Origin of the sequence: Kitasatospora sp. NPDC001547 (genome assembly GCF_042894165.1) — a bacterium.
GTDB lineage: Bacteria > Actinomycetota > Actinomycetes > Streptomycetales > Streptomycetaceae > Kitasatospora.
In genome coordinates, this window is sequence record NZ_JBIAVL010000012.1 from 112,036 (window position 1) to 165,870 (window position 53,835).

The window sequence follows — 53,835 nt, forward strand, 5'->3', positions numbered from 1 at the left end:
CCGCAGGTAGCAGTCCTGGTGGCCGTTGGCGCGCACCAGCTCCACCGTCGCCCTGGTCAGGTCGGCGACGCCGTACGGGAGGTCCATCCGGATCATCCGGGCGCTGCGGTGCAGCCGGCGCAGGTGCTCGGGCAGCCGGAACACCGCCGGGCCGTCCGCCGTGGCGAACACCCGGGTGCCCTCCAGCACCCCCGTGCCGTAGTGCAGGCCGTGGGCGAGGACGTGCACCCGGGCCTCCTGCCAGGGCACCAGGGCGCCGTTCCACCAGATCGTCGAAGCTTCGGGGATAGCCATGCCGGACATCCTGCGCGCAGCCGGCCCGCGGGTCAGCCCGTCGGAGCCGACCGGAACCGGTCATGACCGGGAGCGGAAACGCCGTACCGAGACACGGACTTCACCCCCCCCGCCAGGGCCCGGCCCGCCGCCGTCTCGCGGAGCGGAAACCCCCGACCGCCCCCGCCCCGTCCTCACTAGGCTGCGCCGATGGAGAGCCCCACCGGCACCGACGCCACCCAGCTCTACGCCCGGCTGCTCGCCGAACCCGGCCGGGCGCCCGAGTCCCTCCGCCCCGACTGGGCCGCCCCCCGGCTGGCCGCCGCCACCGCCGAACTGCGCGCGCTCGGCCTGCTCCAGCCGGCCGCCGGCCCCGGGGGCGCGGACGACGCCCCGGCGGACACGGCGGTCTCCGTGGACACCGCCGTACGCCAGCTCCTGCTCGACGCCGACGCCCGGGTCACCGACCTGGTCGGCGCACTGCGCCGGGCCCGCGACTCCGTCGACCGGCTGCACACCGGCTACCTGCCCCTCCAGCAGCGCCACCGCGCCGACACCGGCCTCGAACTCGTCCGCGGCGCCGACCGGATCGCCGCCCTGCTGGAGGACGCCGCCCGCGGCGCCCGCACCGAAGCCCTCTCGCTGCGCCCCGGCCAGGACCTCTCCGGCCCAGCCCTGGCCGGCAAACTCGCCCGCGAACGCCTCGCCCTCGCCCACGGCGCCTCCCTGCGCACCATCTACCCGGCCGCCGCGCTGCGCCGCCCCGCCGTGCTGGCGCACGTCCGGGAGCTGACCGGGGCCGGTGCCCGGATCAGGGCGGCGCACTCGCTGCCGCTCTGGCTGATCGTGGTGGACGCCCGGCTGGCGATCCTGCCCGCGCCCGGCGCCGGGCCGGACGGCTGCCCCCAGGGTGCCGGGGCGGCGGTGGTGGTCCGCGAACCGGCCCTGGTGGCGCTGGTCGCGGAGCTGTTCGAGTACTTCTGGTCCGCCGCCTGGACGCCGCCCGAACTGGGGCCGAACGAAACGGAGATGACGGATCGTCAACTCGCCGTGCTGCGCCTGCTGGCGGCCGGTCTGACGGACGCGGCGATCGCCCGCAAGCTGGAGGTGTCGGAGCGTACGGTGCGCCGGCTGGTCGCCGAACTGACCGCCGGCCTGGGCGCGGAGAGCCGCTTCCAGGCCGGCGTGCAGGCCGCTCGGCGCGGCTGGATCTGAGGCCCGCCCGCTCAGCGCCGCCCGGGGACGGGCAGCCCGAGGTGGTCCCGCAGGGTGGGGCCGGTGTAGTCGGTGCGGAACACCCCGCGCTCCTGGAGCAGCGGCACCACCCGGTCGACGAACTCGTCCAAGCCGCCCGGGGTGAGGTGCGGGACGAGGATGAAGCCGTCGGCCGCGTCGTTCTGCACGAAGTGGTCGATCCGCGCGGCGACGGTGGCGGGCGAGCCGATGAAGGACTGCCGCCCGGTCACCTCGATCACCAGTTCGCGGCTGGTCAGCTTCTTCTCCGCGGCCACCGCCCGCCACCGTTCGGCGACGGCGACCGGGTCGGCGTGCCGCACCCGGCCCTGGACCAGGGCGCTGTCCGGGTCGGGGTCGACGGCCGGCAGCGGTCCGTCCGGGTCGTGGTCGGAGAGGTCGACGCCCCAGACCTGCTCCAGGAAGGCGATCGCGGTCTGCGGGCTCACCTGGGCCCGGCGGACCTCCCGAGCCCGCTCGGCCGCCTCGGCGTCGGTGTCGCCGAGGACGAAGGTGGCCCCGGGCATGATCTTCAGCTCGTCCGGCTTGCGCCCGTACGCGGCGAGCCGGCGCTTGACGTCGGCGTGGAAGGCCTGGCCGTCGGCGAGGGTGGAGTGCCGGGAGAAGACCACGTCGGCGGTGGCGGCGGCGAACTCGCGCCCCTCGTCGGAGTCCCCGGCCTGGATCACCACCGGGTGGCCCTGCGGCGGCCGGGGCAGCGAGAGCCGGCCCTCGACCTCGAACTGCGGCCCCGAGTGCCGGACGGGCTCCTCCCCGGCGTCCCAGAACTCCCGTGCCAGCTGGACGAATTCGGCGGCCCGGGTGTAGCGGTCGGCGCGGTCCAGGTAGCCGCCGCGGCGGAAGTTCTCCCCGGTGAAGGCGTCCGAGGAGGTGACCACGTTCCAGGCCGCGCGGCCGCCGGAGAGGTGGTCCAGCGAGGCGAAGCGGCGGGCCAGTTCGTACGGCTCGTTGAAGGTCGCGTTGACGGTGGCGGCCAGGCCGAGCCGCTCGGTGACGGCGGCCAGCGCGTTCAGCACGGTGATCGACTCGGGGCGGCCGACCACGTCGAGGTCGTGGATGAGGCCCTTGGTCTCGCGCAGCCGCAGGCCCTCGGCGAGGAAGAGGAAGTCGAACCTGCCGCGCTCGGCGGTCTGCGCGAGGTGGCGGAAGGAGGAGAACTCGATGTGGCTGCCGGCCGCCGGGTCGCTCCACACCGTGGTGTTGTTGACGCCGGGGAAGTGCGCGGCGAGGTGGATCCGCTTGAGCGGTCGGTCCGTCATCGGGTCACCTCGGCGAGGGCGGGGGACGCGGTGGAGGCGTCGGCGGGACGGGCGGCGTAGCGGCTGGCCGGGCGGGCCAGGCCGAGGTGGTCGCGCAGGGTGCGGCCGGTGTACCCGGCGCGCAGCAGTCCGGCGGAGCGCAGGGCGGGCGCGATCCGGTCGGCCAGCGCGGCCAGGTCGCGCGGCGGGTCGGCGGGGGAGAGGTGGAATCCGTCGACGCCGGTGCCGGTCGCGGTGAGTTCGGCGAGCAGCCGTTCGTCGGCGGCCCGGTCGGGCAGGGCGGACACGGCGGTGCCGAGCCGGGCGAGGATGCGCAGGCCCTCGCCGGCCCGCAGCCGCAGTTCGGTGGCGGCGCCCAACCGGGTGGCGCGGTCGGGGGCGTCGAGCAGCACCACGTCGGCGTGCCGGATCGCGGCGGCGACCCGGGCGCGGCCGCCCGGGGAGGCGTCCGGCGCGAGGTCGGCGGCGTCGACCGGCACCGCGACCACCGGGCGGCCCTGCGGCGGGCGCGGGGTGATGGACGGGCCGCGGACCGAGAACCGCGGGCCCGCGAAGTCGATGTGGTGCAGCTTGCCGCGGTCGACGAACCGGCCGGTGGCGGTGTCGCGGATCTCCGCGTCGTCCTCCCAGCTGTCCCAGAGCCGGGCGGCCACCTCGACGGCGTCGGCGGCCTCGGCCCACAGCTCGTCCCCGGTGGCGACCGGCCGGCGGCCGAAGGCCCGCGCCTCGGCCTCGGTCGTGGAGACGCCGACCAGCCAGCCGGCCCGGCCCTCGCTCGCCCAGTCCAGGGTGTTGACCGAGATCGAGGTGTGGAAGGGCTCGGTGTGGGTGGTGGTGACGGTCGGCACCAGCCCCACCCGGTCGGTCAGCGGGGCGATCCGGGCGAGGGCGGCGAGCGCGTCGGGACGGCTCGGCGCGGCGGCGAAGGAGTCGTCGAGGGTGACGAAGTCCAGGGTGGCCCGCTCGGCGAGGCGGGCGAGGTAGGCGTAGTGCCCGGCGTCGAAGCGGCCGGGGCTGTCGAGGGCGGCGGACAGGTGCAACTGGCGGGGCATGGTGAGCCTGACTTCCTCGTGCGGACGCGTGCGGGCACCGGCGCGGCCGTGCGGGGACACGGGGGCGCGGGTGCGCGCGGGACGCGCCGGAGCGCGGTGGCGGCCCGCGGGCGGAGCCCGTACGGGCGGGGAGGGGAAGGACCGGCGCCGGGCGGGACGTCAGCCGGGCGGCGGTGGGGGAACGGTCAGCTCAGCCGCGACATGCCGCGGACCACACGCGACCGAAGTCGATGTGGCTGCGGGTGACCAGCGGGCACGAGGCGTTCACCGCTTCAGTTGACCAGGGCGTCCGTCGGTTCGTCAACCGCCGTTCCCACGCGTGGCACGGGCCCGGGGTACGCCGAAGGCCCCGCGCCGCCGCTGGGGGAGCGGCGGGGCGGGGCCTTCGGAGCGAGGTCTTCGAGGCGGGCGGTGACGCGGGCGTCAGGCCTTGGTGACGTCCTCGATCTCGTCGTCGTCCTCGCGACCGGGGGTCTTGAGGTTGAACTTGGTGATCGCGAAGCGGAACAGGAAGTAGTAGACCGCGGCGAAGACCAGGCCGAGCGGGATGATCATCCACGGGTCGGTGGCCTTGTTCCAGGCCAGCGCGTAGTCGATCAGGCCGCCGGAGAAGGTGAAGCCGTCGTGCACGCCGAGCGCCCAGGTGACGGTCATCGAGACGGCGGTGAGCAGCGCGTGGATGACGTACAGGACCGGGGCGATGAAGACGAAGGCGAACTCGATCGGCTCGGTGACACCGGTGACGAAGGAGGTCAGGGCCAGCGACACCATCATGCCGGTGACGGCCTTGCGGCGGTGCGGCTTGGCGGCGTGGGCGATGGCCAGCGCGGCGGCGGGCAGCGCGAACATCATGATCGGGTAGAAGCCCGACATGAACTGCCCGGCGGTCGGGTCGCCCGCGAAGAAGCGGGTCAGGTCGCCGTGCACGACGGTGCCGTCGGGCTTGGTGAAGTCGCCGGTCTGGAACCAGGCGAAGGAGTTCACGAACTGGTGCATGCCGACCGGCAGCAGACCGCGGTTGACCAGGCCGAACGCACCCGCGCCGAACGCGCCGGCGCCGATCAGGGAGTCGTTCAGGCTCTTGACGGCGTCACCGATCGGGCCCCAGGCCAGACCGAAGAAGACGCCGACGCCGGTGCCGACGAAGGCCATCATGATCGGGACCAGGCGGCGGCCGTTGAAGAAGCCGAGCCAGTCGACCAGCTTGGTGCGGTGGTACTTCTGCCACAGCACCGCGGCCAGCAGGCCGATCACGATGCCGCCGAGCACGCCCGGGTCCTGGTAGACGGGCTTGACCCACTTGGTGCCGTCGACGTGGCCCTCGGAGACCGGGAACGCGGTGAGGACGTTCTTGTAGACCAGGAAGCCGACCAGCGCGGCCAGGGCGGTGGAGCCGTCCGCCTTCTTGGCGAAGCCGATCGCGATGCCCACCGCGAAGAGCAGCGGCAGGTTGGCGAAGACGCCGTCACCGGCGGTGGCGAAGACCGAGGCGACCTTGTTCCAGCCGAGGCCGTCCTTGCCGAACACGTCGTCCTGGCCGAGACGCATCAGCAGACCGGCGGCGGGGAGCACCGCGATGGGCAGCTGGAGGCTGCGGCCGATCTTCTGCAGACCCTGGAGGAGGTTCTGGCCGAACTTCTTGGCGGGGCTTGGCGAAGCCGGAGCCGTGGCGGGCGCCGGTGCCTGCGCAGACTGACTCATGGGGGTGGGTTCCTAACGGCATGGCGGTCGGTCGGGGGGAGGCACAGGGGGCCAACCGCGAACTGGTCTACACCACACGTGGTGTAGACCAGTTTTGTAGCACGGGTGGAGAAGTCGAGGAACCCCGGAAAGCGCTGTCACCGGGAAGCGCTATGAAATCGAAACCTACTTACCGAATGGCGATCATGGTAGTCGGCCGCGATTGGGACTTTGGCCGATTGCGCAACAAAATCGATTTTGGCTAATCGCGCAACAAAAGCACACGGTGCCCTGCCAGCGGCGTTGGGCGCGTCGGACCGGGGCGGCCGGGCTTTCCGAAATGCCGAAGGCCCCCGGACCGGGGCGGGTCCGGGGGCCAATGCGGGGATAACGCCGGGGCGGCCCGGTTTCAGGCCTTGGTGACGTCCTCGACCTCGGCCTCGTCCTCCCGGCCGGGTGTTTTCAGGTTGAATTTGACGATGATGAACCGGAAGAGCGCGTAGTACACGGCGGCGAAGCCGAGGCCGATCGGGATGATCAGCCACGGCTTGGTGGCGAGCCCCCAGTTGATGACGTAGTCGATCAGGCCGGCCGAGAAGCTGAACCCGTCGTGCACCCCGAGCCCCCAGGTCACCGCCATCGAGGCGCCGGTCAGCAGCGCGTGCACGGCGTACAGGGCCGGGGCGATGTAGGCGAAGGAGTACTCGATCGGCTCGGTGACGCCCGTGACGAAGGAGGTCAGGCCGACCGAGAGCATCAGGCCGTAGATCTCCTTGCGGCGGTGCGGCTTCGCCGAGTGCGCGATCGCCAGCGCGGCGGCCGGCAGCGCGAACATCATGATCGGGAAGAAACCGGACTGGAACTGGCCGGCCGTCGGGTCGCCGGCCAGGAAGCGCGGGATGTCGCCGTGCACGATCGTGCCGTCCGGCTTGACGAACTCACCGAACTGGAACCAGACGAAGGTGTTCAGCAGCTGGTGCATGCCGATCAGCAGCAGCGCGCGGTTGAAGACGCCGAAGATGCCGGCGCCGCCCGCGCCGAGGTCGGAGAGGTTCTGCGAGAAGTCGTTCAGCCCGCGCCCGATCGGCGGCCAGACCCAGAGCGCCAGCACGGCGACGACCAGGCCCACCAGGGCGGTGATCATCGGCACCAGGCGGCGGCCGTTGAAGAAGCCGAGCCAGTCCACCAGCCGGGTGCGGTGGAACCGGACCCACAGCCAGGCCGACAGCAGGCCGATCAGGATGCCGCCCAGCACGCCCGGGTTCTGGTACGTCGCGGCCGCCGCCTTCGCCGACGAGTAGCTCACGCACTGGCCGGTCCAGGCGTCCGGCACCAGGGCCGTCCCCGCCGGGCAGCTCTCCGGGAAGGCGTGCAGGACCTTGTAGTAGACCAGGAAGCCGACCACGGCGGCCAGCGCCGTCGAGCCGTCGGCCTTCTTGGCCATGCCGATCGCGACGCCGATGCAGAACAGCAGCGGCAGGCCGAAGGAGGAGTCGAGCAGCGCCCCGCCCGCGGAGGCGAAGACCTTGGCGACGTCGTTCCAGCCGAGGCCGTCCTTGCCGAACACGTCCGGCTGGCCGAGGCGGTTGAGGATGCCTGCGGCGGGGAGCACCGCGACCGGCAGCTGCAGGGAACGGCCCATCTTCTGGAGGCCGCCGTAGAAGGTGTGCCACCTCGTGGTCCGCGGGGCCGCGGCGCCTGCCGAACTCATCCTTCGCCCTCCGAGAGCAGTTGCCGGCCGGAGGCCCCTGCGGGACCCTCGGGCAGGGCTCGGGAACACCCGGGGCCGTTCCTGCGTTCCTCGGAGTACACATATATTGGTGTAGACCACTTGGACGCAGGCCCCACTCCGGAGGCGCGAGCCCCGCTGATCGTCATCCTCGGACGACGATCGGGAGCCTGCCCGCCGGAATGGGCCGAAAGTGGACTAACGTGGCGGACCGGACCGGCGCGGGTGATGCTGGTCGCGCTGTTCGCCGGCCCGACCGCAGCCGAACCCGCGTCAGCCACCGGCACGGACCTCACCGCCAGACGGTCGAGGGACACCCCAGCACCAGCGCAGGACGGCACCCGGCAGAGCCGCCGAAGGGCCGAGACAGAGGGAGAAACCAGATGGCCAGCAAGGCTGAGAAGATCGTCGCCGGTCTGGGCGGCATCGAGAACATCGAAGAGGTCGAGGGCTGCATCACCCGCCTGCGCACCGAGGTCAAGGACGCCAGCCTGGTCGACGAGGCCGCCCTCAAGGCCGCCGGCGCCCACGGCGTCGTGAAGATGGGCACCGCGATCCAGGTCGTCATCGGCACCGACGCCGACCCGATCGCCGCCGACATCGAGGACATGATGTGAGCTGAGCCACCAGGGCTCAGGCCACCCGGCCCGCCGACCCGCTCAGGGGGACGGCGGGCCGCGGCGCATCCGGAGCCGGGCGCTGTGACATCGGGAGCAGGGAGCAGGGAGCGGGGAACCGGCGGCCGGGAGCGGGCCCGCGGCGCGGCACCGACGCTTCGGGAAGCGGACCCCGGACCGACTACGCTCAGTGCCTATGTCACGCATCGACGGCCGCACCCCCGAACAGCTCCGCCCGATCACCATCGAACGGGGCTGGAGCAAGCACGCCGAAGGCTCCGTCCTCATCTCCTACGGCGACACCAAGGTGCTGTGCACCGCCAGCGTCACCGAGGGCGTGCCCCGCTGGCGCAAGGGCAGCGGCGAGGGCTGGGTCACCGCCGAGTACTCCATGCTCCCGCGCGCCACCAACACCCGCGGCGACCGCGAAGCCGTCAAGGGCCGCATCGGCGGCCGCACCCACGAGATCAGCCGGCTCATCGGCCGCTCGCTGCGCGCCGTGGTCGACCACCGCGCGCTCGCCGAGAACACCATCGTCCTCGACTGCGACGTCCTCCAGGCCGACGGCGGCACCCGCACCGCCGCCATCACCGGCGCCTACGTCGCCCTGGTCGACGCCGTCGCCTGGGCCCGCGACAAGAAGCTGCTGCGCGCCAAGGGCCAGCCGATCACCGGCGGCGTCAGCGCCGTCAGCGTCGGCATCATCGACGGCGTCCCGATGCTCGACCTCCAGTACGAGGAGGACGTGCGCGCCGAGACCGACATGAACATCGTCTGCACCTCCGACGGCCGCTTCGTCGAGGTCCAGGGCACCGCCGAGGGCGCCCCGTTCGACCGCGACCTGCTCGACCGGCTGCTCGACCTCGGCAGCCTCGGCTGCGCGGAGCTGGACGAGATCCAGCGCAAGGCCCTGCAGGGCTGAACCGGGGACGGGCTGTACCGGCGCGGGTTGAACCCGCGCGGGCCCCGCAGCCGTGGACCGGAGCAGACGCACGGTCAGCCCACCCGCGCGGACGGCCGTTCGGCCGCGGCACGGACACCCGTGCCGGCCACGGACGAACGGCCCGCCGAACGGTCGGCCTGCTGTACAGGCCGGGCCCGGAGACCGTACGGTTCCCGCAGCACTCCCGCTGCGGGAACCGCGCACCCCCCGGCGCGCGTCCCACCCCACGGAACCCGCGCCCCCCAGGAGGATCGGATGCCGTCGAGCATCGCCCGCCCCGCCGCCCTCGCCGTGGCCGGACTCATCGCGATCCTTCCGCTCAGCATGGTGAGCTGCTCCGCCGCCCAGAAGGCGCTCGACTGCGGCAACACCGCGGTGAAGATCACCGGCGACCTCGCCGACGTCACCAAGGCCTACGACAACGCGAGCAACGACTCGGCCGCCGCCGGCCGGGCCCTGCAGAAGCTCAAGAACGACCTCGACCAGGTCGGGAAGAACTCCAAGAACACCGACGTCGCCAAGGCCGTGACCGACCTGCAGAAGCAGGTCGAGAACGTGCAGCGGGCCGCGGACCGGAACGAGGTCCCGGACCTCAAGCCGCTCGGCGACGCGGCCGGCAACCTCACCTCGGTCTGCACCGGCTGACCGTTCCCGGACTCTCGGTAGGGTGGGCGATATGTCCACCCGCCTGATCCTCGCCACCCGCAACCAGCACAAGGTCACCGAGCTCCGCGCCATCCTGGCGGACGCCGGCCTGGACGTCGAACTCGTCGGCGCCGACGCCTACCCGGAGATCCCGGACGTCCCCGAGACCGGTGTCACCTTCGCCGAGAACGCCCTGCTCAAGGCGCACGCCCTGGCCCGCGCCACCGGCCTGCCCGCCGTCGCCGACGACTCCGGCCTCTGCGTGGACGTGCTGAACGGCGCGCCCGGCATCTTCTCCGCTCGCTGGTCCGGCAGGCACGGCGACGACCGCGCCAACCTCGACCTGCTGCTCGCCCAGCTCTCCGACATCGCCGAACCGCACCGCGGCGCCCACTTCTTCTGCGCCGCCGCCCTCGCCCTCCCCGACGGCACCGAGCGCGTCGTCGAGGGCCGCCTCCTCGGCACGCTGCGCACCGCCCCGGCCGGCGACGGCGGCTTCGGCTACGACCCGATCCTCCAGCCCCTCGGCGAGACCCGCACCTGCGCCGAGCTCACCGCCGACGAGAAGAACGCCATCAGCCACCGCGGCCAGGCGTTCAGGGCCCTCGCCCCGGTGGTCAAGGCCCTCCTGAGCTGACGCCCCGCCGGAACGCCGAAGGCCCGCCCCGGGATCACTCGGGGCGGGCCTTCGATTCTTAGGCTAGTGCGGCCTGAGGGACTCGAACCCTCACGGGATTTCTCCCACGGGCACCTAAAACCCGCGCGGCTGCCTGTTACGCCAAGGCCGCATGGGCTTCAGTCTAGGGCTTTGGCCGAGGCGGGGACAGCGCGATTCAACGCGGCGGCACGGACGCCTTCTTCCTCCTGCAGGAGGTCGGAGTGACGGAGTGGCAGTCGGGCAGAGCCGCCCGAAAGTGTCCGGACGATTGTCCGACCGGTCGCCGTTGATGTGGTCGACTTCCAAGGTCATCGGCTGTCCGCGCCCACTGGGGGTCGGTGCCGCAGTCCTCGCGCTGCTCGGGTCGGCCGAGCTCTGCCGGCGCGCTGCGGATTCGCGAGCCAGAAAGGTCTGTTGGCAGTCCGAGGCGCGCCGTGGGGGCCGGTGAGATCCCCTTCCCTCGGAAGGCCAACGAAGGGCGTTTCGATCGGTTGCGGCTGGTGGGATGTTTGGCTGTTGATTACCAATTGGTACAGACCTATTGACCTATGTGGTTCAGACCACATAGCTTCTGCGCCAATCGCAATCCCCCACGTGCGTGCTCCCCCACAGGCACGTGCCGACACTCTCTCCTGGAGGACCGAGTGTTGATCCGAAACACGGCGGAGCGGCGTCCCACCGCCGCGCACCGCCGGAAGAGCCCGGCGGCGCGGGCCGGTGTGGCCTCGCTGGCCGCGGCCTCGTTGGCCGGGCTGCTGATGGCGACGCTGGGCGCGGCGCCCTCGCAGGCGTCGGCGGCGGTCGACAACGCGGCCTGCCGGCCGGACGGGCTGTACCAGACGGCCGGGGTGGACGTCCCGTACTGCTCCGTCTACGACACCGGCGGGCGCGAGAAGATGGGCGCGGACCACCAGCGCCGCATCATCGGCTACTTCACCGGCTGGCGCACCGGCAAGAACGGCGACGCGCCGTACCTGGTGAGCGACGTCCCCTGGGACAAGGTCACCCACCTCAACTACGCCTTCGGCCACGTCGGCGGCGACAACAAGCTCTCGGTCGGCACCGACGGTCCGACCAACGAGGCCACCGGGATCTCCTTCCCCGGCGTCCCCGGTGCCGAGTTGGACCCGAGCCTGCCGTACAAGGGCCACTTCAACCTGCTGACGAAGTACAAGAAGCAGTACCCGAACGTCAAGACCCTGATCTCGGTGGGCGGTTGGACCGAGACCGGCGGCTACTTCGGGGACGACGGCAAGCGCGTCAACTCCGGCGGCTTCTACTCGATGACCGTCAACGCGGACGGCAGCGTCAACCAGGCCGGCATCGACACCTTCGCCGCCTCCTCGGTCGACTTCATCCGCAAGTACGGCTTCAACGGCGTCGACATCGACTACGAGTACCCGACCTCGATGAAGGACGCCGGCAACCCGCTGGACTGGCAGCTCGCCAACGGCAAGCGCGGTTCGCTGGCCAAGGGCTACGCGGCGCTGATGAAGACCCTGCGCGAGAGCCTGGACAAGGCCGGCGCCGCCGACGGCAAGCACTACCTGCTGTCGGTCGCGGCCCCGTCCTCCGGCTACCTGCTGCGCGGCATGGAGACCTTCCAGGTGGCCAAGTACCTGGACTACGTCAACATCATGTCGTACGACCTGCACGGCGCCTGGAACAAGTACGTCGGCCCGAACGCCTCGCTGTTCGACGACGGAAAGGACGGCGAGCTGGCCGCCGCCAACGTCTACGGCACCGCGCAGTACGGCGGCATCGGCTACCTGAACGCCGACTGGTCGTACCACTACTTCCGCGGCTCGATGCCCGGCGGCCGGATCAACGTCGGCCTGCCGTACTACACCCGGGGCTTCAAGAACGTCCAGGGCGGCACCAACGGCCTCTGGGGCACCGCCCCGGCGACCACCTGTCCGGTGGGCTCCGGCCTGACGGCCTGCGGTGACGGCGCGGTCGGCATCGACAACATCTGGAACGACAAGGACGACGCGGGCAAGGAGTCCCCGGCCGGGTCGAACCCGATGTGGCACGCCAAGAACCTGGAGAAGGGCATCCTGCCCGACTACCTGGCCAAGTACGGCGTCTCCGACACCGCGCTGCAGGGCACCTACACCCGCAACTACAGCTCCGCCCTGGTGGCGCCGTGGCTGTGGAACGACACCAAGAAGGTGTTCCTCTCCACCGAGGACGAGCAGTCGGTGGGCGCCAAGGCGGACTACATCGTCAACCAGGGCGCCGGCGGCGCGATGATCTGGGAGCTCGCGGGCGACTACCGGTGGGACGCGACCGCCAACGGCGGCAAGGGCCAGTACGTGCCCGGCAACACGCTGACCACGCTGATGTACGACAAGTTCAAGTCGGCGAGCCCGTACGGCGCGATCCGCTCGACGACCACGCTGCCGCAGCAGACCCTGCCGGTCGACGTGTCGTTCACCAACTTCGCGCTGGGCGACTCGAACTACCCGATCAACCCGAAGCTGCACATCGTCAACAACTCGACGCTGACCCTGCCGGGCGGCACCGAGTTCCAGTTCGACTACGGCAACTCGGCCCCGGGCAACGCCAAGGACCAGTCCGGCTTCGGCCTCCAGGTCATCAAGCAGGACAACCCGGGCCCGGGCAACGTGGGCGGTCTGAAGGGCAACTACAACCGGGTGTCGGTGAAGCTGCCGGGCTGGCAGTCGCTGGCGCCGGGGGCCTCGATCGACATGGACTTCGTCTACTACCTGCCGGTGTCCACGCCGTCGAACTGGACGGTCAACGTGGGCGGCACGCTGTACGGGGTCAAGGGCGACCTGACCCGCGGTGCGGTGGACGGCGGCACGCCGACTCCGACCCCGACCCCGTCGCAGACGGCCACCCCGACGCCGACCCCCACGGGCACGGCCACGCCGACCTCGACCACGACGCCGACCGCGACCCCGACCTCGGGCGCCTGCACGGCGGCCCCGAGCTGGGACGCGGGCACCACCTACGCGACCCCCACCAAGGTCTCGTGGAAGGGCCACTACTACCAGAACAAGTGGTGGACCAAGGGCGACGACCCCGCGACCAGCGGTGCGTGGGGCGTCTGGAGCGACCTCGGGGCCTGCTGATCAGCTGATCGGCCCGGCCCGTCGAGGTGACGGACGGCGGTGGCGGTGCACCCGGTCGGGGGGTGTGCCGCCACCGCTTCTTCGCCTTCCCGGCACGCGGGCCCCGGCGGGCTCAGGGCGCCGAAGGGCTCAGGCCCCGACCTTGAGGTCGCGCAGCAGCTTGGCGACGTGGCCGGTGGCCCGCACGTTGTAGAAGGCGTGCTCGACCTTGCCCTGCTCGTCCACGACGATCGTGGAGCGGATCACGCCGAGGTAGGTGCGGCCGTAGTTCTGCTTCTCGCCGAAGGCGCCGTACGCCTCCAGCGCGGTCTTGTCCGGGTCGGACAGCAGGGTGACCTTGAGGTTCTCGGCCTCGCGGAACTTGCCGAGCTTCTCCGGCTTGTCCGGGGAGATGCCGATGACGTCGTAGCCGGCGTCCGCGAGGACCTCCAGGTTGTCGGTGAAGTCGCAGGCCTGCTTGGTGCAGCCGGGGGTCAGCGCGGCGGGGTAGAAGTAGACGATGACCTTGCGGCCGGCGTGGTCGGCGAGGGAGACCTGGTTGCCGTCGGCGTCGGACAGGCTGAAGGCGGGCGCGGTGTCGCCGGGCTGGAGGCGCTCAGTCACGGTCGTACTCTCCTGGAGGCTGGGACGGACGGTCGTACCACGGCAAACTTACCTCCGATGGTGGGTGGGGCCGCGCGACCGTGTGCGGCAGCTGACACACTGGGTCAGTCACACCGATCGCACGGATCGGCGGAACGACATCGGCGAGTGAATGGGGTGGCCCGAGTGGGCGAGGCGAGGACGCAGGACAAGTCGGCGCGGACGACCGCCCAGATCGAGGCGGACATCGAGCGGACGCGTGACCGGCTGGCGGGGACCCTCGACGAGCTGGCCGTCCGTGTCCACCCGAGCACCGTCTCCGCCCAGGTGAAGGCGAAGGCGGTGGCCGCGGTCGAGGAGAAGACCGCCCGGGCGTACGTGGCCGCCAGCGGCATGGTGGAGAAGGTCAAGGCGCAGTTCGTGGACGAGCAGGGGCAGCCGCGCCGCGAGCGGGTCGTGCCGGCCGCGCTGGTCGGCGTGGGCCTGGTGCTGCTGATCGCCTCGGCCCGCAAGCGCCGCAAGGGCTGAGCGCGACGGGACGGCGGGGCCGGGCGGCATCGGGCGCCCGGCCTTCCGCATGCCGGGGCAGCGTCACGCGCCGCGCCCGGGGGAGGTACCTTCGGGACCGTGAGTACCAACGACGAACCGATCCGTTCCGACGACGCGCAGGAGCCCGCCCGCCACGACCGGCTCGGCGAGAAGCTGCCGATCCGGATGCTGCACGACCGCGTGCTGGTGCGCACCGAGGGCAGTGAGGGCGAGCGCCGCTCGACCGGCGGCATCCTGATCCCGGCCACGGCGGAGCTGTCCAAGCGCTGCACCTGGGCGGAGGCCGTCGCGGTGGGCCAGAGCGTGCGCTCGGTGGAGCCCGGCGACCGGGTGCTGTACGACCCGGAGGACAAGCTGGAGGTCGAGGTCCGCGGCGCCACCTACGTGCTGCTGCGCGAGCGCGACCTGCACGCCGTCGCGGCGACCCGCTTCGGCGACACGGAGGGCTCGACCGGGCTCTACCTGTGACGGCCTGACACCTGCCCCCCACGGTGCCCCCGACCCGCGTCGGGGGCACCGTGCTTCCGCCGTGCGTTCCCGTCGGCCTTCCGCGGGCCTTCCGCCGCGCGTCCGCCGGCTTTCCGCCGGGGTGCCCGTCGTGGGCCGGAGGGGTTGTCGGTGGTGCGCGCTAGGGTCCCGGCATGAGTGTGCCGGTGATCGTTGATGCGGAGCGTCGGGCCCGGTTGGGGCGGCGGCAGTTGCTGGCGCCGTCGGTGCGGGCGGCGCGGGTGGAGGACGTGGCCGACGCGGTGGTCGGGCTGCACGCGACGGACGCGGCGACGGTGTACCTGTCGGCCTGTGCGCGGCTGGCGGAGCCCTCGGCCGCGGAGGTGGACCGGGCGCTGTACGAGGACGTCTCGCTGGTGAAGCTGCTGTCGATGCGGCGGACGATCTTCGCGGTGACGGAGGACTTCGCCCCGTACGTGAGCTCGGCGGCGGCGCGGGCGATCGCGGCGAAGGAGCGGGCGACGCTGCTGAAGCACCTGCGGGACCACGCCGAGGGCTGGGACGAGGCCCGGTTGGCGGAGACGGAGCGCGAGGTGCTGGCCGCGCTGGCCGGGCGCGGCCAGGCGACGACCGGGGAACTGGCCGAGGACGTGCCGCAGTTGCGCGAGACGATGCTGATGTCGGCGGGCAAGGCGTACGAGGCGCGGCAGAGCGTGGGCAGTCGGCTGTTGCGGCTGCTGGCCTCGGACGGGCACGTGCGCCGGTGCCGTCCGCGCGGTTCGTGGCTGAGCAGCAGCTACCCGTGGGCGCCGGTGCCGCAGTGGCCGGAGGTGCCGGTGCGGGAGGCGAAGGCCGAGGTGGTGCGGCGCTGGCTGGCGGCGTACGGGCCGGCGACGGTCGAGGACGTGAAGTGGTGGACGGGCTGGACGCTGGGGGACGTCCGCAGGGCGCTGGCGGACCTCGGGGTGCTGGACGTGGCGCTGGCCGGCGGGGTGCCCGCGGTGGTGCTGCCGGGGGACGAGGGGCCGGCGGCGGAGCCGGAGCCGTGGGCGGCGCTGCTGCCCGCGCTGGACCCGGCGGTGATGGGCTGGCGCGGGCGGGACTGGTACCTGCGGCCGGAGGACGTGCCGGCGCTGTTCGACCGGGCGGGCAACGCCGGGCCGACGGTGTGGTGGTGCGGCGAGGTGGTGGGCGGCTGGGCGCAGCGTGCCGACGGCGAGGTGGTGTGGCGGTTGTTCCGTGACGTCGGCGCGGAGGCGGAGCGGGCCGTGGCGGCGGAGGCGGAGCGGTTGGCGGGCTGGCTGGGGGACGTGCGGGTGACGCCGCGGTTCCGTACCTCGTTGGAGAAGGAGCTGAGGGGCTAGGAAGCAGCGGGTTCTAGGGCGCCGCGCCGGGCGGTGTCGCCAGGTTGGTGGCGGGGCCGCCGGTGGCGCTGGGCAGGGCGGTGGGCCCGGTGGGCTGCGACTGGGTGGGTCTGGGGGCCGGGGTGGGCTGTTCCGGGTCCGCCGTGGGCCTGGGGGCCTGCGGGCTGGGGGTGGTGCCGGTGGTGGCGGTGGGCCGGGGGGTGGTGGCGGGGGTGCCGGGGGCGTGGCCGGGGGGTGTGCCGGGGGCCGGGTCGGCGCTGGTGGGTCCGCCGCCGGTCGGGGTGGTGGTGGCGCTGGGGGTGGTCCCGGCGGTGGCGGTGGCCGTGGGCCAGGGGGTGGCGTCGGGGGTGCCGCGTCCGGTCCGGAGGTCGAAGTCCTGGGTGGGGGTGCCGTCGAGGGCGGCGGCCGTGTAGGCGGTCCAGATCCGGGTGGGGAAGGCGCCGCCGTTGATCCGGGTGAGCCCGGCGGTGCCGGCCAGCGGTTCCTTGGCGTGGGTCTTCGGGTTCTCGCGGAACAGGCCGACGGTGGTGGCGAGTTCGGGGGTGTAGCCGGCGAACCAGGCGGAGAGGTTGGAGTCGGTGGTGCCGGTCTTGCCGGCGGCCGGGCGGCCGAGGTCGAGGGCGGCGGCGCCGGTGCCGCGCGGGCTGATGACATCGCGCAGCACGTCGGTGACGGAGTCGGCGATCTCCCGGTCGAGTGCCTCGGTGGGGTTGTGTTCGGGCATCTTGGGGACGTCGACGGAGCCGCCGGGGTTGACGCGTTCGAGTTCGAGGACGGACCAGGGGGTGTGTGCCCGGCCGTGGTCGGCGAGGGCGGCGTAGGCGCCGGCCAGGTCGAGGGCGCTGGGGGTGGCGGTGCCGAGGGTCATCGAGGTGTTGGCCGGGTCCATGCCGCGGACGTCGTCGGGGATGCCCAGTCTGACGGCGGTCTCGCGGACGCGGGCGAGTCCGGCGTCCACGCCCTCCTGGGCGTAGACGGAGTTGACGGATTTCACCATGGCGTAGCGCAGGGTGATGTCGCCGTAGTCGATGTCGTCCTCGTTGGGCGGGGCGTACGGGGTGGGGCCGCCGGTGACGGGGCGTTCGCTGGTGCCGTCGTAGCGGGATTCGGTGGTGATCGGGCGGCCGTCGGGGGCGTGTTGGGCGACGAGGCCGGCGGCGAGGTCGATCGGTTTGAAGGTGGAGCCGATCTGGTTGTCCTGGCGCAGGGCGTCGTTGTAGGGCTGTTTGGCGTAGTCGGGGCCGCCGTAGACGGCGACGACCCGGCCGGTGGCGGGTTCGACGGAGGCGCCGGCGACCCGGACGTCGGTGTCGGTGTCGGGGCGGGCCCTGGGGTCGAGTTCGCCGGTGAGCTGTTCCTGGACGGCCTTGACGAAGGCGTCCTGCCGGGGTTTGTCGAAGGTGGTGGTGATGCGCCAGCCGCCGGCCTTGAGGGTGGCGGCGTCGAGGGTGCCGGAGGAGACGAGGTAGTCGTCGGCGACGCCGACCAGGTAGCCGGCCTGGCCGGCGAGGCCGGTGGCGGGCTGGGGGTCGACGGGTTCGGGGAAGGCGGTGGCGGCGCGGTCGGCGGGGGTGACGAAGCCGAGTTGGACCATGCCGTCGAGGGCGTAGTTCCAGCGGGCGACGGCCTTCTCACGGTTGGCGGGGGTGGCGGTCCTGACGTCGTAGCGGCTGGGGGCCTGGAGCAGGGAGGCGAGGTAGGCGCCCTGGCCGAGGGTGAGCCGGGAGACGTCGACGCCGTAGTAGGCGTGGGCGGCGCTCTGGATGCCGTAGGCGCCGCGGCCGAAGTAGCTGCTGTTGAGGTAGCCGGCGAGGATCTCGCGCTTGTCGCGCTGCTGGTCGACCTTGAGGGCGATGAGCAGTTCGCGGCCCTTGCGCTCGATGGTGCGGTCCTGGGTGAGGTAGTAGTTCTTGACGTACTGCTGGGTGATGGTGGAGCCGCCCTGCATGCCCTTGCCGGTCAGGGTGTTCCAGCCGGCCCGGAGCATGCCCTTCAGGTCGATGCCGCGGTTCTGGTAGAAGGTGCGGTCCTCGGCGGAGACGACGGCCTGCTGGGTCTGGAGCGGGATCTGGTCGATGGTGACGTCGGTGCGGTTGACGGCGCCGGTGCGGGCGATCTCGGTGGTGCCGTCGGCGTAGAGGTAGATGTTGTTCTGGGCGACGGCGTGGGCGTTGGGGTCGGGCACCGGGACGATGACGTAGAGCACGGCGAAGCCGCCGACGGCGAGCAGGAGCAGTGCGGTGAGGGTGCCGAGGGTGACCCGCCAGGTGGGCAGGAGCCGGCGCCAGAGCGGGAGGGCGCGACGGGCCTCGCGGCGGGCGGCCCGTTTGGCCTGGCGGCGGGTGCTCAAGGTCATGCCGGGATTATCTGCTATTTGACGCCGGATCAGGCTGGAAAAACCGGGTGCGAGTGGTGTGGGCCGGAGGTACGGTGAAAGGTGAAAACCGCATAGCGCACCCACTTCAGCAGCTCCGCCCGCCAGGCCCGGCACCCCCCGGGTACGGCCGGTCGGGGCCGCTGGGGCGTGCGCGCCGGGTGCCCGCGGGCATCCGTCTGCCCGCATTTGTCGACAAGGAGACAATATGCTGAACACCGTCCCCGCCGGAGCGCGTCCCCCTGAACCCCCGGCGGCCCAGGCCGCCTCCCCCGGGCGCCACGCCCTCCTCCGGTTCCACGCCTCCCTCGGGCTCTACGCCGCCGTCGCCCGCGGCGCCTTCCGCCGCCACTCGACCTACCGGGCCGCCACCCTCGCCGGTGTCTTCACCAACACCGTCTTCGGCTGCATCCTCGCCTACACCTTCGTCGCGCTCTGGCAGGCCCGCCCCGGCCTCGGCGGCTACGACGTGAGCCAGGCCGTCACCTTCATCTGGGTCTGCCAGGGCCTGATGCCCACCACCGCGATCTTCGGCGGCGGATTCGAGGACGACCTCCAGACGCGGTTCCGCAACGGGGACATCGCCGTCGACCTGTACCGGCCGGTGGACTTCCTGGGCTGGTGGCTGGCGAGCGACCTCGGCCGAGCCGGCTACCACCTGCTGGTCCGCGGCGGTGCGCCGCTGCTGATCGGCTCGCTGCTCTTCCACTTCAGGCTGCCCGAGCGGCCGCTGACCTGGCTGGTCTTCCTGCTCTCCGCGCTGCTCGCCGAGCTGGTCAGCTTCGGGCTGCGGTTCCTGGTCGCGCTCACCGGCTTCTGGCTGCACGACTCCGAGGGGGTGCGCTCGGTGACGCTGGTGGTGACGATGTTCCTCTCCGGCATGCTGCTGCCGCTCACGCTCTTCCCCGGCGGGCTCGCCGACCTCGCCCGGGTGCTCCCGTGGGCGACGCTGGCGCAGGTGCCCGCCGACCTGTTCCTGGAGCACACGACCGGCTCCGCCGTGCTCGGGCCGCTCGGCCTCCAACTCGGCTGGGCCGCCGTGCTGCTGGCCGCCGGGCGCGGCGTGCAGGCGCTCGCGACCCGCAAGGTGGTGGTCCAGGGTGGCTGAGACCGGCTCCGACGCCCCTGCCGCGGGCTTCGACGCCGGCTTCGACCTCCCGGCCGACCGGCTCCTCGCCCGTACCCGCTGGGCCGTGCGCTCCTGGTGGCTGTGCGCCGCCATGTGGACCCGCTCGATCATGTCCTACCGGGCCTCGTTCGCGATGATGCTCACCGCCAACGCGGTGATCACCTTCCTCGACTTCGCCGTGATCATCCTGATGTTCCGGCACACCGCCACGCTCGGTGGCTGGACCCTGCCCGAACTCGGCTTCCTCTACGGCACCTCCGGCTTCGCGCTCGGCATGGCCAACCTGCTGGTCGGCAGCAGCGACGCGCTCGGCGAGCGGATCCGGACCGGCACCCTGGACGTGATGCTGATCCGGCCCGCGCCGGCCCTCGCCCAGGTCTGCGCCGAGCGCTTCTCGCTGCGCCGGATCGGCCGTCCGGTCCAGTCGGGGGCGGTGCTGGCCTGGTCGCTCGCCGTCCTGGACGTGGCCTGGACCTGGGACCGGGTGCTGCTGGTGGCCGTCCTGCTGCTCAGCGGCACGACCATCTTCTGCGCGGTCTGGATCGGCTTCGCCTGCCTGCAGTTCTGGTGGGGCGAGGCCGAGGAGCTCCAGAACTCCTTCACCTACGGCGGCGGCGTCATGCTGCAGTACCCGCCGACCGTCTTCGCCAAGGAACTGGTCGCCGGGGTGGTCTTCGGCGTCCCGCTGGCCTTCGTCAACTGGCTGCCCGCCCTGTACGTCCTCGGCCGGCCCGACCCGCTCGGCCTGCCCACCGCCTTCCAGTTCGCCTCCCCGGCCGTCGCCGCGCTCTGCGTCCTCGCCGCCGGGCTCGCCTGGCGGGCCGGGCTGCGCGCCTACCGCGGCACCGGCAGCTGAACCCCACCCCTGAAGGAGCGTCCATGGCACTGATCGAACTCCACGACGTCCGCCGCAGTTTCACCGTACGGACCCGCACCGGCCGGTTCGGCCGGACCAGGCGCGAGGTCCGGGCGGTGGACGGGCTCGACTTCACCGTCGAGGCCGGCGAGTGCGTCGGCTACATCGGGCCCAACGGGGCCGGCAAGTCCACCACCGTCAAGATGCTCACCGGCATCCTGGTCCCCAGCTCCGGGCGGCTGCGGGTGGCCGGCGTCGACCCGGCCCGCGAACGCGTCGCGCTGGCCCGCCGGATCGGCGTCGTCTTCGGCCAGCGCACCACCCTCTGGTGGGACCTGCCGCTGCGCGACTCCTTCGAACTCGCCCGCCGGATCTACCGCGTCCCCGACGCCCGGTTCCGCGAGAACCTCGACCGCTGCGTCGAACTGCTCGACCTCGGTGGCCTGCTGGACACCCCGGTGCGCCAGCTCTCGCTCGGCCAGCGGATGCGCGGCGACCTCGCGGCGGCGCTGCTGCACGACCCCCGGGTGCTCTACCTGGACGAGCCGACCATCGGCCTGGACGTGGTCAGCAAGGGCCGGGTGCGCGAGTTCCTGCGCGAGGTCAACCGGGACCGGGGCACCACCGTGCTGCTCACCACCCACGACCTGACCGACATCGAGCAGCTCTGCGGCCGGGTGATGGTGATCGACCACGGCCGGGTGGTGTACGACGGCGGGCTGGAGGGCCTGCACGCCACCGGCCGCAGCGAGCGGACGCTGGTGGTGGACCTCGCACAGGAGCTCGCGCACCCGGTCGAGGTGCCCGGGGCGCGGGTCACCAGGGTCGAGGGGCCGCGCCAGTGGCTGGCCTTCCCGGCCCAGGAGAGCGCCGCGCCGATCGTGGCGGCGGTCGCCGCGCGCTACCCGCTGGTGGACCTGTCGGTGCGCGAGCCGGCCATCGAGGACGTGATCGCCCGGATGTACGCGGAGGCCGCGATCGGCTGACGGGACGGCCGGGGCTCGCCTCCGGACTCCCGGCCACCGCGCGTACGTGCGGTGGCCGGGAGTATGTTCCGTTCCCGTCGCCCGTGCGGATGATCATCGTGACCCCGGACCCCCGGCACGAGTTGACCCGGCAACACTCGCCGATGCCGGAACCGGAGGCCCTCCGTCCGATGGCCGTTCCCGACGTGACCGCGGTGGTCGCGGTCCACGACACCGCGCCGTACCTCACCGCCTGCCTGGACTCACTGGTCGGGCAGTCCCTGGCGCCGGGGCGGCTGGAGGTGGTGGCCGTGGACGACGGCTCCGCGGACGGCGGCGGGGAGCTGCTGGACGGGTACGCCGCCCGCCACCCCGGGCTGTTCACGGTGGTGCGCCGGCCCCGCTCGGGCGGCCCGGCGGGCCCCGCCAACCGCGGCCTGGAGCTGGCCCGCGGCCGCTACGTGCTGTTCCTCGATGCCGACGACCGGCTCGGCGAGGAGGCACTGGAGCGGCTGGTCGCGGCCGCCGACGCCTGGGGCTCGGACGTCGTGGTGCCCAAGCAGGCTGGGGTGGACGGGCGGCCGGTGCCGCCGGGGGCCTTCCACACCGACGCCGCGTCCGTGGGCTTCGCCGACTCCGCGCTGGCCTGGGCGCTGGGCGGCACCAAGCTGTTCCGGCGCGACCTCCTGCGGCACCACGGGCTGCGCCGTGACGAGCGGTTGAAGGCCTTCTCGGAGCAACTGTTCACCCTGGAGGCGTGCCTGCGGGCGGCCCGGGTGTCCGTCCTCGCCTCCTACGACTGCTGCTTCCCGGGGCCGCGCGGGGCCGGGGGCGACGCCACCGGGCGGGCCGGGGTGCTGGACCGGCTGCGCGGGATCGCCGCGCTCCAGCAGGTGGGCGCCGACCTGGCCGGGCCGGGCGCGGAGCTGGACGCCATCCGGGTGCGCGGCTTCGGCCGGGACGTGCCGCGGCTGCTGCAGGACGGCTTCCTGCTGCTGGCCGCGGACGTCCAGGAGCGGGTGTGCGTCGAGGTCACCCGGCTGGTCGAGCGGTTCGGCGCCCGCGAGGTGTACCACCGGCTGCCGGTCGCCGACCGGGTGCGGCTCGAACTCGCCTGCACCGTACGGCCCCAGGCGCTGCGCAGCCAGATCCGCTTCGAGGCGGCGCACGGCGATCCGCCGGTGGTGGCGGACGGGCGGCGGCGGTACGCGGGCTACCCGGCGTTCCGGGACGACCGGCTCTGCCTGCCGGACGAGCTGTTTCTGCTGCGGGAGGAAGCGGTCGAGGGGCCGGCCGAGAAGTCGGTCAACGGGTCGGTCAACGGGTCGGCCGAGGAGTGGGTCGGGGCGGCGGTCGGGGAGGACGCCCCGCCGCTCGACCTCGCGCGCCGGCTGTGGCGCGGGCTCGTCCCGGCGCAGGTGCGGCGCGGGCTGCGGCGCCACCCGGCGTGGCGCCGGCCGGCCGACTCGGTGAACGGAGGACGGGGATGAGCCAGGACGTCTGCGTGGTCGGGCTGGGCCGGCTGGGCCTGCCGCTGGCGGTGCAGTTCGCGCTGAAGGGCCACCGGGTGACCGGCGCGGACATCGCGCCCGGCGTGGTGGACGGCGTCAACCGGGGCGTGCCGCCGTTCCCCCGGGAGGCGGGCCTGGACCAGGCGCTCAAGCGGGTCGTCGCCGAGGGCCGGCTGCGGGCCACCACCGACACCACGGCCGCGGCGGCCGGGGCCGAGGTCGTGGTGCTGGTCGTCCCGCTGGTCACCGCCGCCGACGGCACCCCGGACTTCGCCCCGCTCGACGCGGCCACCGACGCCGTCGCGGCCGGGCTGCGCCGGGGCGCCCTGGTCAGCTACGAGACCACCCTGCCCGTCGGCACCACCCGGGAGCGCTGGGCGCCCCGGCTGGCGGCCGGGTCGGGGCTCGCGGCCGGGACGGACTTCGCGCTGGTGTTCAGCCCGGAACGGGTCCGCATCGGACGGGTCCTCGCCGACCTGCGGCGCTACCCCAAGCTGGTCGGCGGCCTGGACGCGTCCTCCACCCGGCGCGGCGGCGAGTTCTACCGGGCGGTGCTGGACTTCGACCCGCGCCCGGACCTGCCCCGGCCCAACGGCGTCTGGGAGCTGGCCTCGGTGGAGGCGGCCGAGTTCAGCAAGCTCGCGGAGACCACGTACCGGGACGTCAACATCGCGCTGGCCAACCAGTTCGCCCGGTACGCGGACGAGGTCGGGGTGGACTTCGCGGAGGTCGTCGACGCCTGCAACTCCCAGCCGTACAGCCACCTGCACCGGCCGGGCATCGCGGTCGGCGGGCGCTGCATCCCGGTCTACCCGCGGCTGTACCTGTGGAACGACCCGGGCGCGACGGTGGTCCGGGCGGCGCGCGAGGCCAACCTGGCGGTGCCGGAGTACGCGGTGGGCATGCTCGCGGGGGCGGTGCCGGGCGGGATCGCCGGGCAGGGCGTGCTGGTGCTCGGCGCCTCCTACCGGGGCGGGGTCAAGGAGACGGCGTACTCCGGGGTGTTCCCGCTGGTCGAGGCGGTGCGCTCGGCGGGCGCGCGGCCGTACGTCGCCGATCCGCTGTACGAGGCGGAGGAGTTGGCGGCGCTGGGGCTGCCGCCGTACGTCGGGGAGCCGGTGGTGGCGGCGGTGCTGCAGGCGGACCACCCGGAGTACCGGGACCTGACGCCGGTGGACCTGCCGGGGGTGCGGGTGCTGCTGGACGGGCGGCGGTGCACGGACCCGAAGCGCTGGGCGGGCACGGACGTGCGGCGGATGGTGCTGGGCGGGGGGTGAGTCCCCGTCCGGTGCCGGGCCTGAACCCCCGTCGGTCCGGTGCGCGGTGCCTGCCCGGGGCGCGTGATCGCGAGGCGCGCCCCCGTCCGCGCCGGGCACCGGGCAGACTGGCGGGGTGAGTGACGATGCCTTCAGCGGGACCGGCCCCGGAGTCCGGTTCACCGCGGCCGACGAGGAGAAGAGACGCGGCGTCCGCCGGATGAAGACCATCGCGACCGGCCTGCTGGCCTTCGCGACCCTGGTCTTCGCCCTGGCCACCTGGGCAGAGGCGGCCGGCGCCGGACCCTGGGCGGGGTACGTGGCGGCCGCCGCCGAAGCGGGCATGGTCGGCGCGCTGGCCGACTGGTTCGCGGTGACCGCGCTGTTCCGCAGGCCGTTCGGCCTGCCGATCCCGCACACCGCGATCATCCCGACCAAGAAGGACGCCTTCGGCCGTTCGCTCGGCGACTTCGTCGGCGAGAACTTCCTCTCCGGGCACGTGGTGCGCGGCCGCCTGGCGGCGCTCGGCATCGGCCGCCGGCTGGGGGAGTGGCTGGCCGCGCCGGGCAGCGCCGAGCGGGTCACCAAGGAGGCCTCGGCGGCGCTGCGCGGCCTGCTCGCGGTGCTCCGCGACGACGACGTGCGGGCGGTGGTCGCCGAGGCGGTGACCAGGCGGGCCGCCGCCACCTCGGTGGCCGAGCCGATGGGCCGGATGCTCGGCAAGGTGGTCGCCGACGGCGGGCACCACGGAGTGGTGGACCTGGTCGCGGTCCGGGCGCACGGCTGGCTGACCGCCAACCACGAGGAGGTGGTCCAGAAGGTCACCCAGAAGACTCCGGGCTGGACGCCCCGGTTCATCGACCACCAGGTCGGCGAGCGGGTCTACAAGGAGCTGCTGCGCTTCGTCACCGACATCCGGGACGACCCCGACCACCCGGCCCGCGGCGCGGTCGACAAGTTCCTCGCCGACTTCGCGACCGAGCTGCAGACCGACCCGGAGACCATCGCCAGGGTCGAGCGGGCCAAGGGCGAGCTGCTGACCCGCCCCGAGGTGCAGGACCTGATCAACTCCACCTGGGCGGCCGTGCGCACCCTGGTGATGGGCGCCGCCGAGGACGAGGACAGCGAACTGCGCCGGCGCATCCGCGACGGAGTGCGCCGCTTCGGCGAGCGCCTGGCCACCGACCCCAAGCTCCAGGCCAAGGCGGACGGCTGGCTCCAGGACGCCGCCCAGTACCTGGTCGACACCTACCGCACCGAGATCACCTCGCTGATCTCCGAGACGGTGGCGGGCTGGGACGCCGACGACGCCTCCCGCAAGATCGAGGCCAACGTCGGCCGCGACCTCCAGTTCATCCGGATCAACGGCACCGTGGTCGGCGCCCTGGCCGGGCTGCTGATCCACACCGTGGCGGTCGCGCTCGGGGGGTGATCGCCCGGCGGCGGTCGCGATCGGGATGATCACCCGTTGGCGGTTCCGGGCACGGCCTATCCTTGGCGGCACTGTCGTCGGTGCGCGTGACGCGTGACGTCGCGCGTGAAGAAACGTGAAGAAGGAAGAAGGGAACGACCGTGGTCCAGCCGGACGGAAGTCGGATCGGGAACCCCACAGAGCGGAGCATCGAGGCGTTCATCGCCGGGATGCCCAAGGCGGAGCTGCACGTCCACCACGTCGGCTCGGCCTCGCCGCGCGTCGTCGCCGAGCTGGCCGCGCGCCACGCCGGCAACTCCAAGGTGCCGACCGACCCGGCGGCGCTCGCCGAGTACTTCACCTTCACCGACTTCGCGCACTTCGTCGAGGTCTACCTGAGCGTCGTGGACCTGGTCCGGGACGCCGAGGACGTCCGCGCGCTCACCTACGGCGTGGCCGAGGACATGGCCCGGCAGAACATCCGGTACGCCGAGCTGACCATCACCCCGTACTCCTCGGTCCGCCGGGGCATCCCCGAGGTCGCCTTCATGGAGGCGATCGAGGACGCCCGGCTGCGCGCCGAGAAGGAACTCGGCGTGGTGCTGCGCTGGTGCTTCGACATCCCGGGCGAGGCGGGGCTGGAGTCGGCCGAGGTGACCGCCCGGCTGGCCACCGAGCGGGCCCCCGAGGGCCTGGTCAGCTTCGGCCTGGGCGGCCCGGAGATCGGCGTGCCGCGCCCCCAGTTCAAGCCGTACTTCGACCGGGCCCGGGCGGCCGGCCTGCGCAGCGTCCCGCACGCGGGCGAGACCACCGGGCCGGAGACGGTCTGGGACGCGATCCGGGTGCTCGGCGCCGAGCGCATCGGGCACGGCACCCAGGCGGTGAAGGACCCCGCGCTGATCGACCACCTGGGCGAGCACCGGATCCCGCTGGAGGTCTGCCCGACCTCCAACATCGCGACCCGGGCCGTGGAGCGGATCGAGGACCACCCGATCAAGCGGATGGTGGACGCCGGGCTGCTGGTGACGGTCAACAGCGACGACCCGCCGATGTTCGGCACCGACCTCAACACCGAGTACGCGGTGGCGGCGCGGCTGCTGGACCTGGACGAGGCCGGGGTGGCGGGGCTGGCCCGCAACGCCGTCGAGGCCTCCTTCCTGGACCGGGCGGGCAAGACCCGGCTGGCCGGGGAGATCGACGCCTACCTGGCGGGCTGGCTGCAGCCGTAGCCCCCGGCTCCCCGCGTTGCACCACGGTGCACCGCGTTCCCCTGCGTTCCCTCGCGTTTCCCCTGGTGAACCGCCCCGTCGACCCCGGTCGGCGGGGCGGTTCCGTTGTCGGCGCCAGGGCCGTTCGGGTGATGGTGCCAAAGTGGTGCCACTAATGACTCGACATGGCGCCACGGCTGTGCCAAGCTATCGGACATGGACCTCACGCCGTATGTGGAAAACCTCCGGAACGAGCTCGCGGTGGCCGCCGCCACCGGCGGGGACGAAGCCCGCGCGCTGGCCGAGCGGCTGACGCTCCCGCTGGAGTCGGCCGTGCGGCTCACCCTGCTCAACGCGCTCTCGGCCGCCATGGGCGAAGTCACCCGTGACCTCGCCCCCGGCTCGGTGGACGTGCGTCTGCGTGGCCTCGACCCGGAGTTCGTGGTGACGGCGCCGCCCGGGTCGGACGCCTTCCACGGCGATCTGCCGCCGGTGGTGCCGCCGGTGGCACCGGTGGTGCCACCCGTCGTGCCGGTGGCGCCGCCGGTGGTGCCCTCGGGGGCGGCGGAGCCGGACGAGACGGGCACCGCCCGGATCAACCTCCGCCTGCCCGCCCACCTGAAGGCCCGGGCGGAGGAGGCCGCCGCCGAGGCCGGCCTCTCGCTCAACGCCTGGCTGGTCCGGGCCCTGGCCGGCGCGCTGGAAGGCGGCGAGCCGGCCCGCCGTCCGGTGGTCGACCCGCCCGGCCGGGTCGCTCGCAGCGTCGGCGGCCAGGGCTTCACCGGCTGGGTCCACTAGTACCTCCGTAGTACCAGGAACGTCTGCACCACCTTCTGCACCTTCGACGTCACCCCCGCTCCCACCAGCGGGAACACCCACACGAGTCAAGAGGACGGGACAACCATGCCTACGTACGAGATCGACGGTCCGATTTCCGCCATCCTCGAGTTCGACATCGGCTCGGTCTGGATCAAGGCGGGCAAGCGCACCGACGCCGTGGTCGAGGTCCGGCCGGCCAACCCGGCCAAGGAGGCGGACGTCAAGGCCGCCGAGCAGACCCAGGTCGACTTCTCCGGCGGCCGGCTCGGGATCAAGGCCCCCAAGCAGCGCTCCGTGTTCACCAGCAAGAAGGGCGGGATCGAGATCCTGGTCGAGCTGCCGGCCGGCTCCGACGTCCACAGTGAGTCGCCGATGGCCGAGTTCGTCACCGAGGGGCCGCTCGGCGACTGCCGCCTGAAGACCTCGCTCGGCCGGATCCAGGTCGAGAGCGCCGAGAACGCCCGGCTGGACAGCGGCTTCGGGGACGTCCGGCTCGGGGCGACGACCGGGGACGCCGAGGTGTCCGGCGCCGGCCGGATCGAGATCGGCTCCGTCGGGGGCCGGCTGACGGTCAAGAACAGCATCGGCGACACCGAGATCGACGAGGTGCACGGCGAGCTGCACGCCAACGCCTCCAACGGCCGCATCCACATCGGCGTGGCCGAGGGGAACGTGGACGCCAAGTCGGCGCACGGCCACATCCGGGTCGGCCGGGTGGTCCGCGGCCAGGTCACCCTGCAGACCAGCCTGGGGGACGTGGAGGTCGGCATCGCGGAGGGCACCGCGGCCTGGCTGGACGTGCACAGCAAGGTCGGCGGCGTCCGCAACGACCTCGGCCCCACCCAGGGCCCGGGCGACGCGATGGAGACGGTCGAGGTCCGCGGCCGCACCCAGGTCGGCAACGTCGTCGTCCGGAGGGCCTGATGGCGGCCGTCTCGGCAGTCCCGGTGAGGCCGGTGGTCCCGGCCGGCCCGGCGATCTCGGCCGTCGGGCTCACCAAGTCCTACGGGGACAAGGCGGTCCTGAAGGGCGTCGACCTGGAGATCCCGGCGGGCAGCGTGTTCGCGCTGCTCGGGCCCAACGGCGCGGGCAAGACCACCACCGTGGAGATCCTCTCCACCCTGATCCCCGCCGACGGCGGCTCGGCCCGGGTGGCCGGGCACGACGTGGAGCACGGGGCCGACGGGGTGCGCCGGGCGATCGGGGTGACGGGCCAGTTCTCGGCGGTGGACAACCTGCTCACCGCCGAGGAGAACCTCATGCTGATGGCCGACCTCAACCACCTCCGCCGTCGGGAGGGGCGGAGGCGGACGGAGGACCTGCTGCGGCGCTTCGACCTCACCGAGGCCTCCCGCAAACCCGTCGCCACCTTCTCCGGCGGCATGCGGCGCAAGCTCGACCTGGCGATGACCCTGGTCGGGGACCCGAAGGTGATCTTCCTGGACGAGCCGACCACCGGGCTCGACCCGCGCAGCCGGCGCACCATGTGGGAGATCATCCGGGGCCTGGTCGCCGACCACGGGGTGACGATCTTCCTCACCACCCAGTACCTGGACGAGGCCGACCAACTCGCCGACCGGATAGCCGTCCTGGACGGCGGCCGGATCGTCGCCGAGGGCACGGCCGAGGAGCTGAAGCGGCTCGCCCCCGGCGGGCGGATCCGGCTCCAGTTCGCGGACGCCGCCCGACTGACCGCCGCGGCCGCGCTGTTCGAGTACGCCAGGGCCGACGCCGAGGCGCTGCGGCTGGAGATCCCGGGGGACAACTCCGTCCTCACCGTGAAGGCCGTGCTGGACGCGCTCGACAACGCGTCCGTACCGGCCGAGTCGCTGGTCGTGGAGACGGCCGACCTGGACGACGTGTTCCTGCAGCTCACCGGGGAGGGTGTGCGATGAGTACGGCCACGGGGACGGCCGGCTACGTGCTCAGCGACTCGCTGACCATGCTGCGCCGCAACCTCAAGCACGCGCTGCGGTACCCGTCCCTGACCTTCGCGGTCGTGGTGATGCCGGTCATGATGCTGCTGCTCTTCAACTACGCCTACGGCAGCACGCTGGGCGCCGGCATCGGCGGCGGCGACTACATCGACTACGTGACGCCCGGCATCGTGCTGATGGCGGCCACCTCCGGGTCGCTGGTCACCGCGATCGGCATCTGCACCGACATGACCGAGGGCATCGTCAACCGCTTCCGCACGATGGCCATATCGCGGTCCGCCTTCCTGGCGGGGCACGTCGTCGGCAGCGTCATCCAGACCATGATCGGGCTGGTGCTGGTGATCGGCGCGGCCCTGGCGATGGGCTTCCGGCCGAACGCCGGGCCGGTGGAGTGGCTGGCCGCGACGGGCCTGCTGCTCTTCCTCACCGTCGCCCTGACCTGGATATCGGCGGGCATCGGCCTGGTGGCCAAGACGGTCGAGAGCGCCAGCAACATGCCGATGCCGCTGCAGTTCCTGCCCTTCATCGGCAGTGCCATCGTGCCGACCGACTCCATGCCGACGGCACTGCGCTGGTTCGCCGAGTACCAGCCCTTCACGCCCATGATCGAGACCCTGCGCGGGCTGCTGCTCGGCACCGGGGTCGGCACCAGCGGCTGGAGCGCCCTGGCCTGGTGCACCGTGCTGACGCTGATCGGCTTCTTCTGGTCGAGGAGCGTCTTCTACCGGCGGTGACGGGGGTACGGCCGGTAGCCGGAGCGGCCCGGACGACGGAGCGCCCGTCGTCCGGGCCGTCAGGTGTCCCCGTAGTAAAGTCCCGGCAAAGGACGACTCCGGGGGGAGCAAATGACAGGCACGCGCCGCACGCAGGTCGTGTGGTGGCTCAGAGGCGCGGCGCTGGTGGCCTTCCTGGTGTACCTGCCGGGCTACTTCTCCTCCCGTCAGGGCGGGTTGGTCGAGGTCGAGCGCTGGCTGAACCACCCCGTGCTGCTGCTCGGGACGGCGGTCGCGCTGGCCATGGCCTCGGCGGTGGCCCAGTTCGAGTTCCGCACCCGATGGGCGCAGATCGGCTGCGCGGCCGTCCTGTCACCGCTCCTCGTCGTCGGCGCGGCGGTCGGGGCCCTGGCGTACTTCTTCGGGGGCGACGGCCGACTGGTCGACCGCAAGCCCGCCCCGGACCGCTCCGACCACGTGCTGAGCATCACCGACATCGCCTTCTCGATCGACCCGGTCTACCGGGTGGAGCTGGTGTCCGGCACCGGCTGGTCGGCCCGCCACTGGAGCCTCGGCACCTGGGGCGAGGAGGAGGGCTTCCTCCGGGCCGACTGGTCCGGCCCGGGCGAGATCACGGTGACGCTGGAGCACGAGACCAGGGTCTTCACCGTCGCCAAGGGCGGGACGCTGGGCGAGCCTTCGGTGACGCCCAGGCCCCGACGGTCCCTGTAGTAGGGTCCGCGCCGAAGATCGGTCGAGCAACGCCGGGGGGCGGGGATGACAGCGGCACGCCGCAGACGGATCGCATGGGGGCTCAGAGGGGTGGCGGCCGCGGCGCTGCTGGCGTACGCGGCGGGTCGGCACGCGTCCCGGTCGGGCGGGCTGGTGGTGGTCGAGCGCTGGCTGAACCATTCGGTCCTGCTGGTCGGGTCGGCGGTCCTGCTGATCGTGGTCTCGCTGGTCATCGAGTTGGAGTTCCGCACCTGGCTGTCGCAGGTCGGCTGTGCCGTCGGCCTGGTGGCGCTGATCTTCGGCGGGGTGCCGATCGCGTTCCTGGCCATCGTCCTGAGCCGTGACGGCTGGACCGAGCGGACGGCCGCCCCGGGCCACCCTGACCGGGTACTCACCGTCACCGACATCGCGTTCTCGATCGACCCGGTCTACCGGGTGGAGCTGGTGTCCGGCACCGGATGGTCCGCCCGCCACTGGAGCATGGGTATCTGGGACACCGAGCGGACCGACTTCGTCCGCGTCGACTGGTCCGGGCCGGACCGGATCACGATCACCAGGGACGCGAAGGTCACGGTCTTCGACGTCCGCCCGGACGGGAGCCTGAGCGCTCCTCGGGAAGCACCCCGACCCCAAGGCCCGTTCATGCCTCGTTGAGGCTTCGCCGGGGCCGGCCCTCCTCGCGTTGCCGGGGGGAGGGCCCGGCCGCCGGCCCCGGCGGTAAGGCGTCACCAGCGGTCGATGCCCATGGTGGCGGCCGCGCTGTGGACGGCGTTGTAGTGCGGGATCGACATGTCGGACTTCTTCTGGTTGACCGGCAGGTTGCGGTCGGCGGCGCGGAACTCGTCGCGGGCCTCCGCGAGCAGGCTGGTGCCGTGGGAGACCGGGACGTCCTTGGTGCCGTGCGCCGGGTGCGACTTGGCGGCCGTCTTGCTGCCGGCGTTGATCAGGGTGCCGCGCGCCTGGTTGTAGTCGGCGACCTTGATCGTCTTCGGGTTGCGGACTTCCGCCTGGGCCTCGGCCGTCGACGGTGCCTGCTCGGCGGCCACGGCGGCGGGAGCGGCGGTGAGCGCACCCGTCACGAGGACGGTCGCGAGGGCGTTCCGAAGGGTCCTGTGCATGAGGGTGTCCTTCCGATGGGAAGTCGTCGGGGATTCGCCCCCGTCCGTGAGCACCGGAACAGTCGGGATGCGAACGTCTCGGCCCTACCCGGGGCTCCGGTGTCGGAAAACCGGCTTCCGCTCGGGAAGTTCGCCGACGATGAGATCAGGCCTTTTCACGATTTTTCTTCCATAGCACTGATGGAGTGACGAGATGGAGACCGATCAGCCCGGTCCCGGCGACATCGAGCGGTGGTTCGAGGCCGTCGCGGACGGCCGGGCGAGCCGGGACGAGGCCGACCGCTGGGCGGCGCGGTGGTTCCTCGACGACGACCTGCGGTGGGACGAGGTGTCGCTGTGGGCCCTGGATCTGCTGCACGGCATCGATCTGCGGGCCGGCCCCGGCGGCCCGTACCTGCACGACGAGGAGCAGGTGCGGGAGTGGCTCGCCGAGTTGAGGCGCCGTCGCGGCGTCCACGAGTCCGGTGGCGGCCCGACTCGGCTCGGCGGGTGAGGTGCCCGGCGGGGCGAGGGGGCGGCGGGGCGGGGCTGCGCCGTCGGGTGCGGGTCAGGCTTGCTGGTCCAGCGCGGCGAGCAGCCGGCCCGCGCGTCCGTTCGCCACGGCGAAGGCGAGGTGGTCGTGGTAGTCGCGGGTCTCGACGATCAGGCCGTCCCGGACGCGCAGGACCTGGATGTTGGGGGTGCGGAAGGTGCGGCCGGTGGCGGGGTGCAGGGCCTCGTAGTCGAACTCGGCGATCACCACCTCGGGGTCGTCGGTCCCGTGGACGTGAATGTTCTCCGCGCGCAGCCGGATGGCGTCGGCGGCCGCCAGGGCGGCGAAGCGCTGACGGAGTTCGTCCCGGCCCTGGATGCGGCGCGGGGGAGTGGGCGAGAAGACGATCTCCACCACGGCGTCCTCGGCGTAGAGGGCGGGGAGTTCACTCCACCTGCCCGCCGAGATGAGGTCCAACAGCCGCGCGTGAACCTCGCGGGGCGTGGCTGGTGCGGACATGGCTGACCTCCGGGATCTCGCCGCCTACAATCGGATAGGCGACTCCGTTTCCGACGATACGGATACGCCACTCCGTTTGTCCAGGGATGGTGAGGTCCTCATGACGTCCGATCAGACTCCGTCCAGTGGCGACGCGAAGCCCCTGCGCGCCGACGCGAGGCGCAACCGTGCGCGACTGCTGGAGGTCGCCGAGGCGGTCTTCACCGAGCGGGGCACCGGCGCGTCCACGGAGGAGATCGCCCGCGAGGCGAAGGTCGGCATCGCCACCGTGTTCCGGCACTTCCCGACGAAGGAAGCGCTGCTGGAGGCGGTGCTCGTCCGGCGGCTGGAGCGGCTGGGGGAGGAGGGGCGGCGCCTGGCGGAGGAGGCCGGGCCGGGGGATGCCCTCTTCGCCTTCTTCGACCTGGTGCTGGACCAGTCGCCGGCCAAGAACGCCTTCGCCGCGGCCCTCGCGGATGCCGGGGTCGACGTCAGGGCGGCGACGTCGGAGGCCGGTCGCGCCCTGCGCGAGGTGCTCACCGCACTGCTCGACGACGCCCAGCGGGCCGGCGCGGCGCGGCGGGACCTGGAGGTGCCGGAGCTGACGGCGATCCTGGTCGGCACCTGCCGCATGCTGGAGCACCTGGATGGCCACCCGGAGGCCGCCGGACGCGCCCGCGCGGTCGTCCGCGACGGCCTGAAGGCGGGGGCGGGGGCGTGAGTGGAGTGGAAAGTCGGACTCCCCGACTTTCCACTCCCGGTGAGGACGCGCTGGGGGCGGGGAACGCGGAAGGGTCCGGCATCCTGGTGGATGCCGGACCCTTCCGACTGTGGAGCGCCAGGCCCGGGTTGCACGGACTCTTCCTACTGAAAGTAGGACGTGCTCTGGTAGCACCGCTGACGCCTGACGAGGAATCATCTCCCTCGCGACATCAGGAATATTAGCAGCTCAGCGCCGGTGCGACGAATCGGGGCCGTGGAGCGCTCTCGTCATGAAGGTGCTGTTCGGGTCGGGTCGGTAGTCCGCGAAGGGTTCGCAGGGGACGAACCCGAACTTTTCGTACAGCTTCCTGGCCGGCAGGAAGAAGTCGGTCGAGCCGGTCTCCAGGCTCAGCCTGGTGAAGCCCATGCGGGTGGCCTCGGTGATGATGTGCTCCAGCAGCAGGGAGGCGACGCCGCTCCGCTTGCGCAGGGGCGCGGTGCGCATCGACTTGAGTTCGGCGTGGTGGGCGTCCAGGCGCTTGATCGCGCCGCAGCCGACCAGGACGCCGCCGTCCCGCACCGACCAGAACGTGATCCCGGGCCCGCGGAGGGCGTCGAGATCGAGGGCGTGGGTGCTCTCCGGCGGGGAGGTGGCCCGCATCTGCCGGACGTGGTCGGCGAGGAAGTCGGCGATCTCGGGACCGGAGAGGTCGTCCGCCGCGATCTGCATGGTTGCTCCTGTCCCGAGCCGTGAACGCGGAAGGGTCCGGCACCCTGGTGGATGCCGGACCCTTCCGACTGTGGAGCGCCAGGCCCGGGTTGCACGGACTCTTCCTACTGAAAGTAGGACGTGCTCTGGTAGCACCGCTGACGCCTGACGAGGGATCGTCTCCCTCGCGACGTCAGGAATATTAGCAGTTCAGCGCGCGTGCTTCGAATCGCGGCCCGGGGGTCACGAACGCGGAAGGGTCCGGCACCCTGGTGGATGCCGGACCCTTCCGACTGTGGAGCGCCAGGCCCGGGTTGCACGGACTCTTCCTACTGAAAGTAGGACGTGCTCTGGTAGCACCGCTGACGCCTGACGAGAGATCATCTCTCTCGCGACGTCAGGAACAGTAGCAGGTCAGAGCCCGTGTGCCGAATCGGTGGAGTCAGGCGTCGAACTCGCCGGCGCGGATGGCAGAGACGAGGTCGCGCCACTCGCTGACATCAAGTTGGGCGATGGCGTCCGGCCGAAGGCTGCTGCGGACATAGACGGCATCGGGGCCTATGGCAACCTCAGGACAATTGTTGCCATCGCCGCAGGCACGGGGCCTGTGCCAAGCGAGTTCTTCCATAAGGGCCTCACAGGCTATTCATGATGCTGGAGATCGCGTCGCGGGAGGCCGATGGATTGAGCGCACGGTCACGCATCGCCCCGAGGATGCTCCGGTAGTTCTCCGGCTGGTTCATCTCGGTCAGAAACGCTGGCGATCCTACGGAGTCCAGTTGCACCGTATCGAGGCGAGGTACGGGCCCACTCGCGTACAGCACGGCTTGACCCGCTCCCTTGAAACCGCCGGCCTTGAACTCAAGCAGTCGCAAGGTCACGTTGGGAGCCTCGGAGAGTGCAAGCAAGTGCTTCAGCTGTGATCTGGCGACAGCTGTTCCTCCGAACTCCATGCGAAGCGCGGCCTCGTGCACGATCGCTTCGTAGTTGAGGGGGTCACTTCGCGTTAGCAACTCGGCTCGGCGCATCCGGTTCTCGACTCGTGCTTCGATGTTCAGTGGCCGCAGCGGAGGGTAGACCTCGCGAAAGATCGCCCGCGCTGTCTCCTCGGTCTGCATGAGCCCAGGCGTGTGACAGATCTGGTAGGTCACCAGTGCGCTGGCGTAGTGCTCGACCTCGGAAATCTCAAGGATCCCGGCAGGGACCAAGCCTCTGTGCTCCTCCCACCACCCCTTGACGCGGTCGGCGGCCATCGCGGCGACGGCGTCGACGTACTCGGAGTCGGCTTCCTCGTACTCGGCGGCGAGCGCGAGGACCCGCTCGGCGCTGATCGGGTAGGTGCCCTGCTCGATCAGCGTGACCTTGCTGCGGTCCAGCCCAAGGACGGAAGCAGCATCTCCGGCCGTGCGTCCGGCGGCCTCTCGCATCTTCCGCAGCTCGATGCCGACGCGCTTCCGACGGGCGGTTGGGGTAGGTGGCATCTGCCCAGCATCCACCGCGCGTGCGGGATGAGTCCAGCGAGCAGATAGGCACAACTTCCTGAGCACGCTAGCAAATTTGCTATCCGATGCTCTACAGTCTGTGATGCACCGATCACCGAGCGGAGCGTCAGTAACGCTGCTCGGGCACCGAAGAACACCCATGTCCAGTGGGTTCGTTCACGGCGACGCATCCGCCGGTCTCACCCTTCCCCTCCGGGAGACGCTGTGCGTGACCTCAACTCCCCCTCCCTCACCCTCTCCCGCGACGCCCTGCGCGACGGGATGACCAGTGCCGGTTGGCCGCCCTCCCTCATCGCGGACGCCGAACTCGCCATGGTCGAGCTCATCGTCAACGCCTGGCGCCACGGCGAGACGGCCTCGCCCGTCATCCTGATCCACCACCGCGCCAACACCCTGCGCGTCGCGGTCTCCGACCGCAGTCCGCTCCCCCCGGAGGTGGGCCCCCTCGCCCTCCTCTCCGAGACCGGTCGGGGCCTCCAGCTCGTCGCCGGCCTCACCCACCGCTGGGGTGTCGACCCCCAACACCTCGGCAAGACCGTCTGGTTCGAGCTGGACGGTGTCGCGTGAGCGCCCACCACCCCATCCATCCCGCCGACCCGGCCCTGCTCCACCTGACCTCGCGCCAGGTCGCCGAGCTGATCGTCGAACTCCGCACCGGGGGCCGCGAGTTCGGCCTCCTCTGGCCGTCCGCGATCCCCGGTGACATCAACCTCCGGGGTCATCGCCTGGTCGACGTCGGCAACATCCCGGCCAGCACCCTGATCAACCTCCTCGCGCTCATCCGCGAGTTCAGGCGTAGCCGGGACGTGTGCCACTGCCGCTTCGAGGGTCCTTAGGGATGCTCCGCCGCCCGGTCGGGTGGGAGACTCCCTGGGTCACGACGACCCAAGGAGCCCCACGGCATGGCAACCGGTGCCACCGACGAGCCGGAGTCGGCAACGTCCATACCCGGCCGACGAATTCTCGATCTCCTGGACAAGGCCATCGAGCTCCAGACCCCGCTGGTGCGCAAGAACATCGCCCGCGCCCGGCAGCGGAACCCGGAGGCGACCCCGGAGCAGGTGATCCGCAACCTGGAACGCATGTACGTCAGCGCCCTGGCCGGGACGGGTGCCGCGGTCGGCGGAGTCGCCGCCGCTCCCGGTGTCGGCACGGGAGTGGCGCTGGCCCTGTCGGCGGGCGAGTTCCTCTCCTCCTTCGAGCTGAGCGCCCTCTTCGCGCTCTCGGTGGCCGAAGTCCACGGCGTTCCCATCGACGAACTCGAGCGCCGCCGGACGATCGTCATGGGCGTCATGCTCGGCGGGAGCGGCGCCGGCACCATCACGAAGGTCGCCGAGCGTACCGGGCAGCACTGGGGCCGCCAGGTCGTCGCCAAAGTGCCGATGGAGACGCTGCGGCAGATCAACAAGATCCTCGGGAGGCACTTCGTCACGAAGTACGGGACCAAGCAGGGCATCATCGTTCTCGGCCGGGTGGCGCCGTTCGGCATCGGCGCCGTGATCGGCGGCGGCGCCAACGCGGGCCTCGCCGCTCTGACGGTGCGGGCCTGCCGCCGCGCCTTCGGCCCGGCTCCGACCTCGTGGCCGGAGCCGGAGCGCGACGCTCCCTCCACGCCGCCGGAGCGGGCTACCGAGGAGGACGGGAAGTCCGACAGGGAGATCCCGACGCCGTGATGGATCAGCTCCCTGGCTGTCCCGTCCCGGGAGCTTGTGGACTGGCGAGTCAGGTGGCCTGCTGAGCGCCCGACGCGGTCGGGGATCTTGGCGATGACGGTCAGCCATGCCCTCGGCATCCGAGCCCCCCGAGATCCCCGACTTCGTCACCCGCGATCAGCTCTGCGTCTCCTCGCGGCGTCCCAGAGCGGCCGCATCGGGTATGACGAGCAGCTTGCCGGTGGTACGCCGAGCCTCCAGATCACTGTGGGCCTGGGCGGCCTCGGACAATGCGTAGCGGCCCGTCACGGTGACCTCAAGTGCCTTGGAGCGCACCCACTCGAACACATCGGCGGCCCGTCGGAGCAGTTCGGACCGATCGGCGATGTAGTCCCCGAGGCTGGGCCGGATCAGGGTCAGCGAACCGCCGTGGGCGAGCCGAATCGGGTCGAACGGCGGCACGGCACCACTTGCCGCGCCGAAGAGCACGAGATGGCCACGGGTTCGCAGGCTGGCGAGGCTCGCATCGAAGGTGTGCGCGCCGACGCCGTCGAAGACCACCGGCAGTCCCTGGCCGCCGTTGAGCCGCCTCACCTCGGCTGCGAGGTCGTCGACCGCGGACGAGAGGATCACCTCGGCGGCCCCGGCGCGCTTCGCCAGCCCGGCCTTCGCCGCAGTCGACGTCGTGCCGATCACCCTGCCGCCGAGATGGGTGATGAGCTGGGTCAGAAGCAGCCCCATGCCACCGGCAGCCGCATGCACGAGCACCGTGTCGCCTCCCTGGACCGGGTAGGCGTCCTTGACGAGATAGTGCGCGGTCATGCCCTGGAGGAGCACGGCGGCGGCTGTCTCGAAGCCGATGTCGTCGGGCAGCGGCACCAGCCGGGAGGAGTCCACGACGGCCCGCTCGGCATACGTGCCGGGAGTCTCCACCCAACCGACCCGGTCCCCCACTGCGACGTCCGCGACGCCGGGACCGACTTCGACGACCGTGCCGGCGCCCTCGGCGCCCGGGGTGAAGGGCAGCGGGAGGCTGTACCTGCCCTCGCGGTGGTAGACGTCGAGGAAGTTGACCCCGGATGCGGCGACCTCCACGACCGCCTCGCCCGGACCGGGCCGCGGCTGGTCCACCTCGGCCTCCTGCAGCACCTCGGGACCGCCCACTTCGTACACCTGAATCGCTCGCATGACCCCTCCAATAACGGCTCGTGCCCCACCAACCCCGTTGACGGCGATCCGATTCCCGGCAAGGGGCAATACACCCGGGCCGGGGCGGGAGGCGATGATGTGCGCCATCCGTCAGGCAGGCGTGGTCACCGGCGCTGGCGCGGGGCCGGGGGACGCGAGGCCCACTGTGGTCATGCGCCGATGTCGGGTCAGCCCTCGGCCTGCGTGTAGGCGTTGAAGCGCAGGTACAGCCCGATGTGTGCCGGAACACCCGGTGCGATGGTCCGGTAGCTGCACAGCTCCTGCACGCCGGTGTCGCCCTCCGGCAGCCCGGCCGTCAGGCGGCTGAGGACCTCGGCGTGCGGGCGCGGGTCGACTCCCTCGATCCGCATCAGCTCCGCGACGCGCGCGGCGGCCTCGGCGTCGCTGCGGGCGTTGCCGGGCAGCCGCAGGTAGACGTTGGCCTCCTCGGGGCCGACCGCGCCCTCGCGGAACGCCAGGCAGGTCATCGGCTCGTTGTCCACGATCCCGCCGTCGATCCCGCCGTCCCGCCCGTAGATCACGGCCCGTGCGCGGGCCGCCCGCACCGAGTCGTGGCGGTGCGCCAGTGCGGCCACCGTGTCCAACTCGTCCATCGGCATGGGGAGGTGGCGGAAGTAGACCTTCACCCGCGAGGCGCTTCCGCCGTCCAGGTCGAGGGCGAAGAACTCCACCTCGTGCCCCCGCCGGGCGAGTTCGTCGCAGCGCCGTCCCACCGGCTCCCAGGCCGCAGCCAGCCCCAGTCGGTGCATGGCCTCCGCCATCACCTCGTGGGTGCGGTCCAGGCCGTGCGCCTGCGGGTTGAGGTAGACCTTGTAGTGCGGACGCTCGCCGGGCTGCCAGGCCAGGGAGTGCCAGACGGTGGGCCGGTTGCGGTCGGGATCGGGCGTGACGAACAGGTCCTCGACGTCGAGGTACCGCGCGATGCTCGTTCCCGGCCGATCGGCGAGCCGGCGCGTCAACTGCCGCCCGGCTTCCTGGCATCCGAGCGGCGTGCGGTCGGCGCTCAGCGACTCGAACAGGATGCGGACCTCCGGCCGGCCCGCCTTCCAGCTGACGGAGAGCTCGGCGGGGAAGCCGTCGGAGGAGACGAACGAGGGCGGAGTGCACCGCGTACCGATGGGCTGGGCGCCCCACGGGCTGAGCACGTCCCGCAGGTCCCGCAGTACGCGGGCGGTCTCCGGCTCGCCCGTCCCCAGGCCCCGGCAGACGGCTGTCCACTGCTCTTCCAGGAACTGCCCGAAGCTCTTGTCCGGGGCCTGGAAGGGGGCCAGGGCGGCTGGGGCGTAGCGAAGCTGTGGAGCGGTCACCGGCTCGACGAAACAGGCTCGTTCAACTGCGGGGCCACGCCCTGGTTGGGTTCGTTGAGCTGCACCACGTCGCCCTGGTTGGGCTCGTTCAGCTGCGGAGCCACGCCCTGGTTGGGCTCGTTGCGCTGGCCGATGACCGTCTGGTTGGGTTCGTTGAGCTGCACCACGTCGCCCTGGTTGGGCTCGTTCAGCTGCGGGGCCACGCCCTGGTTGGGCTCGTTGCGCTGGCCGATGACCGTCTGGTTCGGCTCGTTGAGCTGGCCGGCGACGGCGGTGGCCGACATGCCGCCGAGCAGGGCGGCACCCGTCACGACTCCAACTGCCAGCGTTGCCAATACCTTGCGCATCGTTGCTCCTCCCCCTGATCGATGATCAGATTGATCATAGCCATAGGCCTGGTTCCAAAGGTATGAATCTTTCGAACGCATCTCTGGTTCAGTCCGCCTCTGCCCACTCGTCGCCGCAGCCCCTGGAGTCGCCATGTCCGCACCGCAGCAGTCCGCCGACCCGTACGCGGCGACCGGCGTCGTCGGCCCGGCCCCGGAGGGGGTGACCCTGCCGCTGCCGCCGGTCTTCGACTCGGTGGAGGAGGAGCGCCAGTACCGCAAGGAGCAACTGGCGGCCGGGTTCCGGCTGTTCGGCCGGTTCGGCTTCTCGGAGGGCGTCGCCGGGCACATCACCGTCCGCGACCCGGAGAACCCGAGCTGGTTCTGGGTGAACCCGTTCGGCATGAGCTTCAACCAGATCAAGGCCTCCGACCTGATCCTGGTCGACCACGAGGGCACTCTGCTGCACGGCAACCGGCCGGTGAACCGGGCCGCGTTCGCGATCCACTCCCAGGTGCACGCCGCCCGCCCGGACGCCGTCGCCGCCGCGCACTCGCACTCCCTCTACGGCAAGGCGTTCTCCAGCCTCGGCATCCCGCTCGACCCGATCACCCAGGACGCCTGCGTCTTCTTCGAGGACCACGGCCTGTACAGCGACTACCGGGGCGTCGTCACCGAGACCGAGGAGGGCAAGCGGGTGGCCGCCGCGCTGGCGAGCCACAAGGCGGTGATCCTGCAGAACCACGGCCTGCTCACGGTCGGGCAGTCGGTGGCCGAGGCGGTCTGGTGGTTCGTCACCATGGAGCGCTCCTGCCAGGCGCAGCTGCTCGCGATGGCGGCCGGCACCCCCAAGCTGATCGACCGCGAGACCGCGCTGATCACCCGCGACCAGATCGGGACCTCGCTGGCCGGCTGGTTCCAGGCCCGGCCGCTGTGGGACCAGATCACCCTCTCCGACCCCGACCTCTTCGACTGACCGGCTTCCCCGGTCCCGTCCTCGCCCTTCCGAGCCCCGCCCCGACCACGCCGCCGTCCTCGCCCAGCCCTGGAGCAGCCCCGTGTCCACCGCCCCCGCCATGCGCAGGCTCCGGATCGCCGTGTTCGGTGCCGGTTCCATCGGCTGCCACCTCGGCGGCATGCTCGCCTCGACCGCCGAGGTCGCCCTGATCGGCCGCCCGGCGGCGATGGCGGCGATCGACGCGGAGGGGCTGACCCTCACCGGCCCGGGGGAGGCCCGACGCGAGGTGCGGGAGCTGACCGTCGCCGCCGACCCCCGGGCCGCGTCCGGCGCCGACTACGTCCTGGTGACGGTGAAGTCCGCCGACACCGCGACCGCCGCCCGGGAGCTGGCCCCGCACCTCGGCCCCGACACGGTGGTGGTGAGCTTCCAGAACGGCCTGCGCAACGCGGACGCGCTCGCGGCCGCGCTGCCGTCCCATCGGGTGCTGGCCGGCATGGTGCCGTACAACGTGGTGCGGACCGGCGCCGCCGCCTTCCACCAGGGCAGTGCCGGGTCGCTGATGCTGGCCGACGAGGACGGGGCGAACGCGCTCGCCGAGGCGGCTCGGGCGAGCGGTCTGCAGCTGGAGCTGCGGGCGGACATGCCGGCCGTCCAGGCGGCGAAGCTGCTGATGAACCTCAACAACGCGGTCAACGCGCTCTCCGGCCTGCCGCTGCGCGACCAGGTCGGGCAGCTGGCGTACCGGCAGTGCGTGGCGCGCTGCCAGCTGGAGGCGCTGGCGGTGTTCCGGGCCGCCGGGGTGGTGCCGGCCCAGCTCGGGCCGGTGCCGCCGGAGGTGATGCCGCAGGTGCTCGAACTGCCGGACGCGCGGTTCCACGAGCTGGCCGGGGCCAGCCTGCAGATCGACGCCACCGCCCGCTCCTCGATGTGGGAGGACTTCCAGCGGGGCCGCCCCACCGAGATCGACTCGCTCCAGGGCGAGATCGTCGCCCTGGCGGAGCGCCATGGCCTCACCGCCCCCGCCAACTCCCGGCTGATCGCCCTCGTCCGCGAGGCCGAGGCCGCCGCCCCGGGCACCGCCCCGCAGTGGTCCGGCCCCGCCCTGCTCGCCGAACTCACCCCGGCCGGCTAGCGCGGCGCCGGCGCGGCGCGCAGGGTGGCCGATCGTGCTCGGCCGGGGGGAGTTCGGCAGAGCCGCGCTCCCACCCGCTGCGAAGGAAGTCGGCCCGGCCGACTTCCTTCGCGCGGATCGGCAGCCGCTTGTCAGGCGGGTGCCGATCCGCGTCGTGCGGGGCGTGCTCGGGCCTGCCCGTACCGGGGACCCCGCCAGGCCGCGACCAGGCCGTTTCCCATCAGGTCACATCAGGTCAGCGGGCGGTAGAACGGCTGGTCCGGGGCGAAGTTGTGGGAGTGCACCGTGACGTCCTCGCCCCTGAGGTACGCCAGCAGCCAGTCGCCGAAGGTCAGTTCGTCGTAGGGGACGTACTCCAGGGTGTCCGTCTCCAGCACGCCCACGCTCCACGGCGCCGACGGTTCGTCCGGCACGCGCAGGAAGACGAACTCCCCGGTGGTGGCGGTGGCGATCGGCAGCAGCTCGCCGGGGCCCGAGCCGGCCGGGGCGGGGAGGAACTCCGCGTCGTCCTCGTCGCTCCAGTGCTCGATCCAGCCCGCGATCTTCTCGCCCAGGTCCCGGACCGGGTGGCCGGGGTGGTCCAGGTACAGCTGCTCGTTGATCTCCACCGGGCCGTAGGCGTCGGTGAACTCCCGGAAGTCGGCGGGCAGGGAGACCCCGAGCTCCCGCTCCAGCCGCGCCCAGGGGGCCGGGTCGGACCAGTGGAAGCCGGGCTCTCCCAGCAGCGCCCTGATCTCGTCGAGTGTCGCCATTCCGCTCTCCCTCTGTGTGGGTCCGAGCGAAGGGTACGGGCCGTCTCCGACATGCCCGGGGCCGGTCGCCCCTCTCAACTCCGGGGCCAGGGGCGGCCGTCGAGGCGTTCGATGCCGGTGTTGAAGCGGCGCAGGTACTCCGCGAAGCCGGCGATGTCCTCGTCCGGCCAGTCGGCCATCACCAGGTTCAACGCCCGGACGTGCGCCTCCCGTTCGCTGTCCAGACGGCGCCGGCCCTCCTCGGTCAGGCGGAACTTGCGGGCGATGCCGCCGTCCGGGTCCGGGATGCGTTCGAGGAGGCCCGCGCTCTTCAGCGCCGCCGTCTGGCGGTTGAGGGTGGAGACGTCCAGGCCGAAGGCGTCGCTGAGCTGGCCGATCGACATGGGCCCCTGGGCCTCGACCCGGCTGAGCAGGATGTAGGCGCCGCGTTCGAGCTGGCTGCCCTCGGGGCGGCGGTCGTCGACCTGGTTGAGGTCGCGGTGCCGGGCGAACACCAGGAATTCGAGGGCGACCTCGTGCGTGGGGCTGGCCATGTCGAAGTCCCTTCATCACCGCGTTGACCTGCGGGTTCTTCGTCGATCACGTCCAGTATGCCAGAGGTGTGCGCAACCCACACGATGTGCATGGCGCACATCATGTGTAGCCTGAACTGCCTGTGCTGTCTGCACATGATGTGCAAAGTGCACACTCCTGCTCCCCCCGACCGCCCGAGGAGGCCCGTCATCAACGGCCCCGCCCCCACCGCCCGCACCGGTCCGATCGTGGCGACGCTCGCCTTCACCGGCACCGTCGCCGCGATCATGCAGACCCTGGTCACCCCACTGATCAGCGAACTCCCGCAACTCCTGCACACCACCGCGTCCAACGCCTCCTGGGTCATCACCGCGACCCTGCTCTCCGCCGCCGTCTTCGTTCCGATCAGCGGCCGCCTCGGCGACCTCCTGGGCAAGCGGACGATGCTCATCGCCTCCTGCGTCCCGCTGTTGCTCGGCTCGGTGCTGTGCGCGGTGGCCGACTCGGTGGTGCCGATGATCGCCGGCCGGGCGCTGCAGGGGATGGGCATGGGCCTGGTGCCGATCGGCATCAGCCTGCTGCGCGACGTGCTGCCGCCCGAGCGGCTCGGCTCGGCGATCGCGCTGGTCAGCGCCTCCATGGGGATCGGCGGCGGCCTCGGCCTGCCGATCGCGGCCGGCGTCGCCGACTACGCCAGCTGGCGGGTGCTGTTCTGGGGTACCGCCGTGCTGGCCGTCGTCATCATCGGCATGCTCTGGAGCGTCGTCCCGGCTCCCGCCGCCACCGGCCACCGCCCCACCGGCGGCCGGTTCGACTTCGTCGGCGCGCTCGGTCTGAGCGTCGGGCTGGTCTGCCTGCTGCTGCCCGTCTCCAAGGGCGGCGACTGGGGCTGGGGCAGCACCCGGACCCTCGGCCTGTTCACCGCCTCCGCCGCGATCCTGATGCTCTGGGCCCGCTGGGAGCTGCGGGTCGGCGACCCGCTGGTGGACCTGCGGGTCACCGCGCGCCCGCGGGTGCTGCTGACCAACGCCGCCTCCGTCCTGGTCGGCTTCGGCATGTACGCCCAGGCGCTGATCGTGCCGCAGCTGCTCCAGCTGCCGGAGGCCACCGGCTACGGGCTGGGGCAGTCCATGCTGGCGATGGGCCTGTGGATGGCGCCCGGCGGGCTGATGATGATGGTGGTGTCCCCGCTGGGCGGCAAGCTGTCGACCGCGCGGGGACCGAAGTTCACCCTGGTCGCCGGGGCGCTGACGATCGCCGTCGGGTACGGGCTGGCGCTGCCGCTGATGGGCTCCACCTGGGGCGTGCTGATCGTGACGATCGTCTGCAACAGCGGTGTGGGCCTGGCCTACGGCGCGATGCCCGCACTGATCATGAGCGCGGTGCCGCTGTCCGCCACGGCCTCGGCGAACAGCTTCAACACCCTGATGCGCTCGCTGGGCACGTCGGTGTCCGCCGCCGTGATGGGTGTGGTGCTGTCGCAGATGACCATCTCCCTGGGCGGGCACGCCCTGCCGTCGGAGGGCGGCTTCCGGGTCGGCCTGGTGATCGGCTGCGTCGTCGCGCTGATCGCGGCCGCCGTCGCCGCCGTCATCCCCGTGCCGCCGGCTCCCCGGCTGCGGGCCGTCCCCGCCCCGGCGGGCGCGGAGGCGGCGGGTGCGGAGGCGGCGGAAACCGGGACGGCGGGCGCGGAGGTGGCGAAGCCCACCACCGGCTGAGTCCTGCCGAGCCCCGCCCCGGGCGTGCGCCGCGCTGCGTGCGCCTGGCGCGCGCCCGGGGTGCCGGCCGGCACTACCGGAACGCCGGCAGGTTGCGCTCGACCCAGGCCCGGAAGGGCGCGGCCGGGCGGTGCAGGACGGCCGCCACGTCGGGGCTGACCGCCTGCTCGGCCGGGAGCGGGGCGCCGAGGACGTCCAGCGTCCCGGGGATCACCTGCTCGGGCATGAACCGCGCCAGGTGCGCGTGGGCCTGCTCGCGGGACAGCTCCACGAAGGCCACCTCCTCGCCCAGGGCCTCGGCGATGACCTCGGCCTGCCGGCGCGGCCCGACCGCCTCGGGCCCGTCAGGTCGTACGTGCGGCCGCTGTGCCCGTCCTCGAGCAGGGCGGCCGCGGCCACCGCCGCGATGTCCGCCGGGTCGACGACGGGCAGCCCCACGCCGGCGAACGGCGCGTAGACCGTCCGCTCCGTGCGGACCGTCCCGGCCCAGGCGAAGGCGTTGGAGGCGAAGGCGCCGGGGCGCAGGACGGTGAACTCCCGTCCGGAGGTGCGGACGGCGGCGTCGAACTCGCGCAGCCGCACGTGCGAGGGCAGGTCCGGCCGGGTGGTGTTGGCCTGCGAGGAGACCAGGACGATCCGGCCCACCCCGGCGTCCGCGACCGCCGAGAGCAGGGCGTCCGGGCCCTCGCCGTGGCTGTTGAGCTCGCCGCCCAGGACGACGAACAGCGCGCGGGCCCCTTCGAGTGCGGGGCGCAGGCTCGCGACGTCGTCGAGCCCGCCCCGGGCCCAGCGGACCCCGGCTGCCGGGTGGGCGGGCTGCGGCTGCCGGGACACGGCCACCACCTGTTCGCCCGCCCCGGCCAGCAGGTCCACCAGCGTGCGCCCGATGTTGCCGGTCGCACCCGTCACTGTGATCATGTTCGCCTCGTTCGTGAGTTAGTTGGCTGACTTAGAAGGACCGTAGTCGTCCGTGCGGGCGGCTGTCTATAGTCAGTCGGGTGGCTGACTCAGTGAACCGGCGCGCGGCGGCGTCGCAGAAGCGCCGGCGGCTCACCGCGGCGGCGGTCCGGGTCCTGTACGTGCAGGGCGTCGAGCGCACCACCCTCGCCGACATCGCGCGCGAGGCGGACGTCCCGGTCGGGAACGTCTACTACTACTTCAAGACCAAGGACGACCTGGTCCGCGCCGCGCTCTCCGAGCACAGCGCGCGCCTGGGCGAACTCACCGACCGACTGGAGCGGTTGCCCGACCCGGTGGACCGGCTCAGGGCGCTGGTCGAGGCCTGGATCGACCTGCGCGACGACGCCGCCCGGTACGGCTGTCCGACCGGCACCCTGGCCGTCGAGCTCGACAAGCGGGCCGACGGGGACCTCGACGTGGAGGTCGGTGTGGTGATGCGGCGGCTGCTCGACTGGGTCGCGGGCCAGTTCCGCGAGCTGGGGCAGCCCGATCCGGACGGAATGGCCCTCACCCTGGTGTCCGGCTACCAGGGCATGTCCCTCCTGGCCAACGCGCTGCGCGACCCGGAGGTCGTGACCCGCGAAGGGGCCCGGCTGCTGCGCTGGCTCGACTCCCTGCGGGCCGCGTAGGCGTCTCGTTCGGGGGCGGCGGCGCGGCGGGCTGACGGGCGAGCCCGGGCCTCAGTCGCCGAGCATCCGGTGGGCGAGCAGGCGCAGCCCCGCCTCGATGCGTTCGGGCGAGACGCCCCGGTCGCGGTGGTGGCGGTACAGCTCCGGGGCGAGCGGTGCCAGCAGCTGGTCGGCGAGCACGTCCGGGTCCTCGGCCCGGGCCGCCGCGGCCAGCATCCGGGCGTGTGCGCGCCAGAAGCCGTAGGCGCCGGTGGCCAGTCGGGCCGGGCCGGTCTCGGCGCCGAGCAGCAGGTGGGAGTGGCGCTCCAGCAGGTGGACCATCGCCGAGTAGAAGGCGCTCAGCCGCTCGGCCGGGGTGGCCGCCGGCTCCGGGCCCAACGGGCCCTCCCCGCGCAGGAGTCGTTCCTGGATCTCGTGCTCGTGGGCGTCCAGCAGGGCACGGGCGATCGAGGCGCGGTCCGGATAGCGGCGGTAGAGCGTGCCGCGGCCGACGCCCGCCGCCCGGGCGATGTCCTCCATGGTCACCGTGGACGGGTCGCGGGTCGTGAACAGCTGCTCGGCCGCCCGGAGCACCTTGAGGCGGTTGCGGGCGGCATCGGCGCGTTCGGTGGGTGGCATGGGCCCATCCTAACAAGTGGACGCTGCGTCCACTTTGCGGCTAGCATCGACACCAGTCAAGTGGACGACGTGTCCGCTTACGGCTTTCCCGGGGGTACCGTCATGCCACAGCTCCTCCACCTCGACGCCAGCGCCCGCCGAGGCTCGTTCTCCCGCCGGATCGGCGCGGCCTTCGCCGAGGCCTGGCGGGCCGAAGCGCCGCAGGGCGGCTACACCTACCGCGACCTCGCGGCCCAGCCGGTGCCGCCGATCGGCGAGGCCTGGACGACGATCTGCGACACCATGCTCCGCGAGGGCATCGTCGAGCCCGACCGCTACCACGAGGCGGTCCGCACCGACGCCGAGCGCGCGGCCTGGGCCGTCCTCGAACCGCTGCTCGCCGAACTGCTCGCCGCCGACGTCGTCCTGATCGGCTCGCCGATGTACAACTTCGGCGTCCCGGCCCAGCTCAAGCTCTGGATCGACCAGGTCACCTTCCCGAAGATGAACCTGCGGCCGCGGCGCTTCGTGGTCGCCTCCGTCCAGGGCGGCTCCTACCGGCCGGGCATGCCGCGCGCGCCCTTCGACCACCAGACGCGCTACCTGGTGGACTTCTTCCAGGGGCACTACGCGGTCGAGGACGCCCTGGTCATCGGCGCCGAACTGGCGAACGCGACGGTGGACCCGGCGCTGGCCGAACGGCTCCCGCTGCACGAGGAGTCGCTGGCCACCGCCCTGGCCGGGGCCGCCGAGGCCGGGCGGCGGCTGGCGCGCGAGGCATCCGGAGCGGGCGAGGTGTCGGGGGCCCGGGAGGCGTCCGGGGCGGGCGGGGTGCGCGCCGGCGGGCGGGGGTGAGGCGGCCGTGTCCTGGCTCGTCCTGCTCGCCGCCGGGCTGGTCGAGGTCGTCTGGTCGCAGAGCATCAAGCCGACCGACGGCTTCACCCGCCCCGGCCCCACCGCACTGTGCGTCCTGCTCGGCGCGCTCTCCGTCTACCTGCTCTCGCGGGCCATGCGCGACCTCCCGGCCGGGCTCGCCTACGCGATGTTCACCGGCATCGGTACGGTCGGGGCGATCACGCTCGGGACCGTGCTGCGGCACGAGTCGCTCGGCGCGGGCCGGGCGGCCGCGCTGGCGCTGATCGTCGCCGGGCTCGTCCTCGCCCGGCTCACCGCCGCGGACTGAGAACCGCGCCGAGCCCCGCCGCTGCCCTGCCGGGCCGCTCACCCCGCCGCCCTGCGGCCGGGCCGGGCTCAACCCCCGCCGCCCTGCCGGGTCGCGCTCAGCCCCGCCGCGGTTCGACCGTCGCCGCGAGCGCGCCCGGCAGTTCGGCGCAGGCCGCCCGGAGCCGCCGTACCAGGTCCGCGCGGGTGTGCCCGGACGGCTGCGCCACCCAGCCGTCCATCGCCTGGTGGAACGCGGCGACCAGCATGTCCACCGCCAGCCGGGTGCGCAGCGCGGCGCCCGATCCGGGGCCGTCGAGGGCGAACCGGCGGTCGACCGCCGACACCGCCTCCCGGGTCGTCCGTTCGCAGAAGGCCAGCCCGTGGGCGTCCATCGAGGGCGTCCGGGCGGCCAGCCGGCGGCTCGCCAGGGCGCGTTCGGCCCAGCCGTCGGCCGGCATCCGGTCGATCGCCTCGGCGAGGGTCCGCTCCAGGACGGTCATCAGCCGGCCGTCGTCCGGCGGGCGGCTCTCCAGCACCTCCAGGAACGCCGTCCACAGGTCCTGGGTGGGCGCCATCGCGACGTCTTCCTTGCTGGTGAACGCGCGGAAGAAGGTCCGCTTGGAGACCTCGACGGCCTCGCAGAGCCGGTCCAGCGTCACCCCGTCGAAGCCGTGCTCGCCGAACAGCTCCAGGGCGGTGTCGATCAGCGCCTGACGGGTGCGCAGCTTCTTGCGCTCGCGCAGCGGGAGCTTGGCGTCCGCGGACTCGGGGGCCTGTTCGGCACCCCGCTGCGGTGCCGTGGCGGTGGCCTTCTCGGGAGTCATCGCGGTCAGTCTAGTGGGGATCGGTATGCCACCTGTAGGCTTATGCCACTCAGTGGCAGAATCTATGGGGAGGTTCCTCCATGCGCGCACTCCTGGTAGACCGCTCGGCCCCCGGCGGCCTGCGCCTCGGCACGGCCCCGGACCCCGAACCGGCGCCCCACCAGGCGTTGGTGCGGGTCACCGCGACCTCGCTCAACTACGGCGAGGTCGCCTTCGGCCTCGACATGGCCCCCGAGGGCACCGTCCTCGGCTGGGACGCCGCCGGAATCGTGGAACGCGCCGCCGCCGACGGCTCGGGCCCCGCCGCGGGGACCCCGGTGGTCACCCTGATGCCCGCCGGTGGCTGGGCCGAACTGCGGGCGGTGGACACCGGGTTGATCGGCGCCGCGCCCGCCGGGGCCGACCTGGCCGCCCTCGCCACCATTCCGGTCGCCGCCGCCAGCGCCCTGCGCGCGCTGCACCGTATCGGCCCGCTGCTCGGCCGCAGCGTCCTGGTCACCGGCGCCACCGGCGGCGTCGGTCGCTACGCCGTCCAGCTCGCCCGGGCGGCGGGCGCCCACGTCGTGGCGTCCACCGGCTCGCCCGACCGGAACGGCGAGCTGCTGCACCGGCTCGGCGCCCACGAGGTGGTCGCCTCGCCGAAGGAGGCCGCCGGGCCGGTCGACGGCGTGGTCGACGTCGTCGGCGGCCCCCAACTGGTCGAGGCCTACCAGGCGTTGGGGCCGGGCGGCACCCTGGTCGCCACCGGTCACAGCTCCGGGCAGGGGGAGGACTTCGCGTTCGGCACCCTCTTCGGCGACGCGGACCGGCACGACCGCTCGGTGGTCTCCTTCTACCTCCTCGGCTGCACCGGCCTCGGCCGCGACCTCGGCTGGCTCGCCCACCGGGTGGCGGCGGGCGAGCTGGACCCGGGCATCACCTGGCGCGGCGACTGGGACGACGCGGCCGAGGCGGTCGACGCCCTGCTCGGACGGCGGCTGCACGGCAAGGCGGTGCTGACCATCGGCGGCTGAGGGCGCCTCGGCCCCCTTCCGGGCGCGGGCCCGCCCACCCGGACGGGTCACGCGCTGTCGCTGCGGAGCGGGATGCCGCCAAGCATGGGGACGTACGGGCCCCTCGGCCCCGACTTCCGACCAGGACAGGGATCCCCGGTGCGTGAACTCCACAGTCTCCCCGGCCGCGGCCGGCCTCGCCTCTCGTTGTCCGGCCGCTCGCCGGGTGGGGACCGGTGCCCGGGCCGGAGGTGGACGCCGCAGCGCACGATCGCGCTGATCGCGGCCGCCTCCGGCGTCGCCGTGCTCGCGGCCTGCGGCAGCGGTTCGTCGGGCACGGCCGCCGGCTCGCCCGCGGCCACCGCGCCCGAGGCGGGCGCCTTCTCCGGCGAGCCGCCCTCCGCGATCGCCTCCGCCGCCGAGTCGCTGCTGGCCTCGGCGTCGGCCGCGATCGCCTCGGCCTCGGAAGCCTCCGCCTCTGCCTCCGCCGCCGAGGCCGCCAGGGCCTCCGCCTTCGAGGCGTCCGTCTCGGCGCAGCAGGCGATGACCAGGGAGAAGGCCGCCTCGGTGCTCGGCGGGGTGACGGACGGCGGCAACGCGCTGGGCGACGTCACCGTCACCGGCGTCGCGCGGCAGAACACCGGCGGCCTGCACGCCGTGGTCGTCACCATCCGGAACCGGGGGACCCTCCCGGCCTCCTACGCCGTCCAGGTCGACTTCACCGACGCCGGCGGCAGGACCGTGGACAGCTCCGTCGTCGGTGCCGGGGACATCCCGCCGAACGGCACGGCCGAGCCGATCGCCTTCAGCCGGCAGCCGGCGGACATGACCCTGCTGCCCGTGGTGGTCAAGGCCGTCCGCTACTGACGACGCCCGCAGCGCCCGGGCGCACCCTCCGCGGCCTACCGTCCACGGCCTGAGGCCCTAGCGGAAGTCCGCCGCGTGATCCCGCACCCAGCTGCGGACGTCGCGCGGCGGACGCCCGAGCACCTGGCGCACGGTGTCGGTCACCCGCTCCGGCTCGCGCGTGAACGACTCCCAGGCGCGCAGCCGGGCCGCCACGAACTCCGCGTTCCCCCAGGCGGCCGTCAGCTGCTCGCGGGCCGTCTCCACCGGCAGTTCCTCCCAGCGCACCGCGATGCCCAGCTCCTCGCCGATGATCCCGGCCAGCTCGGCGTGCGAGAGCGACTCCGGGCCGGTGACCACGTACCTGGCCCCGTCGTGCCCGTCCTCGGTGAGCGCCCGCACCACGACGTCCGCGATGTCCCGCTCGTGCACCAGCGAGCGCCGCGCCCGCCCGTACGGCCAGCGGACCACGCCCTCCCGCACCTGGTCCGCCCAGGCCAGCAGGTTGCCCGCGAAGTCGATCGCCCGGACGAAGGTCCAGCCCAGGCCCGACCGCCGGATCAGCCGCTCGATCTCCTGGTGGAAGATCACGGCGGGCTCGTCGTCGGCGAGGTCCGCCACGTCCGCCGACAGGTAGACGACGCGCTCGGCGTGCCGGGCGATCAGCTCCACCACCCGGGGCTGAACGGGCAGCCCAGGCCACATCAGGTACACCGCCTCCACCCCGCCGGCCAGCGCCGGTTCCAGACTCCCGGGCACCGTCAGGTCGCCCTGGACGGCCTCGACCCCGGCGGGCAGCCGGGCCTCCGCCGCGTCCCGCACCAACGCCCGCACCTCGTGGCGGCCTTCGGCCAGCGAGGACGCAACGTGCCTGCCCACACTTCCGGTTGCGCCGATCAGCAGAATCCTGGTCATGCCCGGCCCAACGCCGGCCGATCGGTGGCTATGCCCGGGCGGCTACCAGCCCTGCTCCACCGGGCCGACGGGGGCCAGCCCCACGTACCGGGCCAACCACTCGGCGCGCCGGACGTCGCCCGCACGGAAGTGGAGGAACACCGTGTGGTCGTCCGATGGCCGGTCGTAGTCGACGTTGCGGCTGTTGAGGGCGATCTGGACCCCGGCGTTCTTGGCGCGGAGGTCCAGGCCGAGTTCGGGGACGGCGGGCCAGGCGAAGCCGCTCCAGGACAGTGCGGCGGGCGAGGAGCCGAGGAGGCCGAGGAACCGGTCCTCGATCGATCCGACCGGCCGGTCGTCGAACTGGAAGGAGAACGGGGCCAGTTCGTCCACCCGGGGATCGCCAGCGGCCAGCAGCCGCCGGGCCTCGTCGTACCCGACGCCGTGGCCGGTGGCGCCCGGGTGCACCTGGTCGGGGAAGGCCTCGAACAGGCGCCGGGCCTCCGCCGCCGTCAGCTCCTCCGCGTAGGCGTGCGCCTCCGTCGAGCGGTGGTGCACGGTGATCCCCAGAAGCCGCTGGGCAGCCTCGTAGGCGACCCACCGGTTGGGGGTCCGCAGGACCGGCAGGGCGTTCGAGGTGCTCATGGCGGGGAGTCAAGCAGGCCGGGTGCGGAGGGTCATCCGGGTTTCCGCTGCGCCGGCGCCGGTGGGTTACGTCACGCCGGAGCCGGGTTACGTGACGCCGTCGGCCCGTTCCCGCTGGCGGCTCCGGTAGGCGCGGGAGCGGCAGCGCGGTGAGCAGTAGCGGGGTGGGCGGCCGCCCGGGCGCCGGCCGGCGGGGGAGGGGGCGGACGCCGTCAGCGGGCCGCCGCACGCGGGGCAGGCCTCCGCCGGAGCGGGCTCCCCGGCCTCGGCGGCGGACTCCCCGGCTTCGGCGGGTGCCGGGTGCGAGGTCAGGCCCAGCCGTTCCGCGACCACGCCGGCCTGGAAGCGGCTGTGGGCGCCGAGGCTGTCCAGCAGCTCGGAGACGTGGCGGCGGCAGGTGCGCAGGGAGATGCCCAGGCGGCGGGCGATGGACTCGTCCTTGAGGCCCTTCGCGAGCAGCACCAGGATGCTCTGCTTCATCGTCTTGGTGACGTCGTGCGCGGCCTGCGGGCCGGTGGCGAACGGGGTCGCGTTCTCCCAGTCCCGCTCGAAGACCGTCAGCAGGTAGGAGAGCAGGTCCGGCTCCCGGATGATCAGCGCGCCGCCGGAGCTGGCGGGCAGCAGGGCCAGCGAGCCGTCCACGATGATCAGC

The 53,835-nt window shown here is 72.8% G+C and carries 57 protein-coding genes, 1 tRNA gene and 1 pseudogene (2 of these 59 cut by a window edge); 35 read left to right on the forward strand and 24 right to left on the reverse strand.

What is annotated here, in order from left to right; genetic code table 11:
* Positions 1 to 294 carry the 5' end (the start) of a branched-chain amino acid transaminase gene (locus tag ACFY0X_RS22345; protein ID WP_387756915.1) on the reverse strand. The gene continues 621 nt to the left of window position 1, outside the view, so the window shows 294 of its 915 coding nt (coding positions 1-294); it begins with the start codon at positions 292 to 294; its stop codon lies off the left edge, out of view.
* 189 nt (positions 295 to 483) lie between these two features.
* Here ACFY0X_RS22345 and ACFY0X_RS22350 point away from each other — a divergent pair, with 189 nt between their 5' ends.
* A complete protein-coding gene (locus ACFY0X_RS22350; RefSeq protein WP_387756916.1) occupies positions 484 to 1,488 on the forward strand; it encodes a response regulator transcription factor in 1,005 nt (334 codons plus the stop codon).
* Positions 1,489 to 1,499: 11 nt separating this feature from the next.
* Here the strand turns inward: ACFY0X_RS22350 and ACFY0X_RS22355 are convergent, their stop codons facing one another.
* The 4 genes from ACFY0X_RS22355 to ACFY0X_RS22370 form a co-directional block, all read right to left on the reverse strand.
* A complete protein-coding gene (locus ACFY0X_RS22355) occupies positions 1,500 to 2,786 on the reverse strand; it encodes an LLM class flavin-dependent oxidoreductase (RefSeq protein WP_387756917.1) in 1,287 nt (428 codons plus the stop codon).
* Entirely contained in the window at positions 2,783 to 3,838 is a 1,056-nt protein-coding gene (locus ACFY0X_RS22360; protein WP_387756918.1) for an LLM class flavin-dependent oxidoreductase, read from the reverse strand. Before ACFY0X_RS22360 ends, ACFY0X_RS22355 begins: the two co-directional genes overlap by 4 nt.
* Positions 3,839 to 4,261: 423 nt before the next feature.
* Complete coding sequence (locus ACFY0X_RS22365) at positions 4,262 to 5,539, reverse strand: PTS transporter subunit EIIC (protein WP_387756919.1); 1,278 nt, start codon at positions 5,537 to 5,539, stop codon at positions 4,262 to 4,264.
* A 388-nt stretch (positions 5,540 to 5,927) separates the two neighbouring features.
* Positions 5,928 to 7,229: a PTS transporter subunit EIIC gene (locus ACFY0X_RS22370; protein ID WP_387756920.1), complete on the reverse strand. Its 1,302-nt coding sequence runs from the start codon at positions 7,227 to 7,229 to the stop codon at positions 5,928 to 5,930.
* 401 nt (positions 7,230 to 7,630) lie between these two features.
* Here ACFY0X_RS22370 and ACFY0X_RS22375 point away from each other — a divergent pair, with 401 nt between their 5' ends.
* The 4 genes from ACFY0X_RS22375 (at position 7,631) to rdgB (ending at position 10,089) form a co-directional block, all read left to right on the forward strand.
* Complete coding sequence (locus ACFY0X_RS22375; protein WP_238862766.1) at positions 7,631 to 7,864, forward strand: glucose PTS transporter subunit EIIB; 234 nt, start codon at positions 7,631 to 7,633, stop codon at positions 7,862 to 7,864.
* Between the two features lie 196 nt (positions 7,865 to 8,060).
* Positions 8,061 to 8,786 carry a ribonuclease PH gene (gene rph, locus ACFY0X_RS22380; protein ID WP_387756921.1) on the forward strand — a complete coding sequence of 242 codons (726 nt, stop codon included), beginning with the start codon at positions 8,061 to 8,063 and terminating at the stop codon, positions 8,784 to 8,786.
* A 276-nt stretch (positions 8,787 to 9,062) separates the two neighbouring features.
* On the forward strand, positions 9,063 to 9,452 hold the full coding sequence (locus ACFY0X_RS22385) for a hypothetical protein (RefSeq protein WP_387756922.1): 390 nt from the start codon (positions 9,063 to 9,065) through the stop codon (positions 9,450 to 9,452).
* A gap of 31 nt (positions 9,453 to 9,483) precedes the next feature.
* Positions 9,484 to 10,089 (forward strand): RdgB/HAM1 family non-canonical purine NTP pyrophosphatase, encoded by a 606-nt coding sequence (gene rdgB / locus ACFY0X_RS22390; RefSeq protein WP_387756923.1) that lies wholly within the window; start codon positions 9,484 to 9,486, stop codon positions 10,087 to 10,089.
* 67 nt (positions 10,090 to 10,156) lie between these two features.
* On the opposite strand, the gene ACFY0X_RS22395 is transcribed toward rdgB, so the two are convergent.
* Positions 10,157 to 10,240, reverse strand: a tRNA-Leu gene (locus ACFY0X_RS22395).
* 628 nt (positions 10,241 to 10,868) lie between these two features.
* Here ACFY0X_RS22395 and ACFY0X_RS22400 point away from each other — a divergent pair.
* Positions 10,869 to 13,208 carry a chitinase C-terminal domain-containing protein gene (locus ACFY0X_RS22400; protein WP_387757058.1) on the forward strand — a complete coding sequence of 780 codons (2,340 nt, stop codon included), beginning with the start codon at positions 10,869 to 10,871 and terminating at the stop codon, positions 13,206 to 13,208.
* 129 nt (positions 13,209 to 13,337) lie between these two features.
* Here ACFY0X_RS22400 and bcp read toward each other — a convergent pair whose 3' ends face one another.
* Complete coding sequence (gene bcp / locus ACFY0X_RS22405; protein ID WP_387756924.1) at positions 13,338 to 13,811, reverse strand: thioredoxin-dependent thiol peroxidase; 474 nt, start codon at positions 13,809 to 13,811, stop codon at positions 13,338 to 13,340.
* 165 nt (positions 13,812 to 13,976) lie between these two features.
* Here bcp and ACFY0X_RS22410 point away from each other — a divergent pair, with 165 nt between their 5' ends.
* From ACFY0X_RS22410 to ACFY0X_RS22420, 3 genes are all read left to right on the forward strand, one after another.
* Entirely contained in the window at positions 13,977 to 14,318 is a 342-nt protein-coding gene (locus ACFY0X_RS22410) for a DUF3618 domain-containing protein (protein WP_387756925.1), read from the forward strand.
* A gap of 186 nt (positions 14,319 to 14,504) precedes the next feature.
* Positions 14,505 to 14,807, forward strand: coding sequence for a co-chaperone GroES (locus tag ACFY0X_RS22415; protein ID WP_196952357.1), 303 nt, complete (start codon positions 14,505 to 14,507; stop codon positions 14,805 to 14,807).
* Between the two features lie 173 nt (positions 14,808 to 14,980).
* Positions 14,981 to 16,150 carry a winged helix DNA-binding domain-containing protein gene (locus ACFY0X_RS22420; protein WP_387756926.1) on the forward strand — a complete coding sequence of 390 codons (1,170 nt, stop codon included), beginning with the start codon at positions 14,981 to 14,983 and terminating at the stop codon, positions 16,148 to 16,150.
* A 13-nt stretch (positions 16,151 to 16,163) separates the two neighbouring features.
* Here ACFY0X_RS22420 and ACFY0X_RS22425 read toward each other — a convergent pair whose 3' ends face one another.
* On the reverse strand, positions 16,164 to 18,506 hold the full coding sequence (locus ACFY0X_RS22425; protein WP_387756927.1) for a transglycosylase domain-containing protein: 2,343 nt from the start codon (positions 18,504 to 18,506) through the stop codon (positions 16,164 to 16,166).
* 226 nt (positions 18,507 to 18,732) lie between these two features.
* On the opposite strand from ACFY0X_RS22425, the gene ACFY0X_RS22430 reads away from it, so the two are divergent.
* The 13 genes from ACFY0X_RS22430 (at position 18,733) to ACFY0X_RS22490 (ending at position 31,715) form a co-directional block, all read left to right on the forward strand.
* Entirely contained in the window at positions 18,733 to 19,632 is a 900-nt protein-coding gene (locus ACFY0X_RS22430) for an ABC transporter permease (RefSeq protein WP_387756928.1), read from the forward strand.
* Positions 19,625 to 20,509: an ABC transporter permease gene (locus tag ACFY0X_RS22435; protein ID WP_387756929.1), complete on the forward strand. Its 885-nt coding sequence runs from the start codon at positions 19,625 to 19,627 to the stop codon at positions 20,507 to 20,509. The genes ACFY0X_RS22430 and ACFY0X_RS22435 overlap by 8 nt, the downstream gene beginning before the upstream one ends.
* Before the next feature lie 23 nt (positions 20,510 to 20,532).
* Positions 20,533 to 21,495 (forward strand): ATP-binding cassette domain-containing protein, encoded by a 963-nt coding sequence (locus tag ACFY0X_RS22440; protein ID WP_387756930.1) that lies wholly within the window; start codon positions 20,533 to 20,535, stop codon positions 21,493 to 21,495.
* A gap of 170 nt (positions 21,496 to 21,665) precedes the next feature.
* Positions 21,666 to 22,964: a glycosyltransferase family 2 protein gene (locus ACFY0X_RS22445; protein ID WP_387756931.1), complete on the forward strand. Its 1,299-nt coding sequence runs from the start codon at positions 21,666 to 21,668 to the stop codon at positions 22,962 to 22,964.
* A complete protein-coding gene (locus ACFY0X_RS22450) occupies positions 22,961 to 24,262 on the forward strand; it encodes a nucleotide sugar dehydrogenase (protein ID WP_387756932.1) in 1,302 nt (433 codons plus the stop codon). The genes ACFY0X_RS22445 and ACFY0X_RS22450 overlap by 4 nt, the downstream gene beginning before the upstream one ends.
* A gap of 115 nt (positions 24,263 to 24,377) precedes the next feature.
* Positions 24,378 to 25,673: a DUF445 domain-containing protein gene (locus tag ACFY0X_RS22455; protein ID WP_387756933.1), complete on the forward strand. Its 1,296-nt coding sequence runs from the start codon at positions 24,378 to 24,380 to the stop codon at positions 25,671 to 25,673.
* Positions 25,674 to 25,813: 140 nt separating this feature from the next.
* On the forward strand, positions 25,814 to 26,881 hold the full coding sequence (locus tag ACFY0X_RS22460; RefSeq protein ID WP_387756934.1) for an adenosine deaminase: 1,068 nt from the start codon (positions 25,814 to 25,816) through the stop codon (positions 26,879 to 26,881).
* 195 nt (positions 26,882 to 27,076) lie between these two features.
* Positions 27,077 to 27,658, forward strand: a complete 582-nt coding sequence (locus ACFY0X_RS22465) for a toxin-antitoxin system HicB family antitoxin (protein WP_387756935.1) — start codon at positions 27,077 to 27,079, stop codon at positions 27,656 to 27,658.
* Positions 27,659 to 27,763: 105 nt separating this feature from the next.
* The gene (locus tag ACFY0X_RS22470; RefSeq protein ID WP_387756936.1) at positions 27,764 to 28,603 is read left to right on the forward strand and encodes a DUF4097 domain-containing protein; all 840 of its coding nucleotides are present in this window, start codon (positions 27,764 to 27,766) and stop codon (positions 28,601 to 28,603) included.
* Entirely contained in the window at positions 28,603 to 29,574 is a 972-nt protein-coding gene (locus ACFY0X_RS22475) for an ATP-binding cassette domain-containing protein (RefSeq protein WP_387756937.1), read from the forward strand. Before ACFY0X_RS22470 ends, ACFY0X_RS22475 begins: the two co-directional genes overlap by 1 nt.
* Positions 29,571 to 30,350 (forward strand): ABC transporter permease, encoded by a 780-nt coding sequence (locus ACFY0X_RS22480; RefSeq protein WP_387756938.1) that lies wholly within the window; start codon positions 29,571 to 29,573, stop codon positions 30,348 to 30,350. The genes ACFY0X_RS22475 and ACFY0X_RS22480 overlap by 4 nt, the downstream gene beginning before the upstream one ends.
* 111 nt (positions 30,351 to 30,461) lie before the next feature.
* Positions 30,462 to 31,061, forward strand: a complete 600-nt coding sequence (locus ACFY0X_RS22485) for a hypothetical protein (RefSeq protein ID WP_387756939.1) — start codon at positions 30,462 to 30,464, stop codon at positions 31,059 to 31,061.
* 90 nt (positions 31,062 to 31,151) lie between these two features.
* On the forward strand, positions 31,152 to 31,715 hold the full coding sequence (locus ACFY0X_RS22490) for a hypothetical protein (protein WP_387756940.1): 564 nt from the start codon (positions 31,152 to 31,154) through the stop codon (positions 31,713 to 31,715).
* A gap of 71 nt (positions 31,716 to 31,786) precedes the next feature.
* Here ACFY0X_RS22490 and ACFY0X_RS22495 read toward each other — a convergent pair whose 3' ends face one another.
* The gene (locus ACFY0X_RS22495; protein WP_387756941.1) at positions 31,787 to 32,179 is read right to left on the reverse strand and encodes a hypothetical protein; all 393 of its coding nucleotides are present in this window, start codon (positions 32,177 to 32,179) and stop codon (positions 31,787 to 31,789) included.
* Between the two features lie 193 nt (positions 32,180 to 32,372).
* Between ACFY0X_RS22495 and ACFY0X_RS22500 the strand changes: the two genes are divergently transcribed.
* Positions 32,373 to 32,672: a hypothetical protein gene (locus ACFY0X_RS22500; protein WP_387756942.1), complete on the forward strand. Its 300-nt coding sequence runs from the start codon at positions 32,373 to 32,375 to the stop codon at positions 32,670 to 32,672.
* 54 nt (positions 32,673 to 32,726) lie between these two features.
* Here ACFY0X_RS22500 and ACFY0X_RS22505 read toward each other — a convergent pair whose 3' ends face one another.
* A complete protein-coding gene (locus ACFY0X_RS22505) occupies positions 32,727 to 33,170 on the reverse strand; it encodes a nuclear transport factor 2 family protein (protein ID WP_387756943.1) in 444 nt (147 codons plus the stop codon).
* 100 nt (positions 33,171 to 33,270) lie between these two features.
* Here ACFY0X_RS22505 and ACFY0X_RS22510 point away from each other — a divergent pair, with 100 nt between their 5' ends.
* Complete coding sequence (locus ACFY0X_RS22510) at positions 33,271 to 33,870, forward strand: TetR/AcrR family transcriptional regulator (protein ID WP_387756944.1); 600 nt, start codon at positions 33,271 to 33,273, stop codon at positions 33,868 to 33,870.
* Positions 33,871 to 34,098: 228 nt separating this feature from the next.
* On the opposite strand, the gene ACFY0X_RS22515 is transcribed toward ACFY0X_RS22510, so the two are convergent.
* The 3 genes from ACFY0X_RS22515 to ACFY0X_RS22525 all read right to left on the reverse strand — a co-directional run bounded on the left by ACFY0X_RS22515 (position 34,099) and on the right by ACFY0X_RS22525 (position 36,041).
* On the reverse strand, positions 34,099 to 34,581 hold the full coding sequence (locus ACFY0X_RS22515) for a GNAT family N-acetyltransferase (protein WP_387756945.1): 483 nt from the start codon (positions 34,579 to 34,581) through the stop codon (positions 34,099 to 34,101).
* A gap of 421 nt (positions 34,582 to 35,002) precedes the next feature.
* Positions 35,003 to 35,188, reverse strand: a complete 186-nt coding sequence (locus tag ACFY0X_RS22520) for a DUF397 domain-containing protein (protein WP_387756946.1) — start codon at positions 35,186 to 35,188, stop codon at positions 35,003 to 35,005.
* 7 nt (positions 35,189 to 35,195) lie between these two features.
* A complete protein-coding gene (locus tag ACFY0X_RS22525; RefSeq protein WP_387756947.1) occupies positions 35,196 to 36,041 on the reverse strand; it encodes a helix-turn-helix domain-containing protein in 846 nt (281 codons plus the stop codon).
* A 225-nt stretch (positions 36,042 to 36,266) separates the two neighbouring features.
* On the opposite strand from ACFY0X_RS22525, the gene ACFY0X_RS22530 reads away from it, so the two are divergent.
* The 3 genes from ACFY0X_RS22530 to ACFY0X_RS22540 all read left to right on the forward strand — a co-directional run bounded on the left by ACFY0X_RS22530 (position 36,267) and on the right by ACFY0X_RS22540 (position 37,735).
* Entirely contained in the window at positions 36,267 to 36,629 is a 363-nt protein-coding gene (locus ACFY0X_RS22530) for an ATP-binding protein (RefSeq protein WP_387756948.1), read from the forward strand.
* The gene (locus ACFY0X_RS22535) at positions 36,626 to 36,898 is read left to right on the forward strand and encodes a hypothetical protein (RefSeq protein WP_387756949.1); all 273 of its coding nucleotides are present in this window, start codon (positions 36,626 to 36,628) and stop codon (positions 36,896 to 36,898) included. The genes ACFY0X_RS22530 and ACFY0X_RS22535 overlap by 4 nt, the downstream gene beginning before the upstream one ends.
* Before the next feature lie 66 nt (positions 36,899 to 36,964).
* Complete coding sequence (locus ACFY0X_RS22540; RefSeq protein ID WP_387756950.1) at positions 36,965 to 37,735, forward strand: hypothetical protein; 771 nt, start codon at positions 36,965 to 36,967, stop codon at positions 37,733 to 37,735.
* Between the two features lie 156 nt (positions 37,736 to 37,891).
* Here ACFY0X_RS22540 and ACFY0X_RS22545 read toward each other — a convergent pair whose 3' ends face one another.
* From ACFY0X_RS22545 to ACFY0X_RS22555, 3 genes are all read right to left on the reverse strand, one after another.
* Complete coding sequence (locus tag ACFY0X_RS22545) at positions 37,892 to 38,902, reverse strand: quinone oxidoreductase family protein (RefSeq protein WP_387756951.1); 1,011 nt, start codon at positions 38,900 to 38,902, stop codon at positions 37,892 to 37,894.
* 188 nt (positions 38,903 to 39,090) lie between these two features.
* A complete protein-coding gene (locus ACFY0X_RS22550; RefSeq protein ID WP_387756952.1) occupies positions 39,091 to 40,230 on the reverse strand; it encodes a tryptophan dimethylallyltransferase family protein in 1,140 nt (379 codons plus the stop codon).
* Positions 40,227 to 40,541, reverse strand: a complete 315-nt coding sequence (locus ACFY0X_RS22555) for a hypothetical protein (RefSeq protein ID WP_387756953.1) — start codon at positions 40,539 to 40,541, stop codon at positions 40,227 to 40,229. Before ACFY0X_RS22555 ends, ACFY0X_RS22550 begins: the two co-directional genes overlap by 4 nt.
* A 169-nt stretch (positions 40,542 to 40,710) precedes the next feature.
* Between ACFY0X_RS22555 and ACFY0X_RS22560 the strand changes: the two genes are divergently transcribed.
* Both ACFY0X_RS22560 and ACFY0X_RS22565 read left to right on the forward strand, forming a co-directional pair.
* A complete protein-coding gene (locus ACFY0X_RS22560) occupies positions 40,711 to 41,532 on the forward strand; it encodes a class II aldolase/adducin family protein (protein ID WP_387756954.1) in 822 nt (273 codons plus the stop codon).
* A gap of 82 nt (positions 41,533 to 41,614) precedes the next feature.
* Positions 41,615 to 42,649: a 2-dehydropantoate 2-reductase gene (locus ACFY0X_RS22565; RefSeq protein WP_387756955.1), complete on the forward strand. Its 1,035-nt coding sequence runs from the start codon at positions 41,615 to 41,617 to the stop codon at positions 42,647 to 42,649.
* Positions 42,650 to 42,879: 230 nt separating this feature from the next.
* Here the strand turns inward: ACFY0X_RS22565 and ACFY0X_RS22570 are convergent, their stop codons facing one another.
* Positions 42,880 to 43,401, reverse strand: coding sequence for an SMI1/KNR4 family protein (locus ACFY0X_RS22570; protein ID WP_387756956.1), 522 nt, complete (start codon positions 43,399 to 43,401; stop codon positions 42,880 to 42,882).
* A 74-nt stretch (positions 43,402 to 43,475) separates the two neighbouring features.
* Positions 43,476 to 43,934: a MarR family winged helix-turn-helix transcriptional regulator gene (locus ACFY0X_RS22575; protein ID WP_387756957.1), complete on the reverse strand. Its 459-nt coding sequence runs from the start codon at positions 43,932 to 43,934 to the stop codon at positions 43,476 to 43,478.
* A 189-nt stretch (positions 43,935 to 44,123) separates the two neighbouring features.
* On the opposite strand from ACFY0X_RS22575, the gene ACFY0X_RS22580 reads away from it, so the two are divergent.
* Positions 44,124 to 45,632 carry an MFS transporter gene (locus ACFY0X_RS22580; protein WP_387757061.1) on the forward strand — a complete coding sequence of 503 codons (1,509 nt, stop codon included), beginning with the start codon at positions 44,124 to 44,126 and terminating at the stop codon, positions 45,630 to 45,632.
* A 73-nt stretch (positions 45,633 to 45,705) separates the two neighbouring features.
* On the opposite strand, the pseudogene ACFY0X_RS22585 reads toward ACFY0X_RS22580, so the two are convergent.
* Positions 45,706 to 46,550: pseudogene (locus ACFY0X_RS22585) on the reverse strand (SDR family oxidoreductase).
* Between the two features lie 92 nt (positions 46,551 to 46,642).
* Between ACFY0X_RS22585 and ACFY0X_RS22590 the strand changes: the two are divergent.
* Positions 46,643 to 47,221: a TetR/AcrR family transcriptional regulator gene (locus ACFY0X_RS22590; RefSeq protein WP_387757063.1), complete on the forward strand. Its 579-nt coding sequence runs from the start codon at positions 46,643 to 46,645 to the stop codon at positions 47,219 to 47,221.
* 51 nt (positions 47,222 to 47,272) lie between these two features.
* Here ACFY0X_RS22590 and ACFY0X_RS22595 read toward each other — a convergent pair whose 3' ends face one another.
* Positions 47,273 to 47,839 carry a TetR/AcrR family transcriptional regulator gene (locus tag ACFY0X_RS22595; protein ID WP_387756958.1) on the reverse strand — a complete coding sequence of 189 codons (567 nt, stop codon included), beginning with the start codon at positions 47,837 to 47,839 and terminating at the stop codon, positions 47,273 to 47,275.
* A gap of 102 nt (positions 47,840 to 47,941) precedes the next feature.
* On the opposite strand from ACFY0X_RS22595, the gene ACFY0X_RS22600 reads away from it, so the two are divergent.
* Positions 47,942 to 48,673: an FMN-dependent NADH-azoreductase gene (locus ACFY0X_RS22600; RefSeq protein ID WP_387756959.1), complete on the forward strand. Its 732-nt coding sequence runs from the start codon at positions 47,942 to 47,944 to the stop codon at positions 48,671 to 48,673.
* A gap of 7 nt (positions 48,674 to 48,680) precedes the next feature.
* Entirely contained in the window at positions 48,681 to 49,001 is a 321-nt protein-coding gene (locus tag ACFY0X_RS22605; protein ID WP_387756960.1) for a DMT family transporter, read from the forward strand.
* Between the two features lie 97 nt (positions 49,002 to 49,098).
* On the opposite strand, the gene ACFY0X_RS22610 is transcribed toward ACFY0X_RS22605, so the two are convergent.
* Complete coding sequence (locus ACFY0X_RS22610) at positions 49,099 to 49,806, reverse strand: TetR/AcrR family transcriptional regulator (RefSeq protein ID WP_387756961.1); 708 nt, start codon at positions 49,804 to 49,806, stop codon at positions 49,099 to 49,101.
* Between the two features lie 80 nt (positions 49,807 to 49,886).
* Here ACFY0X_RS22610 and ACFY0X_RS22615 point away from each other — a divergent pair, with 80 nt between their 5' ends.
* Positions 49,887 to 50,819: a zinc-binding dehydrogenase gene (locus tag ACFY0X_RS22615; RefSeq protein ID WP_387756962.1), complete on the forward strand. Its 933-nt coding sequence runs from the start codon at positions 49,887 to 49,889 to the stop codon at positions 50,817 to 50,819.
* A 138-nt stretch (positions 50,820 to 50,957) separates the two neighbouring features.
* The gene (locus tag ACFY0X_RS22620) at positions 50,958 to 51,665 is read left to right on the forward strand and encodes a hypothetical protein (RefSeq protein ID WP_387756963.1); all 708 of its coding nucleotides are present in this window, start codon (positions 50,958 to 50,960) and stop codon (positions 51,663 to 51,665) included.
* 57 nt (positions 51,666 to 51,722) lie between these two features.
* On the opposite strand, the gene ACFY0X_RS22625 is transcribed toward ACFY0X_RS22620, so the two are convergent.
* The 3 genes from ACFY0X_RS22625 to ACFY0X_RS22635 all read right to left on the reverse strand — a co-directional run.
* A complete protein-coding gene (locus tag ACFY0X_RS22625; protein ID WP_387756964.1) occupies positions 51,723 to 52,559 on the reverse strand; it encodes an NmrA family NAD(P)-binding protein in 837 nt (278 codons plus the stop codon).
* Positions 52,560 to 52,601: 42 nt separating this feature from the next.
* Positions 52,602 to 53,183 (reverse strand): hypothetical protein, encoded by a 582-nt coding sequence (locus ACFY0X_RS22630; RefSeq protein WP_387756965.1) that lies wholly within the window; start codon positions 53,181 to 53,183, stop codon positions 52,602 to 52,604.
* 87 nt (positions 53,184 to 53,270) lie between these two features.
* Positions 53,271 to 53,835, reverse strand: the 3' end of a protein-coding gene (locus tag ACFY0X_RS22635) for a LuxR C-terminal-related transcriptional regulator (protein ID WP_387756966.1). Its footprint extends 794 nt past the window's final position; the window shows 565 of its 1,359 coding nt (coding positions 795-1,359); its start codon lies beyond the right edge, outside the window — the gene reads right to left on this strand; its stop codon occupies positions 53,271 to 53,273.

Bases quoted from the DNA above. Each gene is read 5' to 3' on its own strand.
- ACFY0X_RS22495 (WP_387756941.1), bottom strand. From the start codon at position 32,179: ATGCACAGGACCCTTCGGAACGCCCTCGCGACCGTCCTCGTGACGGGT.
- ACFY0X_RS22415 (WP_196952357.1), top strand. From the start codon at position 14,505: ATGCTGCACGACCGCGTGCTGGTGCGCACCGAGGGCAGTGAGGGCGAG.
- ACFY0X_RS22600 (WP_387756959.1), top strand. From the start codon at position 47,942: ATGCCACAGCTCCTCCACCTCGACGCCAGCGCCCGCCGAGGCTCGTTC.
- ACFY0X_RS22595 (WP_387756958.1), bottom strand. From the start codon at position 47,839: ATGCCACCCACCGAACGCGCCGATGCCGCCCGCAACCGCCTCAAGGTG.
- ACFY0X_RS22370 (WP_387756920.1), bottom strand. From the start codon at position 7,229: ATGAGTTCGGCAGGCGCCGCGGCCCCGCGGACCACGAGGTGGCACACC.
- ACFY0X_RS22445 (WP_387756931.1), top strand. From the start codon at position 21,666: ATGGCCGTTCCCGACGTGACCGCGGTGGTCGCGGTCCACGACACCGCG.
- ACFY0X_RS22360 (WP_387756918.1), bottom strand. From the start codon at position 3,838: ATGCCCCGCCAGTTGCACCTGTCCGCCGCCCTCGACAGCCCCGGCCGC.
- ACFY0X_RS22350 (WP_387756916.1), top strand. From the start codon at position 484: ATGGAGAGCCCCACCGGCACCGACGCCACCCAGCTCTACGCCCGGCTG.
- ACFY0X_RS22610 (WP_387756961.1), bottom strand. From the start codon at position 49,806: ATGACTCCCGAGAAGGCCACCGCCACGGCACCGCAGCGGGGTGCCGAA.
- ACFY0X_RS22630 (WP_387756965.1), bottom strand. From the start codon at position 53,183: ATGAGCACCTCGAACGCCCTGCCGGTCCTGCGGACCCCCAACCGGTGG.
- ACFY0X_RS22515 (WP_387756945.1), bottom strand. From the start codon at position 34,581: ATGCAGATCGCGGCGGACGACCTCTCCGGTCCCGAGATCGCCGACTTC.
- ACFY0X_RS22525 (WP_387756947.1), bottom strand. From the start codon at position 36,041: ATGCCACCTACCCCAACCGCCCGTCGGAAGCGCGTCGGCATCGAGCTG.
- ACFY0X_RS22505 (WP_387756943.1), bottom strand. From the start codon at position 33,170: ATGTCCGCACCAGCCACGCCCCGCGAGGTTCACGCGCGGCTGTTGGAC.
- rdgB (WP_387756923.1), top strand. From the start codon at position 9,484: ATGTCCACCCGCCTGATCCTCGCCACCCGCAACCAGCACAAGGTCACC.
- ACFY0X_RS22475 (WP_387756937.1), top strand. From the start codon at position 28,603: ATGGCGGCCGTCTCGGCAGTCCCGGTGAGGCCGGTGGTCCCGGCCGGC.
- ACFY0X_RS22450 (WP_387756932.1), top strand. From the start codon at position 22,961: ATGAGCCAGGACGTCTGCGTGGTCGGGCTGGGCCGGCTGGGCCTGCCG.
- ACFY0X_RS22470 (WP_387756936.1), top strand. From the start codon at position 27,764: ATGCCTACGTACGAGATCGACGGTCCGATTTCCGCCATCCTCGAGTTC.
- ACFY0X_RS22500 (WP_387756942.1), top strand. From the start codon at position 32,373: ATGGAGACCGATCAGCCCGGTCCCGGCGACATCGAGCGGTGGTTCGAG.
- ACFY0X_RS22420 (WP_387756926.1), top strand. From the start codon at position 14,981: ATGAGTGTGCCGGTGATCGTTGATGCGGAGCGTCGGGCCCGGTTGGGG.
- ACFY0X_RS22520 (WP_387756946.1), bottom strand. From the start codon at position 35,188: ATGGAAGAACTCGCTTGGCACAGGCCCCGTGCCTGCGGCGATGGCAAC.
- ACFY0X_RS22540 (WP_387756950.1), top strand. From the start codon at position 36,965: ATGGCAACCGGTGCCACCGACGAGCCGGAGTCGGCAACGTCCATACCC.
- ACFY0X_RS22570 (WP_387756956.1), bottom strand. From the start codon at position 43,401: ATGGCGACACTCGACGAGATCAGGGCGCTGCTGGGAGAGCCCGGCTTC.
- ACFY0X_RS22560 (WP_387756954.1), top strand. From the start codon at position 40,711: ATGTCCGCACCGCAGCAGTCCGCCGACCCGTACGCGGCGACCGGCGTC.
- ACFY0X_RS22575 (WP_387756957.1), bottom strand. From the start codon at position 43,934: ATGGCCAGCCCCACGCACGAGGTCGCCCTCGAATTCCTGGTGTTCGCC.
- ACFY0X_RS22375 (WP_238862766.1), top strand. From the start codon at position 7,631: ATGGCCAGCAAGGCTGAGAAGATCGTCGCCGGTCTGGGCGGCATCGAG.
- ACFY0X_RS22365 (WP_387756919.1), bottom strand. From the start codon at position 5,539: ATGAGTCAGTCTGCGCAGGCACCGGCGCCCGCCACGGCTCCGGCTTCG.
- ACFY0X_RS22385 (WP_387756922.1), top strand. From the start codon at position 9,063: ATGCCGTCGAGCATCGCCCGCCCCGCCGCCCTCGCCGTGGCCGGACTC.
- ACFY0X_RS22480 (WP_387756938.1), top strand. From the start codon at position 29,571: ATGAGTACGGCCACGGGGACGGCCGGCTACGTGCTCAGCGACTCGCTG.
- ACFY0X_RS22355 (WP_387756917.1), bottom strand. From the start codon at position 2,786: ATGACGGACCGACCGCTCAAGCGGATCCACCTCGCCGCGCACTTCCCC.
- ACFY0X_RS22430 (WP_387756928.1), top strand. From the start codon at position 18,733: ATGCTGAACACCGTCCCCGCCGGAGCGCGTCCCCCTGAACCCCCGGCG.
- rph (WP_387756921.1), top strand. From the start codon at position 8,061: ATGTCACGCATCGACGGCCGCACCCCCGAACAGCTCCGCCCGATCACC.
- ACFY0X_RS22440 (WP_387756930.1), top strand. From the start codon at position 20,533: ATGGCACTGATCGAACTCCACGACGTCCGCCGCAGTTTCACCGTACGG.
- ACFY0X_RS22485 (WP_387756939.1), top strand. From the start codon at position 30,462: ATGACAGGCACGCGCCGCACGCAGGTCGTGTGGTGGCTCAGAGGCGCG.
- ACFY0X_RS22510 (WP_387756944.1), top strand. From the start codon at position 33,271: ATGACGTCCGATCAGACTCCGTCCAGTGGCGACGCGAAGCCCCTGCGC.
- ACFY0X_RS22625 (WP_387756964.1), bottom strand. From the start codon at position 52,559: ATGACCAGGATTCTGCTGATCGGCGCAACCGGAAGTGTGGGCAGGCAC.
- ACFY0X_RS22545 (WP_387756951.1), bottom strand. From the start codon at position 38,902: ATGCGAGCGATTCAGGTGTACGAAGTGGGCGGTCCCGAGGTGCTGCAG.
- ACFY0X_RS22615 (WP_387756962.1), top strand. From the start codon at position 49,887: ATGCGCGCACTCCTGGTAGACCGCTCGGCCCCCGGCGGCCTGCGCCTC.
- ACFY0X_RS22465 (WP_387756935.1), top strand. From the start codon at position 27,077: ATGGACCTCACGCCGTATGTGGAAAACCTCCGGAACGAGCTCGCGGTG.
- ACFY0X_RS22400 (WP_387757058.1), top strand. From the start codon at position 10,869: ATGGCGACGCTGGGCGCGGCGCCCTCGCAGGCGTCGGCGGCGGTCGAC.
- ACFY0X_RS22425 (WP_387756927.1), bottom strand. From the start codon at position 18,506: ATGACCTTGAGCACCCGCCGCCAGGCCAAACGGGCCGCCCGCCGCGAG.